The sequence below is a fragment of the Actinomyces glycerinitolerans genome (assembly GCF_900098745.1).
Lineage (GTDB): Bacteria > Actinomycetota > Actinomycetes > Actinomycetales > Actinomycetaceae > Actinomyces > Actinomyces glycerinitolerans.
Genome location: NZ_FQTT01000003.1, coordinates 1 through 52,995 on the forward strand (window position 1 = coordinate 1; position 52,995 = coordinate 52,995).

Consider the following 52,995-nt stretch of genomic DNA (forward strand, 5'->3'; position numbering starts at 1 on the left):
ACCAGCAGACAGGCCCTGAGCAACGGGAGCGTGACCTACAAGGGCCGGATCATCTACGTCGGTTCCTTCATGGCCGGCCAGACGATCGAGTTCCGCCAGTACCCCACCCGCCTGGACCTGTACGACCAGGCCGGAACACACTTCGCCGCGATTCCCTGGCCCCAGCCCACCCAGGCCCAGACCCACAGCCGGGCCACCATCAACGCCTCCAAACCACCCAACAGAATCATCACCAGACCACCCCGCTCACCCCGCTCCCAACCGTCCCAGAAGCTTTGAGACTCAACCGTCCCAGAAGTCATGAGATCCAACCGTCCCAGAAGTGTGGAGACAGCACAGTACCTCTAGGTGCCGAACCGTCACGAGAGGGTACGAATCGCCGGCGCTAAGTGCCGAACCGTCAACCACAGGTACCAACCGCCAGGGCCCGCGCCGACCTACGCGCCAGATCCCACCCGGGAAAACACACCAGACAACCCAACCCACCCCCTCCCAGCACCCCGACCGACCCGCACCCGGCAGCGTGGGTCTGCTCCCAGGGGCGCACTCGGCACCCCGACTTGCCTGCGGTTAGCGGCACGGGCCCGCGCCAGGCGCTGAAGTCGTGTACGACGCCACTTAGACGCCTGCTGAAGACCTCCGGGCCACACAGCAGGCCCCTCTTAACCGGCGTACCCAACAGCGAACTGGCGCAGCAGACGCGCCCGTTACCTACATAGCCGAGCGGTTGCCGGTGCACGGCCCGGCGGCCATGCACCCGGTGACCATCGCCTTGGATGTGCGCGACGGCAGTCCCGGCGACGCAGTGCGCGCCGTATTCAACTCCGTCGACGAGCTGCTGTCTCTGGTCGCCGATGCCGCGGACTGGGAGCTGCGCCACGAGAAGGTGGGATCGCCGTACGTGTCCGCGGGAAGGGAGTGTATGAGCATGCGCGTGCCCTACTGGTCGCACACCATGGCGGCCTTCCTGTGCGCGCTGGTGCTGGCAGCCGACGACGCCGGAGTGCTCACCAGCGTGCACGTGCAGATTGGAGACGGCCCGACGGCGTGAGCAGCCCGGCGGCTCGGGTGCGTCGTGTTTTGCGTGTGGCCGGTTCAACGGCTTCGGGCGGGCGATGCCCCAGTGGCCAGCAGGCCCTCGGCGAATGATGGGGTGATCGGCAGGCGGCCGATCAGCATTGCCTGGAGTGCGTGGTAGATGTCGGGCTTGCCCGACCAGGTGATTGAGCTCGGGCGGTTATGGGCGTCGAGCTCCTCGCGCCACCGACCGGGTGCCTCAATCAGAAACTCCCGGGCGAAGGTGGCGTAGGTGTCGATGTCGTGGTCGTAGGAGGGATCCCCGGTGGTCTCACGCAGCGTCTCCGCCGCACCGATCGCCTCGCACAGCACCCAGTACATGCGTTCATGCACCACCGGACGTCCAGCGAAGTCCACCGTGTAGACGAAACCGCATTCGCCGTCTACGCCCCATCCCTCCTGCAGTGCCTGCCGGTACATGCGCCCTGGGATGGTGTCCAGCAGTGGGTCGTAGCCGATGCCCGCAGCGGTGCACGCGGCGCGTACCTGAATCATCAGCCGCGACCACTCCAGCCAGTGCCCGACTGTGGAGCCGTAGGGACGGAAGGCGTCGGCGGGGCGGTCCCGGTTGTAGTCGAGGACGGCGTTCCAGTCGACGTCGAAGTGCTCGGGCAGGCGGAAGTCATGGGTGATGAACTCGCGCGCGATCCGGTTGGTGATGCGCGCCGCTCGCCGCAGGTGAGTGGCGTCGTGAGTGGCGGAGTAGGACGCCAACAGTGCCTCAACCGTGTGCATGTTCGCATTTGCGCCACGGTAGGGGTCGACGGCGGGGCTGTGACGGTCCCGAGCATCCACCACCATCCCGGCGTCCTCGTCCCACCACAGTTGTTCGAAGGTGAGCAGGGCGGCATCGAGCAGTTCCTGCGCGCGTGATACGCCGGCCATGAGTGCGGAGGCGGCAGCCAGGATGACGAAGCTGTGCTCGTAGGAGACCAGGTTTCCTGGGCGCGGGGTCCCGTCGATATCAACTGCGGAGAGCCAGGCTCCGGCGACGGTGTCGTGCAGCGGGCCGTCCAGTAGGCGGGCGACGCCGTGTTCTGCCAGAGCGGCGCAGTCCGGGTCGCCCATGAGCTGCCCGAGAGCGAAGCAGTGGGTCATGCGGCCGGTGATCCATAGCTGTACGCCGTGCGTGGCGTCGATGCTGCCGACGTCGTCGAGCCAGCCGAACCCATGCTCGGTGCGGGAGCGCTTGCCGAAGGCGAGTAGGCTCCAGGCTTCGGAATCGAAGAATTGGCGGGTCATGAGCGTGGTCATCGAGTCCTCCTTGACTCAGGTGCCTACCTCGGTCGAGAGGCGAGGATTCAGTAAGGCGTATCCGGGGTGAGTACCTGTACCGAGCGGGCGTTCAAAGCGGCGCTGAGCTCGGCGTTGGGCTGTTCGTTGGTGATCAGGTAGTCGGCAATCGCAAGGTCGCCAATCGCGGCGAACAGACGCCGACCAAGCTTGGTCGAATCGGCAAGAATGGCTACCCGACGGGCGCGGGCGGCCATTTGCGCAAGCATGGCGGCCTCGTCCAAGTTGGAAGTGGAGAAGCCGTCGGTGTCGACGGCGCCCACGCCGATGAGGGCGAGGTCGACGTGGATGTCGTTTTCGACGCCTGAGATGGCGGAGGCGAAGGCGACCGGGCCGATGGTTACGTGGCCAGACAGACGCACGTGCCCGCCGATGACGTATACGTCGCGGCACGCCTCCGGGTTGATCTCCACCGGCAGTGCGAGGTTGTTGGTCGCGATGATGAGTTCCCGCTTGTTCGACAGGTGGTGTACCAGGGACAGTGCGGTGGTTCCCCCGTTGATGAACAGGACGTTGCCGTCCTGCACGAGCTCCGCGGCGATCCGGCCGATACGATCCTTCTGGGACGCCTGCAAACGGGCGCGGTCGCTCAGGTTCGTATCGTGCCAGGGGACGGCGGAGTTGGACATCGCTCCGCCGTGCATACGGATGAGCAGGCCGTCGGCGTCAAGCTGGTCTAGATCTCTGCGGATGGTGTCGGCCGAGACGCCGAAGTGGTCCGCCAGGGCCGTCACCGTCACCTGACCCAGTCGGTTCACGTAGCCGGCGATTTCGGCCTTCCGCCCTCCAGGGAGGCGGGGTGCGGCGTCGTTCATGACGCCAGTCTAGGCATTCTTCATGCGCCTTCAAGCCGAACGTTACGTGATTGTTGCCGATCGAGCGCAGACAGCCGCAAAAAGTCGCACTATGCTCGTCCGCAGACATCAGGAAGTGGATGAAACCAGCATGATGTCGCAACTCGTGTCAATGATGATGGAGTAACAATGCTGATGCGTATGCGTAGGCGCGAATTCGGGCAGATGACGGCCGTAGTGGCCGCTCTGGCGGCGATGGGTCTGGCCGGATGTGGCGGATCGGGAAGTAGTGGAGGTCGCGATGGGGAGGTGACCTTGGAGTTCACCCAGTGGTGGGAACCCGAACTGCCGGACGGGGCCCTGCGCGCCCTCATGGACCAGTTCGAGCAGGCCAACCCCGGGATCAAGGTCGAACTGCTCTCCGGGCCCTATGCCTCGACCAAGGAGCAGCTGGTTGCCGGTGCCGCGGCGCAGACCATGCCGGATGTGGTCGGCTTGGACGGTGCATGGGTGAGTGACTTCGCGAAGCAGGGTGCCATAGCGGACCTGACGGCCCTGATGGCCGAGCAGGGCTACGACGACTCCGAGCTCGCCAGCCAGATTCAGATCGACGGCGCCACCTACATGATCCCGGTGGTCAACTTCGTCTACCCCATGTTCACCAATATGGATCTGCTTGAACAGGCCGGCGTCTCGGCAATCCCCTCCACGCGTGAGGAGTTCGAGTCCGCGGCCGCGGCGATCGCGGACACGGGTGAGGACATCTCCGGCTGGGCGCTGCCGCTCTCGCTGGAGGCGCCGAACGGCATTCAGAATGATGTGATGTCCTGGGTCTGGGCCTCCGGTGGATCGATGCTCACCGAGGACGGCAAGCCGAACCTCCAGGGCAACGCGGACGTCAAGAGCGCCTGCGAATTCATCAAGAATCTGTGGGACGACGGAGTCATCTCGCCGGGCGCTTTCACCATGAAGGAGCAGGACAAGGTCGAGGACTTCACCAATGCGCGGGTCGGCATGATGATCGACTCCCTCGCGCACGTGAACACCATCCGCGAGGGCAACCCGGACCTGGAATTCGGCATTGCCGCACTGCCCGCCGTGAGTGGCTACACCGGCCAGCGCGGCATGCCCTACGCCTCTTGGGGCATCGGTGTCTCCGGTACCACCGAGCATCCGGCGGAGGCGTGGAAGCTGGTGGAGTTCCTCATGTCGGCCGACACCAATGCGGTGCTCGCCGACGACGCTAAAGCCTTCCCCGGAAACAGTACGGCCACGCCCGACTATGTCGAGGATGATGAGCTGTTCAAGCAGGCCTTCGAGATCTGGAGCTCGGGCACGCCTGCCAATGAGTTCACCGGTCTGCCGGTTTCCGAGACGCTCATGCGCAAGTTCGATGAGCAGTTCCAGAGCTACCTCAGCGGCGATATCGACGTCGACACCATGCTCGCCAACGCCCAGCAGGCGTGGGACGAGGAGTTCTGAGGTTCACCCATGAGCGTCACCGATGCCGCAAATGCGTCTCGGACGCGGCGGGTGCGGGCGCCGTCCCGTGGGCGGCGCCTGACCCAGGCACTTGTGCCCTACGCATACCTGTCACCGACCTTAATCCTGTTGATGGTGCTGATGGTGATTCCGATCGTCATGGTGGTCGGATACTCGCTGATGGATGCTGTCATCACCGCTAGGGAGTCCCACTTCATCGGGCTGGGCAATTACGTCGAGATCCTCACCAGCAGCAAGTTCCGTACGGCGCTGGCCAACACGTTCTGGTTCGTGGCCATCAGCGTGGTGGCGCATATGCTGTTGGGTCTCGGCTTTGCCATGCTGCTCAATTCCGAGTCGGTATCCGCTGTCACCAGGACCGTCTTCCGCACCCTGTTCGTACTCCCGTGGCTACTGACCGTGGCGATCATCGCCATCCTGTGGCGACTGCTGCTCAATCCCAACGGCGTAGTCAACGCGATCCTGTCTGGTCTGGGCGTCGTTAGCGGACAGCACGAGTGGCTCGCCGATCCGGATATCGCCCTGGCCGCAGTCACCTTCATCAACATTTGGTCCGGGTACCCGTTCTTCATGATCTCGATCCTTGCCGGTCTTCAGGGCATCCCGAAGGATCTGTACGAGGCGGCGGAGGTCGACGGCGCCGGCCCGATCCGGAGGTTCTGGTCGATCACCCTCCCACAGCTGCGGCCGATCATTATCTCCATGGCGCTGCTCGACGTCATCTGGACCTCCCAGCAGTTCGCCCTCATCTGGATGACCACCGGCGGAGGGCCGCTTGACCGGACGGAGGTGCTGTCCACTTTCACCTATAAGTTGGCATTCTCCGAGTACGACTTCTCGGGGGCGTCCGCCAGTGCGGTGATCGTGCTGATCCTGTCCATGATCCTCGCCTTCTTCTACGTGCGTAGCCAACAGGTGAGGGAGTAGTGACATGGGTGCTATGACTACTAAACGGCGTCGACGGCTGTTGGCCAAGGCGGGTGTATGGGTGGGGCTGCTCCTGGGCGCCGGCTTCGCGGCCCTGCCGATCTTCTGGATGCTGGTGTCCTCCTTCAAACCGAATGCGAAGATCTTCGCCACGCCTCCGCGGATCATTGAAGAGGGCTCCTCCTGGGCGGCCTACATCTCCATTTTCCATGATTCGGAGAAGATCCGCTTCTTCATCAACAGCTATTTCGTGGCGCTGTCGGTGACGGCGCTGACACTCATCGTCGCGATCCTCGCCGCCTACGCCTTCAGCCGTTTCGAGTTCCCCGGGAAGAGGATCTTGAACGTACTGGTCATATCGGTGCAGGCGGTGCCGCCGATCACCCTGCTGATCCCGTTTTTCGGGCTCATGGTGACGCTGCGGCTGTACAACACCTACCAGGGCCTGATCCTGACCTACATGGTGTTCACGCTGCCCTACGCCATCATCATGCTCACCGGCTACTTCAACACCCTCCCGCGCGAGCTCGATGAGGCCGCGAAGGTGGATGGAACCAGTTCTCTCGGTGCACTGTGGCGGGTGCTGGTCCCAATTTCCGTCCCGGGAATCGTCTCGGTTGGTATCTACACTTTCATGATCGCCTGGAATGAGTATCTGTTCGCGTTGACGCTCACGCGCACGAATGACATGCGCACCGTGCCCATCGGTATTCAGCTCCTCATGGGGCAGCACTCATACGAGTGGAACGAGATGATGGCGATGTCCGTGCTCGGATCGATTCCCGTGGTGCTCCTCTTCATCTTCTTCCAGCGTTACTTCATCGGAGGGATGACCGCTGGATCCGTCAAGAACTGAACTTGACGACAACACAGAAAGGTACAATGCAAATGTTAGTCACAGGCAGCGACATCCTGGACGTCGCCAATAAACACGGTTTCGCGGTCCCGGCGTTCAACATCTCCTCGTACTCGATGCTGCGCGCGGTGGTGGACGTCTGTGAGGACAAGCGCTCCCCACACATCATCGCCATTCACCCGGACGAGCTGAGCCACATCCGGCCCGCGATGCTGGCCTCCATCATCCGGATCGCCCATGAGTCCCCGGTGCCGACGGCGATCCACCTTGACCATGGCGCGTCTTATGAGCAGGTGCTGCTGGCCATCCAGGCGGGCTTCACCTCGGTGATGATCGACAAGTCCTTCGCACCCTTCGAGGAGAACGTGGCCGAGACCGTGCGCGTGGTTAACGCCGCCCACGCCGTCGGGCTATCCGTGGAGGCCGAGTTGGGCACCATCGGCGTGTCCGACAAGTACGGGGAGACCGGCACGGAGGAGATCCTGTACACCGACCCCGATGACGCGGCGCGCTTCATCGACGCCACCGGTGCGGATTCTCTCGCCATCGCGATCGGCACCAGGCACGGCCTGTACCCCGCCGCGGCCAAGCCCGCGCTGCGCCTGGACTTGCTGGGTGAGATCAAGTCGCGTCTGGGCATTCCCCTAGTGCTGCATGGCGGGTCGAACAACTCCGACACCGAGATTGCCGGGGCCGTGCACGGCGGCATCAACAAGATCAACATCTCTTCCGACATCAAGGCCGCCTACTTCAACAAGATGCGCGAGGTGCTCCAGGACGTGCACCTGCGCGAGCCCAACGTGATCGAGCCTCCGTGCGAGGCGGCACTGCGGGAGTGTGCGGCGCAGAAGATCGATCTGTTCGAATCCGCGGGCAAGGCAGAGCTGCTGTGAGCCTGCGGCGTCGATGCGGGCGCGGCTGAAGGGAGAGTGAGATGACGGAGCGGATTGTCCTCGGGCTCGGCGGGACCGTCGATTACGAGCTGTACTGGGACGCTGAGGCGTTTCAGGAGCTCGTGGACACCCATGGCATACACCAGGCCGAGCTCGAGGACGCTCCGCCGGCCAGCGCCGTCGACGAGCGGGAGATGCTGCTGGCGGTGCTGAGGTCCATGCGACAGTCCCGGGGATGCGAGTGCTACGCGGCCGATAAGCGGGCGCTGCTTGCCTTCGCGGATCACTTCACCTACCAAGTCACCCTGGGCGGCACGTGCGTTCGCGCGGCGTTGGCCATGGAACGGATCGGCGTAGCCTCGACGGTGCACCTGGTCTCAATTAACGACGACGTCCGTCGGCTCCTGCCGGATGCGGTGGCGCGGGTGTGCAGCGCCGAGGCGGATTCCTTGGATCCGCACGTAATCGTCCAGTACCCGGCGGGCGCGGCGGTGCGCCTGGCCGATGGGGAGCTGACCGCGCACCGCCCCAATCGGGTGATCCTGGTCAACGATGCGCCCAACGAGGATCTGCGGCTGAGCAAGGACTTGCCTCGGCTGCTGGCCGAGGCCCGGGTAGTCCTGATCTCGGGCTTCAACACCATGAAGTCGGCATCCGAATTGCGCACTCGACTGGGCGAACTCGAGAACGCGTTGGCCGAGACGCCACCAGACGCCGTCGTCGTCTACGAGGACGCGGGTTTTCACAACGACGCCATGCGTGAGGTGATCCTGGAGACAATTCCGCACCTGGTGGATCTTCACTCGCTCAACGAGGATGAGGCGCGTCACTATCTCGGACGCGCCATAGATCTGGAGGACGGGGCACAGGTCGCGGCGATGATGACCGACCTGCACCGGCGACTCGGGGCGCCGACTGTCATGGTGCATACCAGCCGCTACGCCGCGGTGGTGGGGGAGCGGGCGGCCCTGTTCCGCGAGGCCGCCGAGGCGGGTTGCCTACTGGCATCCACTCGCTTCCTACACGGGGACCGCTACGGCGTTGAGGAGTACACGGAGGTGGCGTGGGCGCCCCGGGAGGAGACCGGCGAGCGCCTCGCCCGCGCCTCCGAGCCGGCCGCGGCGGGCGTGCTGATCGCGCCGGGCTTCGCGGTTCGCACCGCCTCTCCGACGACGATTGGCCTGGGCGACACCTTCATTGGCGGCGTGGTGGCACACCTGGCGGAGAAGGGCGGCTTGCAAACGTCGTGATCTGCTGGAGGACGGCGCTCAGGACGGTCGCGTCCCGCCTTGGCGCCGGCGACCACGGCGCCGCGCCTCCTTGCTGATGGTGCGCCACTGCTTAGGATGCAGTGGGTGATCGGCGGGCAGGGTATTCCAGGTCTTCCAGCTGGATGGTTTGGCCGGCCCGGCAAGCAGCAGGCCCGTCGCACGCAGTGGCTCGGTCAAGCCCTCCATGGCGTTGATGGTGAAGTACTTGGGATGGTTCCAAGGGGTATCGGAATCAAAGGAGAAGTGCCAGCAGATAAGCTCGCTTGCCGCCGCGCGGCCACCCAACGGGCGGGCCAGCACCGCCAGGCGCACGCGTCCGTGTTGGCGGCGTACCCAGGGGAGAACGAGCGCTAACGGAAATACCTCGGCAAGGTAATCCGCGAAGAAGCTGGCGGCCTCACTGCCCTCGCGCAGGATCACGCCGGTCCACGGCCCTCGTTCGGCCAGCACCGAGTCCAGGTCCCAGGTCTCCAGGGCGAACCCCTGCGGTGCCAGGTGGTCGATGACGAAGCGCACCGCGTCCCGCGGCGGCGCCGCCACCTCGAAGCGGCGCATGGGCTGCGTCTCAAGCCATGCCATGGTGACTACACCTCATCAGTAAAAGAGTGGGCCTGGATGACCTCTCCCTGCTAGCACTGGAGCCGACCGCTGCATACCATCGCTCAAGTTGGCAGGGAAACCAAGGCGAGCTTCGGCGCAACTCATCGACTTAATACAGTGGCGTGGTGGCACGCCCGGCCGCGAACATCGTTACCGGACGATGCTCAGGACGGTCGCGTCCCGCCTTGGCGCCGGCGACCACGGCGCCGCGCCTCCTTGCTGATGGTGCGCCACTGCTTAGGATGCAGTGGGTGATCGGCGGGCAGGGTATTCCAGGTCTTCCAGCTGGATGGTTTGGCCGGCCCGGCAAGCAGCAGGCCTGCTGCGCTAAGAGACTCGGTCAAACCTTCCATGATGTCGATGGTGAAGTTCGTGGACCAGTAACGTAAAGTCACGGAGTCAAGGTGGAAGTGCCAGCAGATAAGCTCGCTCCCCGTAGCGTCGCCGTGCAGCGGACGGGCAATGACCGCCATGCGTACGCGTCCGTGCTGGCGGCGTGTCCAAGGGAGGGCGAGAACTAGTGGAACCACTTCCATGAAGGTACCCACTGCGAAATTAGCGGCCTGACTACCTTCGCGCAGGACTACGCCGGTCCACGGTCCCCGTTCGGCCAGCACCGAGTCCAGGTCCCAGGTCTCCAGGGCGAACCCCTGCGGCGCCAGGTGGTCGATGACGAAGCGCACGGCGTCCCGCGGCGGCGCCGCCACCTCAAAGCGGCGCATTGGCTGCGTCTCATGCCATGCCATGGTGACTACACCTCATCAGATAAAGAGGAGGTCTCAATGACCTCACCGTGTCAATAGGGGAGCCGACTGCAAGACGTCACCGACCAGGCCGTCAGGGAAACCGTGGCGAGGTACGGCGCAGCTCATCCATTTCATCCAGCGGCGTGGTTTGGGAGCCCGTTCGGCGCTGGGCCTCCCAGTCGTTGCGGAGGCGGCCCAGATTCTCCTCTACCTGCTTGCGTAGGCGCTTGGCCTCGGGTGAAGTGTCTTCTCCGGAGAAAACCGCCGCAACGGTGGTTCTGCCCGAGTCGATCCTGCGCTGGACGGTCTGCCAGTCGGGGCCGAGTTCACCTCGACGCGCAGCCTCGGCACGCTCCGCGTCCGCCCGCTCGGCCTCCTGCTCGGCCTGCTTGACTTCCTTCTCCAGACGTTCATTGACGCCACGAAGCTGCTCAATCAGCTCGTCAAGGTCGCGCCGCCCGCCAGGTCCACGGGGTGGGAGACTGAATGAAGTCATACACGCACCGCCGTGCCACGGAGCGCCGCCTCTGCGATATTAGTCACGGTGTACGATACCTCAACAATCTTCGCCTTGGCGGTGACAATGCCTTCAATGGCGTCAAAAAGCGCGTTGACGATAATATAGCCAGCTCTCACAGCGTGGATGATGTCCCAAACTACGGTAGCGCACTCTACTGCGGCGGCCACCCATCCGGCTAAGGGGATTGCGGCCTCGACGGCAATTCGCCCCAATTTGTAGGAGATCTTCTTCAGAATCATGCCGAGGCCCGCGGCAGCGAGCTTTGCCGCGAGTGCAACCTTGCCTACAATGTCGCTGACGTAACCCGCTGCGTAACTCAGTGCGGTCGTGGCTGCGGACATCGCGGAGATGAAGGCATTGCAGGCCACCGCCCCTTTGCCCTCCCATTCGGACAGGCCGGGAAGGACTCCCGAGTCGTTCTGGCCCACGGCGACGAGTGCGGAGTCGAGCTCTGACCAGGCCGTTGAGGCGCGATCGACGTAGCGCCAGTCGCCCACGATATTCTTGTAGACGAAGTCGTTGAGAAGTGACCAGTGGAAGAGCTGCTCGAACACCCAGTCCAGGCCCCCGAGTAGAAGGCCTGCCGACCAACGGAGATTCTCCATCTCTGATGTGGGCGTGCCGGGCTCGCCCAGATAGGACTGGGGGTCCTGTTCCTCACGGACCGAACGGTTTGATGAGGTGGCGAGCTCGTAGCGCTCCTGGAGGCGCTGCGTTTGCGCGTCCGTGTACTCGCGTAGACCCGCCCCGTCCTGGGCTGCTTGATCAAACAGGAACGGATCTCCGCCTCCGCCCCCACTCGACTGGCGCGCGGCGTCTCCCAGGCTCGGTATGGACTCTCGAGGATCATTGAATGGCGGCGGCGGCACATCCATCTTCCTGAAGATCTCAGCAAGTTCATCCCACGCTTGCTCGTCCGCCTTTGCGTAAGCATCGATCGTGTTGTTCATCGAGTCGGCTGCGGCGGAGTGGGCTTCGGCGGCCAGGCCGAGGACCTCCTCGCCTACAAGAACGACCGCATTGTTGAGCGGTACGAGTACGGAGAACAGGCCTCCCATCTCGGCCGAATCTATTCGCCCCCAGGTGGTCAGGAAGGACTTCATGGCCGGTAGGTGCTCGTCGCCCTGTCGCGCGAGTACCTGCTTGGTAAGACCGAGGTCGGCGTAGTCAACTTTCATGTATTACTCCGGGTGTCAGAACCGATAGGTTCAACTGTCATAGGGACCATATGTTTGCGACTGTGTTGTCGGTCTGCTGGTAGCGCTCATTAGCGTTATCGACCGCGGTCGCTATGCTTTCCATGTAATCGACTTGCGTGAGCAACCGTTCTGACCAGCTGGCATGCGACGATGCGGCTGCACTGGCCGCCTCTCCTGTCCATTCAGACTGCGTAGCGGCCATGCTCCCCGACAGCTCGGCGTTGTCCGAGCTTAGTTGCGACGCTGCGGAACGCAGCGCGTCGGCGATTGCGTTGAGAGCATCTTCCGAGACTTCCAGATCGGCCAAGGTCCCGCTCCTGTCAGATGGACTACGATGCGCGCGTGGCAATCACGGGGCGGTAATGCGCCGCGCGCCGATATACATCCGTGACGGTACTCCCCGGACGGAAGGAGCGCCATCCGTTTGAACGGATCAGCGCATGCTGTGCGTCACTCGCCCTTGAACTTCATGCCGGCGGTGAAGCCCATGGGGTTGAGCTCGAAGGCGCTGGCCGTGGCCTCGTCGAGGGCGGCGAAGTCCGCGTCGTCCTCGGGCACCGGCTCCTCGCCGTCGTCGAAGATGGCCTCCATCTCCTGGGTGTCGCCGAGCGACAGGTAGGACTGCTCGTCCCAGTGCTGCGGCAGGACTGTGCGCACGTAGTCGTCCACCGCATCCTGGGTGGTCACGTCGCGTTGGCGCTGCTCGGACATGTACCAGCGGTGCTCCAGCACCTCGTGGAAGATCTCGGCCGGCTCCAGCTTGCGGCGCAGCTCCATGGGGACGGCGGCGATGGTGGGTTCGAACACCTCGGTCAGCCAGGCGTGCGCCACCTGCTCCACCGGCTCGTCCTTCCGACCGGTGACGGTGCGGAAGGTCTGCAGGTCGTTGAGCATGCGCTGCCCCTGGCGCTCCTGCACATCCAGGCCGGTGAGTCGCATGATCTGGCGGTGGTAGTGGCCGGCGTCGACCACCTTCGGCTGGATGATCATGCGCGTGCGCGAGCCGTCCGCCTCGGTCTTCATGGTCAGCTCGCCGACGTCGAAGCCCAGTTCGTTCAACCGTTCGATGCGGTTGCGCACGCGCCAGCGCTCGCCCAGGTCGAAGGTCTCCTCGGCGGTGAGCACATTCCACAACTCGGTGTAGCGGCTGACGATACGGTCGCCCACCTCGATGGTGTCCACACTCGGCTCCAGCAGCGCCCCGGCCTGCAGATCCATCAGCTCGCCGATGATGTTCGTGCGGGCGACGTCGATGTCGTACAGCCGCTTGCCGTCGGTCAGGCCCTCGGTGTGCAGCTCGCCGGTCTCGGCATCCACCAGGTAGGCGGCGAAGGCGCCCGCATCCCGGCGGAACAGTGTGTTGGACAGGGACACATCCCCCCAGTAGAAGCCCAGCAGGTGCAGCCGCACCAGCAGCACGGCGAGGGCGTCGATCAACCGGGTGGCGGTCTCCGGGCGCATGTACTGGCTGAACAGCGCCCGGTAGGGCAGCGAGTAGGACAGGTGCTCGGTGACCAGCACCGAGTTGAGTGCCGAGCCGTCCAGGGCGGTGCGGCCGGTGATGACCGCGGTCGGCGTCACGCAGGGGGCGCCGAGGCGGACCAGGTCGCGCAGCAGCTCGTACTCGTGGTGGGCGACGGATTCACCGATCTCCTTCACGGCGATGACGCGTTCGGAGAGGTTCACGAAGCGCACGATGTGGCGCGAAAGCCCCCGCGGGAGGGCGGCGAGCACCTCGGCCGGCCACTCCTCCAACGGAATCTCCCACGGGAGATCGAGCAGCGCCGGGTCAATCGTTGCCGCGGTGATCTGCATGGACGGGGGCATGGACATATTCTCTCAGGTCCGTCGCGATTCACTCGTCAACGGCGCCGGGTCGGTTCAGGCGAAGCCGATCGCCTTCGGGCTCGTTAATTCACGGCGAACCATACCTGCGGTTGTGGCGCTCGCCGTCGGCCTGTGGCTGAGCCCCGCTCCTCGTAGGGGAGAAGCGGGGCTCAAGCACGGTCGTGGTACGGGCGATGCGGCGACGGAGGTCATCAGGCGGCCGGTTACCGCATCGCCGTGGGAGAGTCAGGCGGGCAGGCGCTCGCCGGTGGAGGCGGAGAAGATGTGCTCCTCGCCGGGCTTGATACGCACGTACACCGTCTCACCCGGCTCCGGCGCAGTGCGCGGAGGAACGCGGACGATGATCTGGCTGGAGTCCTCACCGGAGCCGAGCCTGTCCTCGGAGCCCTCGGCGCCGACCAGCTCGCCGTAGATGTAGGCGTCGCTACCCAGCTCCTCGACGAAGGACAGGCGCACCGGGATGGAGTGCTCGTCCTCGGCGGAGACCACCTCGAGGGACTCGGGGCGGAAGCCGATGACGATCTTGTTGTTGTCAGCCGGAACCATGGCGTCGAGCGTGGCCCGGGACAGCTGCACACGAGCGGCGCCGATGGAGGCGACGTCGCCGTCGACCGTGAACCGGCCGAGGTTCATGGCGGGAGAGCCGATGAAGCCGGCAACGAACTCGTTGGCGGGCTTGTCGTACATCTCGCGCGGAGTACCGACCTGCTGGAGCACGCCGTCCTTGAGGACCGCGATGCGGTCACCCATGGTCAGGGCCTCCGTCTGGTCGTGGGTCACGTAGACGGTGGTGACGCCCAACGAGCGCTGCAGGGACGCGATCTGCGTACGCGTCTGCACGCGCAGCTTGGCGTCCAGGTTGGACAGCGGCTCGTCCATGAGGAACACCTTCGGCTTACGCACGATGGCGCGACCCATGGCCACACGCTGACGCTGACCACCGGACAGGGCCTTCGGCTTGCGGTCCAGGTACTCGGTCAGGCCGAGGATCTTGGCGGCCTCCTTGACGCGCCGGTCGATCTCATCCTTGGGAGTACCGGCGATCTTGAGGGCGAAACCCATGTTGTCGTGCACCGACATGTGCGGGTACAGAGCGTAGTTCTGGAAGACCATGGCGATGTCACGGTCCTTGGGCTGGACGTCGGTCACGTCGCGGTCGCCGATGAGGATGCGACCGGAGTTAACGTCCTCGAGGCCTGCGAGCATGCGCAGGGAGGTTGACTTTCCGCAGCCCGAGGGGCCGACCAGGACCAGGAACTCGCCGTCGGCGATCTCAAGGTTCAAGCTGTCCACCGACGGGGTGTCGTTCCCCGGGTAGATACGGGTGGCGTGGTCAAAGGTGACGGTTGCCATAAGGGGTATCCCTTCACCGACAGGTACGTGCCGGACGATCCGAGTGAAAGGTGCCGATGCGTGTCCGCATTGACACGTGCCGGGGCGGTTTGCTCCGGTTAGGACCAACTTTGTCATACGACAACGCCGTCCGGGTAGTCCGAAAAGGCTCGGAATATCCTCAAAGGTCTGTGAATCCACTCACGTCAACCGCGTCCGGGGCACCTCCCGGTACTGTGTCGCCATGCCGCAGAGTCCCGACAGCTCCACCCCCGCCGCCCTGGCCGGGCTGCGCGCAGGTGCCAACGTCGGCGGCTACCGGCTGGTGCGCCGCCTGGGCGCCGGCGGCATGGGCGTGGTTTGGGAAGCCATCGACGGCGACGGCAAACGCGTCGCGATGAAGATCCTTCACCCGCAGATCGCGGCCGACCCGACGGCCCGCCGGCGCCTGGACCGTGAGGCCTCCGTCCTCGCCCGCGTCAAGGACTCGCGCGTGGCCCGCATACTGGATATCGAGACCGGCGACGGCGCGGACGGCGTCGGCGTCACCTTCGTCATCACCGAGCTGATAGACGGCCCGACTCTCCAGTACGAAATCGACCATGCCGGCGTCTACCGGCTGGACACGGATATCCGCGACCTCTCCGACCTCGCCCACGGCCTGGTCGACGCGTTGGCCGTCGTGCACGCCGCCGGCGTCATCCACCGCGACCTCAAACCCTCCAACGTCATGCTCGGCGCGGCCGGCCCGGTTCTGATCGACTTCGGCATCGCCCAGGTGGCCGACGACGTCCGCCTCACCCAGACCGGCCAGGTCACGGGTACCCCCGGCTTCATTCCGCCGGAGATGCTCGACGGCGGAGAACCCAACCCCGGCGTCGACTGGTACGCCTGCGCGGGCGTCCTACTGTTCACCATCACCGGCCTCCCGCCCTTCGGCTCCGGCCCCTGGCAGGCCGTCTTCCGCCGCGTATACGCCGGCACTCCGGAACTGGGCGACCTGGAACAGGTGCAGCCGGCCCTCGCGCGCGCCTTCACCGCGGCACTCGCCCCCGACCCCGCCGACCGCCTGCCCGTCCCCGATCTGTTGCGCGTCCTGGATGAGATCGCCGACGGCGGCGACGGCCAGACCGCTTTGGCGCAGGTGCTGCCGGATGCCGAGGCCGACGCCGGCGATGCGGCCGTCCCCGAGGTCGTCGAGGCGGACACGAGTACCGGCACCTATGGGGCCATCTACTCCCCCTTCTCGTCGGCCGGCAGCGCGGGAAGCCCGGGGACCGGTCCGGTGTCCGGCTCCGGCTATGGGATGGTGGCTCCGTCGTCTTCGGCGTTTTCGGCCCCCGGGGGCTACGGGGCCGTGGCGAGTCCCGCCCCGCAGGCCGACGCCGTCCGGCCGGCATCTCTTGCAGGCGCGCCGGCGGCGCCGATGCCGCCGTCGTTCACGCCCGGAGGCGGGGTGGAACCGGCTCAGTCGGGACCCGCGGTGCCGGCGCAGCCCAGTTTCGGTGCGCCCGTCCAGCCGGCCCCTGCCGGCTACGGGGACGCCCACTCCGCGGCCATGGCCCCACCCGTCCCCGGAGCGGTTCCCGAATGGGCGCTGGAGCCCCGGCGTCACCGCACCGTTGCCGCCTGCTTCTTCCTGATGCTGGCGGCGCTGGGACTGCTCATTCCCGGCTGGCTGGCGATCGGTTTCTCGCTGCTGGTGGTGATTGCGGGGACCGTCGGTCGGGCCGATGACGCGCGCCGTTGGCGTCGCCTGCGGGCCGGCTACGCCTCCGCCGCCGACAACTCGCGCATGTGGGCGTCGACCCCCTGGTACCTGCTGCGTTCCCTGATCGCCGGCACCGCCGCCTGTGCGGTGGCGGCGGTCGTCGCCGTGATGGAGTTCTACTTCTCCGGCCGAGCGCTAGGGTTCGCTCCGAATACCCCTCCCGCCCTGCTGGCCACGTGGGGTGACTACCACCGGTTGGGGCTGTGCGTGGTGTCGGTGGTGATCGCCTACATGGTGGTGGCTTGGTTCGTGCCCTGGGGTGCGCCCACCCGCCGTGGCGGCGCCCGCCTGATCGACCTGGTCCTGCGTGGGCGCACGAACCGGCGCATCGGCTGCATCGTGTTCGTCGTCATCGCGGTGGCCATCGTGTTTCTGTTCGCCATGGGCGCGATTCCTGTGGCCCGGCTAGACCCCTTCAGCTTGTAGGCATGGCCCGCTATACATAGGCATGGCCCGCTATACATAGGCATGGCCCGCCCACCGAGGTGAGGCAGGCCGCACCCTGCGGTCGTGCTTTCCTGGCGGTTCACAGGCAGAATGCCTAATGTGCAATGCGCCGCGTGACCTGCGGCAGCGTCGAACCCGAGTTGAGGAGTTGCTTGTGGCCTCAAACCAGCCACGTCCCACCAAGGCGGAGCGTCGGGAGGCGGCGCGCGCCAAGGCCCGGGCCATGCGCGAGGAGCAGGAGCGCCGGGAGCGGCGCGCCCGGATCACCCGCCGCAGCCTGTTGGGTCTGGGCGGCGTCGCCGTCGTCGGGGCCGCGGCCGCACTGGTCGTCAACTCGCGTAAGGACACCGGCCTGGGCGGCGAGATCGTCTCGGAACTGGCTCAGGGGGACGGCATGCCGGCTACCGTCCGCGCCGACGGGTCGATCGTCTTCGGGCCGGACCTGACGCCGGGCACCAGCACGGACGGCGCCCGGAACCTGCACATCTACTTCGACTACTCCTGCCACTACTGTGCCAACTTCGAGGCGTTGCATGCCGCGGAGATCGACTCCCTGCTGAGCGACGGCACCATCAACCTCGTGCTGCACACGGCACGGTTCTTGGAGAAAACCAATGACGGCTCCTGGAGCAACATGGTGTGCAACGCCCTGGGTGTCGTGCTGGACCAGGAGCCCGCCTCTGCGCTCGCCTTCCACCAGGCGGTGCTGGCCCGCTTCGCAGAGATCTACGCCGCTCAGGACTCCTCGGCACTGACCGCCGCCTCGGTGACGCAGGCCGCGACCGAGGCGGGCGTGAGCGACGCGGTGGTGGCCCAGATGGAGACCGCCATCGCCGACAACACCTATTCCGCCTGGCTAGCGCTCAACCGTGAGACCTTTTCACAGGGCGGCGTCTCGGGGACTCCGACGGTCTGCCTGGACAACGAGAGGCTGGAACTGACCGCCATCGCCACCGAGACCGGCATCACCGACTACATCCAGGGCGGCGCGGCCGAGGACACGTCTGCGCAGTAGCGGGGCATTTGGTCGGGTAAGCTCGGTCCGCACGCCGCGTTAGCTCAGCTGGTAGAGCAGCTGTCTTGTAAACAGCAGGTCGTCGGTTCGAGTCCGACACGCGGCTCCACGTTTTCCCGCACGGCCACGTGTACGTCCCTCCTCCGGGACTCCTCCGTGCCGGCGGCAGGTCGCCTGCTTCGAGCTTTTGCACCCTGGTGTGCGCCCAATTGCCGCACACCAGGGTGCAAAACGTCGCAGTAGAGGGCAAAGGTGCGGATCGGGCGGATGCTAGCCATCGTGCCCGCGCCCCGCGAACACACTCAGGGCAGCCGCCAGTCGACCGGCGTCGCCCCCAGGCGCTCCAGCTCCGCGTTCGCCCGTGAGAACGGGCGCGACCCGAAGAACCCCCGCGAGGCGCTCAGCGGTGAGGGGTGTGGGGAGGCGATGATCGGCGTCGAGCCCAGCATGGGGGACAGCGACTGCGCCGGCCGCCCCCACAGAATCGCCACCAGCGGCTGGTCCCGCGCCACCAGTGCCTCGATGGCGCACTGGGTGACCTCCTCCCAGCCCCAGCCTCGGTGCGAGGCCGGCTTGCCCGGCTGCACGGTCAGCACCCGGTTGAGCAGCATGACCCCCTGCAGCGACCACGGCGTCAGGTCCCCGGAGGTCGGGCGCGCCACGCCCAGGTCGCTGACCAGTTCGGTGTAGATGTTCTCCAGGCTCCGCGGCGGGCGCACCCCCGGCTGCACCGAGAAGCTCAACCCCATCGGGTGACCCGGTGTGGGGTAGGGGTCCTGTCCCACGATCAGCACCTTGACGTCGTCGAGTGGGTAGGTGAAGGCGCGCAGCACATCGGTGCCGGCGGGCAGGTAGCCGCGGCCGGCCGCGATTTCTTTGCGCAACTTCGCGCCGAGTTCGTGGATGGTCGGCTCCACCGGCGCGAGCGCCTGGGCCCAGGAGGGATGGATGATCTCGGACAGCGGCTTCGGTTCGGTCACGCCTAGAGCCTAGCTCCGGGTCGGCCTCGGGGTGTCGGCGCGCATTAGCCGCCGCCGCGTCGGCCTCCCGGTATTCTCACGGTGTGAGCCGCTACGACTACCCCGACGACGAGTTCGACGCCGACGACGACGGTCCGGTGCCCGTCGGGGTTCATCGCGCCCAGGTCCCCGCCTGGCGCAGCTGGATTCCCCTACTGGCCATCCTGATCATCGTCCCGCTGCTGGCATGGGGTGCGGTGGGGCTGCTCGGGCGCCACGCGGATGGGGTGAGCGGCGCCTCCACGGCCACCGCCGGCGTCCCCGCGGATGACAGCGCCGATGACGCCGCGCAGGGCGGCGAGGAGCAGGCCACCGCGGAACCGACCACGCAGCCCGCCGAGGAACCGACCGGCAATGCCGACTTCACCACCGGCATCACCGTGCACAACGGCACCGACACCAGTGGCCTGGCCACCCGTACCGGCGACAAGCTGCGCAACGCCGGCTTCACCTCCGTCACCGTCTCACAGGGCGTCTACAGTGCCGCCGAGCCGGCCAACACCACCGTCTACTACGCCTCCGCCGACCAGGCCGCCACCGCGCAGGCCGTCGTCAACGCGCTCGGGGCGGGCGAGCTGGTTGAGTCCGCCGAGGAGGCCCAGTCCAACCCGATTGTTGTGGTTCTGCGCAGCGACTATCAGGAATGATGCGCGCGGAAGGCGGCGGCGCCGGCCGGCTCCCCCGGCGTGCGCTGCTGCTCGCCGTGCCGGCCGCGGTCGCGGCGGCGAGCGCAACGGTTCTGCTGTCGTCAAGACCTGCCCGTCCCGCTCTGCTGAGCGGTGGCGTGCTGGCCCGAACCGACGGCGTCGTCACGGTGCTGCAGCCCGAGCGAACGGGCCGCCCGACACCGCTGGCCGCCGCTGTACGCCAGGGCCTGGACGCGGCCACGCTGCCGACCGGCCGATGGGAGGAATTCGCCCGCACGGCGCTGATCGATCTGCTGACCCTGACCGGGCCCGCGCTGGCCGAGCCCGGCGCTGCTGCCGCGGGTGCGGTGACCCGCTTCCCGCATGGCGCCGTCGTGGCCGGCCCGGTGAGCATCTGGCGCTATATCTGGCCCCGAGACGCCGCCTTCGCCGCTGCCGCCTATGCGGCGGTCGGGCTGGAGGCGCAGGCCCTCGACGTGCTCGCGCAGTTGGCGACCTTGCAGCGTCGCGACGGCGGCTTCGAGGCGCGCTACACCGCCGTCGGCGTCGTCCCGGATGACCGCCCCGCCCAGTCCGACGGTACCGGCTGGTTCTTGTGGGCGATCGGCCGGCTGCTCGCCGCCGGCGCGCGGGTGGACGAGCTATCCGCCCGCCTGGGGGAGGCGAGTGCGCGGGCCTGCGGCTTTCTGCTGGACTTGACCGACACGCCCGCGCACCTGCCGGCCGCGGCACCGGACTACTGGGAGGTGGGGGAGCGCACCCTCACCCTGGGGACGGCGGCGCCCACTCTGCTGGGGCTGGAGGCCGCGGCCGCGCTCGCGCAGGCGGGGCTGGAACTGGGCGCCGGCGCGGGTCCGTTGACGGAGCGGACGGTGACGGTGCGCGCGGCCATGGAGCGTGGCTTCGCGCCCGGTTGGGGCAGGCACGTGCGCGGGGACGACGTCGACGCGGCCATCGCGCTCGTAGCTCCGCCGTTCACCCGCGCGTTGGACGGCGTCGCGGCGGTAAGGGACGGAGCGGTGGCCCGCATGTCCCGGCCGGCCGGTGGGGTGGCGCCGGGGGAGTCGTGGCGCGACGACGGGATCTCCTGGACCCCGGAGACCGCACTGCTGGCCTGGTCGGCGGCCGGTCTGGGGCGCGACGCCGAGGCGCGCACGCTGCTGGAGTGGCTGGAGGCGCACCGTACTCGCGCCGGTGCGCTGCCCGAGAAGGTGCGCGCCGACGGCCTGCCCGCGGGGCCTGCACCGCTCGCCTGGACCTGCGCGCTCGTACTGTTGGCCACGGCGGAACTCCGCCGAGATCGGTAGAAGTTATGTGCCGAGATCGGTCGATATGGCTGCCGAGATCGGCACAAGCGACACGCCGAGACCGACGGAAACGGTGTCGGGAGAGCTCTTTCACACCCCGTTTCGGGCCGACGGCGAACCTGAGCGTCTTGCACTCAAGGGGTGAGAGTGCCAGCATTGCGGTTAGCACTCGGACCCGGAGAGTGACAAAGCCGCTCCCCGGATCCGGTGAACGACCCAGGCCGGCAGGTGAGGGTCGGCGTCGGACGGGACATGAACGTCCGGTGCCGCTCCGTCCGTCGCGGGCACCCGCCGGCCACCACCAAATACAGGAGCAGCAATGCCCAAGATCATCGCCTTCGATGAGGAGGCCCGTCGCGGAATGGAGCGGGGCCTGAACACCCTCGCCGACACCGTCAAGGTCACCCTCGGCCCCAAGGGCCGCAACGTCGTCCTCGACAAGAAGTGGGGCGCCCCGACCATCACCAACGACGGTGTGACCATCGCCAAGGAGATCGAGCTCGAGGACCCCTACGAGAAGATCGGCGCCGAGCTGGTCAAGGAGGTCGCTAAGAAGACCGACGACGTCGCCGGTGACGGCACCACCACCGCCACCGTGCTGGCCCAGGCGCTTGTGCGCGAGGGCCTGCGCAACGTGGCCGCCGGTGCCAACCCCATCGCCGTGCGCCGCGGCATCGACAAGGCCGTCGCCGCCGTCGTCGAGCGCCTGCTGGCCGACTCCAAGGAGGTCGAGACCCAGGACGAGATCGCGGCCACCGCCTCCATCTCCGCCGCCGACGAGCAGATCGGTGCCATGATCGCCGAGGCCCTGGAGAAGGTCGGCCACGACGGCGTCATCACCGTGGAGGAGTCCAACACCTTCGGCCTCGAGCTCGAGGTCACCGAGGGTATGCGCTTCGACAAGGGCTACATCTCCCCCTACTTCGTCACCGACGCCGACCGTCAGGAGGCCGTCCTCGAGGACGCCTACATCCTGCTGGTCGAGTCCAAGATCTCCAACGTCAAGGACCTGCTGCCCCTGCTGGAGAAGGTCATGCAGTCCGGCAAGCCGCTGGCGATCGTCGCCGAGGACGTCGAGGCCGAGGCCCTGGCCACCCTGGTGGTCAACCGCATCCGCGGCACCTTCAAGTCCGTCGCCGTCAAGGCCCCCGGCTTCGGCGACCGCCGCAAGGCGATGCTGCAGGACATGGCCATCCTCACCGGCGGCACCGTCATCTCCGAGACCGTCGGCCTGAAGCTGGAGAACGCCACCCTGGAGGACCTGGGCCAGGCCCGCAAGGTGGTCGTCACCAAGGACGAGACCACGATCGTCGACGGCGCCGGCGACAAGGACGCCATTGACGCCCGTGTCGCCCAGATCCGCAACGAGATCGAGAACTCCGACTCCGAGTACGACCGCGAGAAGCTGTCCGAGCGCCTGGCCAAGCTGGCCGGCGGCGTCGCCGTCCTCAAGTCCGGTGCCGCCACCGAGGTGGAGCTCAAGGAGCGCAAGCACCGCATCGAGGACGCCGTGCGCAACGCCAAGGCCGCCGTCGAGGAGGGCATCGTCGCAGGTGGCGGCGTGTCCCTGCTGCAGGCCGCCACCGCTCTGGACGCCCTGGAGCTGTCCGACGACGAGGCCACCGGTGCCGCCATCGTGCGCGTCGCCCTGGAGGCTCCGCTCAAGCAGATCGCCATCAACGCCGGCCTTGAGGGCGGCGTCGTGGCCGAGCGCGTGCGCAACCTGCCCACCGGTGAGGGCCTTAACGCCCAGACCGGCGAGTACACCAACCTGCTGGCCGCCGGCATCGCCGACCCGGTCAAGGTCACCCGCTCCGCGCTCCAGAACGCCGCGTCCATCGCGGGCCTGTTCCTGACCACCGAGGCCGTCGTGGCCGACAAGCCGGAGCCCCCGGCCCCGGCCGCCGCCGGCGCGGGCGCCGGTGACGACATGGGCGGCATGTACTGATCGGTCGCCCGGTCGGTTCGGTTCGCCGCTAGACGCGCCCCGCGCGGCCGCCCGGCGGACCCCGGTCCCATCACAATGACGGCGGGCCGTCCCCCTGCGCAAGCGGGAGGGCGGCCCGCCGTCGGTTCGGCTGCTGTGGTTGTCTAACGAAGTGGGGAGGTCATTGCTCCGCGTGTGGTCCGGTGCCTTGCGCTGGCCGGCGGGCCGGGCCGGAGCTGTGGGTTTGCACGCAAGGGCCGTCCGGGCAAGCCCGCATAATTCCCGGTTTCCCCTGGAAGTACGCGGAAACTGCTTCTCGACCCGAATCCGGTGGCATCGCTCCAGTGTGCAACGAGGGGGTCGTTGCACACTGGAGCACTGTCATGACACCCGGGCCGCGGGCAAGATCCGCGCGATCACACGGATTCCGCCATGGTGCTCACTCCTCGAGTGTGCGGACTCACCACAGGGGCCCGAACAACGCCACCGAACACCCACACCCACCCGTACCACACCCTCAAACCGGAAGAGCCGGTGAGGCTTTTCGGGTTTGAGGGTGTGGTGCCTTGGTGGTGCGGGCCTTCGCGGCGCCGCAGCCTTGGGGGCGCTGGGACTGTGGGGCCGCAGGACGCGTTGGGTACGCCCCTTCGGCGTAGTAGACGGCGTGACACTCGGGCGTTCAGTGCCGGGGCGGAGGCGGCTCCCAGCTCACCCTTGCCGAGGACATCGACGCGGTATTGGATGGGCGTATGAGTAGGACGGATGCCAACGCCCTCGTCGGGCGAGTACTTGCGGAGGTGCCGCCCTTCCTGCTGGTAGGACTTGGAGGGCTACTGCGGGTCTCGGACGGTCCCCTGTGGTCGGCGAGTCTGCTGGTCGGCGGCGGAGTGCTGTGGCAGGTGCTGGTGCTGGCGAAGACTCGCGCTGAGAGCGACACCGGTGGGGTCCGGATCAACAACCTGGGGCGACTGGCGGTGATCGCACTGCTGCTTCTGCTCGGCAATTGGGGTGCCTTGACCGGCGGGTTGGCCTTGCTGGCCCTGTTCCTGGGGGTGTGCGTGGCCCTGCGGTGCTGGCGCTTCCCCGACGGTCCGCGGCCGGTACGACGGCGCGAGTTCAATCCCCTGCGGGGCGTATAGGCCCGCGTCGCCCGGACACGTCCGGCCGTGCCTGCCGACGCGCCTACGCGACGCCGCTAGACAGGACCCCGGTCCGGTCACGACGACGGCGGGCCGTCTCCTGCGAGTGCGGGAGGCGGCCCGCCGTCGTGTGTCAGCTATCCATGCGTGTGGGAGGCCAGTCTGACCGTGTTACGGTCACGTGTTGGTCGAGCGGTTGCCTTGCAGCTGCCAGAAGTGAATGCCCAGGAACACAATGAGGGCGCTGAGCATACCGAGCCCATCGAAGTCGAACACTTGTAGGTGTCGCAGGGCGATGGTGGCGACGGCGATCAGGCCGAACAGAACGAAGCCGTCCCAGTGTCGCTCTCCCGAACGCCATCCCGCTAAGGCGGGCAGCGCCAGGGCGAACAGGATCCAAAGCAGAATGCTCATTGATGATTCCTAAGAAACGTTGTCCGTGGTGGCACCTTGGACCAGGTCCTCTAGGGTGGGGGTGCTTCGGCGGCGATCGCAGGTGATGCGGCTGCGAGTGCCGGGAGGCAGGCGGTCAGGCCGCCGAGCATGCGTCTGTGCATGGTGGCGCTCCTTCGAAATCAGGTGTGACCAATATCTCTGTGATCGCGGGAGGAGTCAAGAGAAAAGAGGTGCGTTGAATGAGCTGCGTTTTAGAGATACATGTGTTCACCCTGGGTGCAGGCCGACGCGACGACGGCGGGCCGTCTCCTGCGAGTGCGGGAGGCGGCCCGCCGTCGTCGGGCGCGCTGCTCAGGCGGGCGGGGCCTGGTAGCTGAAGCGACCGGAGTTGGCGGTCTCGGCGTCGTCGTAGGAGACGGCCGACTGGTCCAGGGCCTGACTGATCGCGTCCAGGCTCGCCTGCACCTGCAGTGCGGTGACGTGCCAGTCGGCGGCGCAGGCGGCCATGGAATCGGAGGCGCCACCCGTCCAGGAGGACTGGAGCAGCGAGATGTCGCCCTGCATTCCGTCCACCTCGGTCTGGATGGTGGAGATGCGAGTGCGGGCGCGCACGGCGGTGTCGGTGACGGCTTGGGTGTCGACGGCGAAGACGGGCATGGCGGGAGCCTTTCGGTGAAATGGTCCGGAGCCCCTGTGGCCCGGACTTGTGGGCGGCGCCGCAGCCGCGGCGTCTGAAATCACCGTAGGGATTGAGCTGAGGCGCCCGCATCCACCGCCGTCGATCTCTGTGGATTCACCCTGCACGAACCGCGCCTGTGGACTTTGGTGACCTCGCCGACGCGAATGTCCGGCAACGGCATAAACGTCCTGCGGGCGCGGGCCGGCCCGGCGCGAAACGTTGAAACGACGCCGCTCGTGATTCGTTGTCAGCGGGCGTGGAGGGCGTTCGTGCCGATCCTGGACAGTTTGCGCCTCAGTCGGCGGAGGAGCCGAGGATCGGTTCGGTGATGGCGGCGAACTCGCCCGTGCGCGCCTCCCGCAGCGCCTTGGCCTCTTCGCACTTGGCGCGCAGCTTCTCGGCCAGCTTGGCGCGCTCCGCCTCCGCCGCGCTGGCACGGTCGGTCGGGCCCTCCTCGCCCGGACGCGGCTTGGACAACAGCTGGTCGAGCTCATCCGCGCACGACTCCAGGGACGTCGTGTGCAACTCATCCGGGTCCCGGGGCGCACGTCGATGCGCGCGGGCCGCCTCCGGCGGTGTGGACGCGGAGGCGGCCGTGGCCCGCGCGGGCGCGACGGGCCGGACTTCCGAGGGAACGACGTCGGCGTCGGCGGCCGCTTCCAAACCACCCAGTTGCACGGACCGGTCCTGCGTATCTGAGCTGCTTGCCTCCGGCTGGAGTGGCGTCGCTGCAACCGCATCGGGCTGCTCATGCGCGTTGGCCCCGGATCCTGCGGTCGACGCGGTGGGGCGGGGCTGCTGCGCGGACGGCGGCAGCTGCGTCAGCTTGTTCTCCAGGTGACGCTTCTCCGCCTCCAGGTTCTCCCGTGCGGGCAGCTCCCAACGGGCGCCCAGCGGGGAGGAGAACAGCGTCTCGCGGTCCAGGAGCCGGGTGATGATCGCCAGGCGTGCGCGCAGGAAGTCCTCCAGGGGGATGTGGGCGTACTCCTCGCGCACCGCTGCCCGGTAGCTCTTGTACTGCTGGGGCTCTACGGCCAACGCCCCCAGGTCCGCGTCGGAGAGAGCTTGGGCGTCAATGTCGTTCTTGGCGAGGTTGTGGCGCTTGAGGTTCAGGATGAGCGCACACACGCGGTCCACGGTCTGGTCGGGCACGCCGAGCGCCTGCAGGCTCTTGGCGGCGTAGGCGGCGGAGGCCACCTCATCCTCGCCGCCATTGCGCCGATAGGTCGACTCCTGTGCGGTACAGAACACGCACCCGTGGTACCAGGCGGCCAGCCGCATGACGTCGGGGTTGTGGGACTCGTCGGCCAACTCGTCGACGCGCGCCAGCATGTTGATGACGTGCTTGAGGTTATGGAAGTGCCGGTCGGGGCTCGTCCACAGGGAGACGAGCTCTTCCCCGGTGGTGCGGATCTGCTCGACCGGCGCGGTAGCGCCGACCGCCTTCGCACTGCGTACGAACGCGGGGAGCAGCCACTGGGGCGCGTCGATCACGTCCATTTGGCTCATGAGAAAGCCTCCAAGATGAGATGAAACGCAGCCATGGTAGGACTACCGGCGGCGAACTTGAAGCCCACGGGGTGTTCTACCCGCCACCTTTTGCGCGCGTACCCCGTTCGTCGTCGCGCCGACCGATCTCGGCACGTAAGTACTACCGATCTCGGCGGGGTTACTGCGGGGTGTTGGGGGTGCTCTCCTCTGGCGCGGTAACCAGGGCGGGCAGCTCGATATGGACGGTGGCGCCGCCGCCGGGCGTCTGGTCCATGCGCACCGTGCCGCCGTGGCGGGCGATGATGGCCGAGACGATCGACAGCCCCAGCCCGGAGCCGCCGGTCTCCCGGTTGCGGGAGGTGTCGGCCCGGTAGAAGCGCTGGAAGACCTTCTCCGCGTCCGCCTCCGCCACGCCCGGCCCGTGGTCGCGCACCTCGACGACGACGGTCGGCCCCTGCGGCGCCCGCGTCCCATCGGCGGGCTGCCGCCTCGCGGTGGGGCGGTCGGCGGGCCGGCCCACCCCGGGGGCGGGCGGCCGGTTCACCGTGCCGACGGCGATCTCGACCGGGGAGCCGTCGGGGGTGTGGCGGGTGACGTTGCCCAGAAGATTGGTCAGCACCTGGGACAGGCGGTCCCGGTCGCCCAGGACCATCGTTGGGGGCGCCTCGCCGTCGGCATCGTCAAGCGGGAGGAGCGCGCAGTCGCGGTCGGGGGCCAGCACCATCATGTCCGTCAGCGCCCCCGCCGCAATCCGGGTTATGTCTACCGGCTCCATCGCCATCTCCCGGCCCTCGTCCATGCGGGCCAGCTGCAGCAGGTCGTCCACCAGCCGTCCCATGCGGGAGGCCTCGGACTCGATCCGCCCCATGACCTCGCCGGTGCGCTCGGGCGGCACGCCACCCATGCGGTACAGCTCCCCGTAGCCGCGAATCGCCGCCAGGGGCGTGCGCAGTTCGTGGGAGGCGTCGGAGACGAAGCGGGTCATGCGCTCCTGGGCCACGACCTGCACGTCGAAGGCCTGCTCATTCTGCTGCAACATCGTGTTCAGGGCGCGTTGCAGGGAGCCGACCTCCGTCGTCGGCGGCTCGGTGACGGGGACGCGGGCGGACAGGTCCCCGCCGGCGATCTGCCCGGCCACACCCTCGATCTGGCGCAGGGTGCGGAAGGAGCGCCGCACCAGGTACGCGGCGGCCATGGCGCCGAGCAGAATCACGGACACGTCGGTGAGTGCAACCACCAGGCGTGTCTGCTCGACCGTCTCCATCACATCGCTGAGCGGCAGGGCGATGGCGACCACGCCGATGTGCTCTCCGGTGTTGCGATCGTCGATCGGCAGGACGATGACCCGCCACTGGTGGTGCAGTTGGTCGGAGTCGACCGTGAACAGCTTTGGATCGGAGGCCTGTGCGACGGCCTGATCCAGCGACAGGGTGCCGATGATAGGCATGCCGTACTTGGCGGCGGTGTCGGTGGAGATCATCTGACCGTTCTCGCCGTCGAGATACTGGGCCTCCAGGTAGTAGGTGGAGGGCATGGAGGAGTCGCTGCTGGAACTACTGGTACGGCTGGTGCTGAGGGCGGTCAGCCCCTGGGTGCCGATGGCCTGGGCGGTGGCTTTCAACTGATCGTCCACCTGGCCGAGCAGCTGGTCGTAGAGCAACGAGGTGACGGAGACCGAGGAGGCGAGTAGTCCGACGGTCAGCAGGCCGGTGGTGATCAGGGCCAGGCGGCTGCGCAGCGGTTGAGCGCGCCACGCCCGCTTGAAGTCGGTCAGCAGGTGCCAGCGCCCGCGGCGGACCGGCCGGTACTGGCGACCTGTGGGTGGGCGGCGCACCGTGTCCATCACGGTGGCGCGCACGCTCAACCCGCCTTGGGTTCGCGCAGCATGTAGCCGACGCCGCGGCGCGTCTGGATCAGCGGGGCGACCGGCTTGCCGTCGGCGCCGGAGATCTGGTCCACCTTGCGGCGCAGGTAGGAGATGTAGGACTCCACGATGGCGGCGTCACCGTTCCAGTCGTACTCCCACACGTGGTCCAGGATCTGAGACTTGGACACTACGCGGCCGGCGTTGAGCATCAGGTAGCGCAGCAGCTTGAACTCGGTGGGGGACAGGTCCACCTCGACGCCGGCGCGGTGCACCTCGTGGGCGTCCTCGTCCAGGGTCAGGTCGGCCACGCGCACCATGCCGTCGTCCTCACCTTCCAGGGCGCGGGTGCGGCGCAGGATCGCGCGAATACGGGCCACGACCTCTTCCAGGCCGAAGGGCTTGGTGACGTAGTCGTCGCCGCCGACGGTCAGGCCCTGCACCTTGTCCGCCATGTCGTCGCGGGCGGTCAGGAACAGGATCGGGATGGTTACGTCGCGCTCGCGCAGGCGCCGGGCGACGGTGAACCCATCCATGTCGGGCAGCATGACGTCCAGCACGATCAGGTCGGGGTCGGCCTCTTCGGCGCCGCGCAGGGCGCCGTTGCCGTCCGCCGCCGTAAGCACCTCGAAGCCGGCGAAGCGCAGCGATGAGGCGAGCAGGTCGCGGATGTTCGGCTCGTCGTCCACCACGAGGAGGCGGGCCTCGTGAGACGTCTGCTGAGAATCGTGGGTGCGGTCCATGCCGCCACTGTGCACGGTGACTCTGGGAGTCTCCTGGACGCGTGGTGGGAGTGTGGAATGTGTTTCCATGGCGCTTCCCCGACCGGCCGTCTTCGCCGCGGTCGGGCGAAGTTGCGTGCCGAGGTCGGTCGAAGTTACGTGTCGAGGTCGGTTGTTGTGGCGGCGGGACCGCTCCTCGAGAGGTGCGGCTCCGCCGCCCACAGCGTCAGATGAACTTGAGCGGGTCGAACTCGGTCAGCGGGATGATGCGGACGCGCGGCAGCGCAATGGTGAAGGCGTCGACGTCCGTCTCCAGGTCGTAGACGGTCAGGCCGCGCGACTCCAGCGACGCGAGCTGAGTGTTGAGGAACTCCCGGAAGCACAGCACGTCGACCTGGGCGCCGGCGTCGAGCAGACGCTCCACCTGGGGGACGTAGTCGCCGTCGTGCGAGCCCAGCAGCACATGCACGGACTCGCCGGACTCGACGCGCTCGGCCAGCGCCTCCAAGGTGCGCTGAATACCGATGTCGACGACCTTCTCCTCCTGGGAGCCGGAGCCCGCCAGCGGGATCGGCCGGTAGTCCATCGCCAGCAGCGCCTGAACGAAGCCCATGGGCATGTGTCCGGAGGTGGCGTTGAGGAAGAACAGGGCGCGGGTCTCGTCTTCGCCGACGTCACCGTCGGAGTCGTCGGCAAGATCGTCGCAGAACGACAGGACGCGGTCCCAGCGCGGGCGCTCATCGGGCTCGGGGCGACGCCCCAGCACGCTCATGCCGAGAGTGGCGTCGATGTTCTCCCCATCGACGAGGAGATACGTGGGTGTGGTCATGGCGTCATGCTAACCGTCCGCGCCCGTGCACTCGCCGGACGGGTCGCGTGGCAGGTCGCAGACGGGCAGCGGTCATGCGCCGAGGATGTCCTCCACGCGGCTGATTGTCACCAGCGGGGACAAACGCCGGATCGGGTCCCGCGCTCCGCCCTGGCGCCCGCGTGATTTCAACGTTTTGCGAGGTGTGCTCCAGCGCCTAGGGGGCGTTTGTCCCGGATTCGGACAATGTGCTTCAGGAACTGCCGGCAAGACGGCTTCGAGCCGCCAGGAGTTCTTGGATTTCCGTTCCTACTCGGCCGGCTTGGACGTCTTGGCGGGTGAAACGGGCGACCCGGTAGCCCTGTCGGGTCAGTTCGCGATCGCGTCGGCGATCCAGGCCGAATTGGAACTCGTCTTCGTGGTAGCTGTAGCCGTCGAGCTCGAGGACCAGCCAGCCGTCGACAAGCAGGTCTACTTCTCCAACGCGATGGATGTCTACCCCGTCTTCGAAGGAAATGCCGGCTTGGTGTAGCTGCAACCGTGCGAGCGTTTCTAGTGGCGAGCGTGCACGCGAGCTGGCCAGGCCGAGGCGTTGCCGAGCCTGTCGGGAGCCGGGGCCCCGCAGCAGCTCTGCGATGGCTTCTACCGACGTGTGGCCCTGATGGAGGGCGGCGTCGCAGGCCATCAGCGGCCCCTCCGGGGTGGGATCGCAGCGCAGGTAGCGCGCGAGCATTTCCGGAATTGACGCCACCGGGTAATCGGTAGGCAAGGGCGGCTCCAAAGACCGCTCTACATGCAGAATCTCATTGCCTATCGGGGCCGCTGACCCGCCATGAGGTACTGCCAGGTGGACCGTCATATATCGCCGCGGATGCGGGTAACCGTAGTACTGCGCCGCGTGCTGACAGGTGATGACTCCACGGTGTATTCGAGCAAGGACCAGGCTGCGGTCGGCACCCGGCACGCTCACGACTCCGTGCGGATGGGCAATGAGCGTGCCGGCAGCGATGAGCCGCTCGACCTGGCGGTACTCGGTACGGTCCAGGCCGAGGTCACGTAGGCGCACCGCGCCGTAGCAGCCGCGTACCCGTGCCAGGATGTCGTCTTCGCGCCGTTTCATGCCTCGATGCTCTCCACATGCGGGTGAGCAATCCAGCGACGTTGTTGAGCGCTGTGGATTCACCCTGCATGAACGCCACCTGTGGACCGCGGCGCTGCAGGCTGAGGCTGATTGTCACCAGCGGGGACAAACGCCGGATCGGGTCCCGCGCTCCGCCCTGGCGCCCGCGTGATTTCAACGTTTTGCGAGGTGTGCTCCAGCGCCTAGGGGGCGTTTGTCCCGGATTCGGACAATGCTCGCGGCCGAGGGCTTTGCAGACGGCGGACCGGGGTCATAGAGGGGCAGAGATTAGGTGATCATAAGTGCATGATGAAGACGCAGCCCGCCGACCGCCCCCGCGGTGCCGATGATGCCGCCGACCCAGCGGCGGCCGCTGCCTCCAAGCCCAGGCTCGGCACCCGCGCTGGCACCCTCGCGAATGCGGCGGCCGCCGTGCTGACCGCAGTCGGCTCCCTGGCCGAGGCGTGGGCGCTGATTGCCGCGGCCCGCGCCGTCGCCTCCGTGGCGAGTGCGGCCCCCGCACTGGCCACGCTTGCCGGCGCAACCGCCACGCCCGGTGCCGCGGCCCACCACCTCATCGTCGCCGCCACGGCCGCCCTCGTCTCCGCCGTGTGCGCGGCAGCCGTCCACTATCTCGCCCAGGCCAGTGCCGCCACCCAGGAGGGGGCGCTGCGCCGCCAGGTGCTCGCCCACCTGTTCGATCTCGGCCCCGCGCACGCGTCGGCCCGCACCGGCGCCACCGTCACCCTGCTTACCGACGGGGCCGAGCGGGTGGCCGCCTACCGGCAAACGTTCCTCGTACCCACGATCGCCGCCATCGCCTCCCCGCTGCTGGTGCTGGCGCTGCTCGGGGCAACGGTCGACCCGCTCAGCGCACTAGTGCTGGCGACCGCCTTCGTGGTGGTACCCGCGTTCATCGTCTTCCTGCATCGGCGACTGCGCCGCTCCTCGGCCGATTCGCGCGCGCAGCGGATGCGGCTGAGCGCCGAATACCTCGACGCCATCCAGGGCCTGACCACACTGGTGCTCGCCCGCGCCGCCAACCGCCGCGCCGCCGACCTGGAGGCCTTCGGCGAGGCCAACCGCCGCGCGGTGATGCGGTTGCTGGCCGGCAACCAGCTGGTCATCCTGGTCACCGACGGCCTGTTCTCCCTGTTCCTGGTAACCGCCTCCACCGCACTCGCCCTGACCCGCCTGGGTTCCGGGGCGATCGGGCTCGACGGCGCCCTCGCGCTGGTGCTGGTCTCCTGCATCCTGTTGCAGCCACTGGACCGGGTCGGCAGCTTCTTCTACGTGGGGATGGGCGGCATGGCCAACCAGCGGGCCCTGCGCCGCGTCTTTGCCCGCCGCCGCCCCGACGGCGCAGCGCCACAGCCGGACCCCGACGGGCCCGCAGCCCCGGGCGCGGCTGCGCACACCGCCGCGCCCATGGTCTCGCTGCGCGGCGTCACCGCCGTCCGGGAGCCACGCCCCGCCGACGCCGGCGGGCACCCCGGGGGCCACCCCGGCGCCTCAGCAACCCGTGGGCATCCGGGAGGACACCCCGGACCCGCCGCCCACCCGCGGTCCAAGCCACCCGCCCCGGTCACCGTGCTGGCCGACGTAAACCTGGAGGTTGCCCCCGGCGAGCATGTGGCCGTCGTCGGCCCCTCCGGCGCCGGCAAGTCCACCCTCATGGCCCTCATCCGCGGGGACCTGCTGCCCGCCGCCGGGACCGTGCGCGTGGACGGCATCGCCTCCACCGCCGCCACCCAGGACGACATCCGGGCCACCAGCGCCGTGGTCGACCAGACCACCTGGCTGTTCACCGGCACCATCGCCGACAATCTCCGCCTGGCCGGCCCCGGCGCCACCGAGGCGCGCATGTGGCAGGCGCTGCAGGCCGCCAACCTGGCCGACGAGGTCCGCGCCCTGCCCGACGGCCTGAACACGGACGTCGGCGAGCGCGGCTCCCGGCTCTCCGGCGGACAGGCCCAGCGCCTGTCCCTGGCGCGCGCCTTCCTCGCCGACCGGCCCCTGCTGCTGCTCGACGAGCCGACCAGCCAGGTCGACCTGGCCAGCGAGGCCGCGATTATCGACGCCATCGAGCGCCTGTCGGTCGGCCGCACCGTCATCACCGTCTCCCACCGCGCCGGGGCAACCGCCGCCGCCGACCGGGTGGTCACCGTTGCGGAGGGCACCCTGCGATGAGCACGCCAACCCCGCCCCGCCCCAACGCCACGGCTCCTGCCCCCGGCGACGCCGCCCGCCCCTCCCGCCGCGCGCTGGTCGGCTGGCTGCTCATGGTCACTCGGCCGGTCCTGCCGCCACTGCTGACCTCCACCGTCTGCCGGGTGGCCGGCCAACTGCTCGGCGTGGCCATGTTCGCCCTGGCCGCCCACGCCGTGGTCGAGGCCGCCCAGGCCCTGGCCGCAGGCGGCCCCGCTCCCTCGGTTTGGCCGGTGCTGAGCGCCATGGTGGTCATGTCCCTGGCAAAGGCCGCATTGCGCTACGGCGAGCAGTTCCTCGGTCACACGGTCGCCTTCAGCTCCCTGGAGCTGCTGCGCGCCGAACTGTTCCGGGCCCTGGCCCGCCGCACCCCGCGGGTGCTCACCACCGCCCACTCCGGCGACCTGCTGGCCCGCTCCACCAAGGACGTCGACCGCATCGAGGTGTTCTTCGCCCACACCTTCGCCCCCGCCGTCAGCGCCCTGCTGGTGCCGCTGACCGTGGTGGTCACCATCGGGATCGGCGCCACCTGGCCGGTCGCCGGCGCAGCCGCCCTCACCCTGGTGGCGGCCATCGCGGTGGTGCCGGTCCTCGGGCAGCGCCTGGCTGCGGCCGGATCCCGACGCGCCGTCGCCGCCCGGGCGGCGCTGACCCAGCATGTCACCGACTCCGTGCAGGGGCTGGCGGAGGTGGTCGGTTACGGCCGCGCCGCCGAGCGCCTGGAGCGCACCCGCGCCCTCGACGACGCCGTGGTGGCCGCATCCCGCCCCGCGACGGCGGCCGGGGCCTTGCGCCGCGGCGGGGTGCAGCTATTGGTGCTGGCGGGCCCCATCGCCGTCGTCGCGGCCGGTGCCGGGCCGGTCGCCGCCGGGGTCGTCTCGCCCGCCGCGCTGGCGGCTGCGGCGGCGGCCGTGCTGCGCCTGGGGGAGACGGTGCGCGGCGCGGAGGAGCTGGCCGGCTCCCTGCCCACCGCGCTCGCGGCCGCCGAGCGCGTGCGCCAGGTGGCCACCGCCCCCGTCGAACTGCCCGACGGCGCCGCTGTGCTGCCGCCCGGCGCCATCGGCATCGCCTGGGAGGACGTCGACTACACCTACCCGGGGGCCTCGCGCCCGTCCCTGCGCGGGGTGAGGGTGCGCGCGGCGGCCGAACAGTGGACCTGTCTGGTGGGGGTATCCGGCTCGGGTAAGACGACGCTCGCGCGGCTGGCGCTGCGCTTCGACGATCCCGATCGCGGCCGGGTGCGCGTGGGCGGCGTCGACCTGCGCGAGGCGGCGGCCGACGGCCTGCGTGGCCGGGTGGCGCTGGTGAGCCAGGAGGCGCACCTGTTCCGCATGAGCGTGGCCGACAACGTGCGCCTGGCCCGTCCCGGAGCCACCCGCGAGCAGGTCGAGGCGGCCTGCCGGGTCGCTGCGCTGCATGAGGAGGTGGCGGCCATGCCCGCCGGCTACGACACCCTGCTCGGCGAGCGCGGCGCCTCCGTCTCCGGCGGGCAGCGCCAGCGGCTCGCCTTGGCGCGCGCCCTGCTGGCCGAGCCGGACGTGCTGGTGTTGGACGAGTTCACCAGTCACCTCGACCCCGCCGTCGACGCGCGCGTGCGTGATGGCGTGCACGACTGGGCGGCGCGGCGCGGGGCCACGGTCGTGGAGATCACCCACCGGCTGCACCGCATCGAGCAGGCCGACCACGTCGTCGTGCTCGACGGCGGCCGCGTGGTACAGTCCGGCGCCCCGCGGGAGTTGCTGGCCGATGCCGACGGTCCGCTGGCGCGGCTGCGCGCCCGCCAGGGCTGAGGGGTCGGACCGTCAGACGTCCTCGACGTCGGCATAGGACAGCGGGTCCTCGATCGGCTCCAGGTGGGCGGAGACCCGCAGGCTGGGGTCGGCGGAGACCAACTCATCGATCAGCGCCTCGGTGTAGTCGTGGCCCTGCTTGACCGTCCAGGCGCCCGGAACCAGCACGTGCAGGTGTGCGAAGCGGCGGCTGCCCGCCTCGCGGACGCGCACCGCGTGGAAGTCCACCACTCCGGTGCGGCGTCGCTCGTCCAGGATGGCGTTGATCCGCTCCAGCGCCTCCCGGTCCGGGGCCACATCCATGAGTCCGGCCACCGAGTCGCGGATCAGCTGGAACCCGGTCCACATGATGTTCAGGCCCGCTCCCAGTGCGACGACGGCGTCGAGCACCGGCGAATGGAAGACGGCCACCAGGCCCACCCCCAGCAGCACGGCCGCGGAGGTGATCACGTCGGTCAGCAGGTGCTTGGCGTCGGCGACGAGTGTGGCCGAGTGCTCGGCGCGGCCCTTGCGCAGCAGCACCCAGGCAACCAGCGCGTTGATGAGGGAGGCGCCGACCGAGATCACCAGGCCCAGGCTCAGCCGCTCCGGCATGACCGGGGTGATGATCCGCTCCACCGCGGAGAAGATGATGAAGGCGGCGGCCACGAAGATCATGGCGCCTTCGCACACGGAGGAGAAGTACTCCGCCTTGGAGTGGCCGAACTGGTGGTCGTCGTCGGCGGGGCGGATGGCGATCTTGAGCACGACCACCGCCACCAGGGCGGCTACCAGGTTCACCAGGGATTCGGCGGCGTCGGATAGCAGCCCGACCGAGCCGGTCAGCCAGGCGGCCGCCGCCTTGAGGGTGATGGTGGCCAGGGCCGCGCCGACGGAGAGCCAGGCGTAGCCGGACAGGTCCTTAGGCGGGGCGTAGCGCGGAGATGGCACTCCCCGAGTATGGCCGCAGCGGGCGCCCCGGCGGAAGTCGCGTCCGCGTCGCGTACGTGGTTGCGACGCAGAGTCGGCGCGGTCAGTCGGACTGGTTGACGGGGCGGACCTCAGCGTCGTCGACGGTCACCGAGGGGGCCGGGGAGGGCTGCGCGGCGGGCGCGCCGAACAGGCGCTCCTTGACGGCGTCGGCAACCTTGTCGGTGACGGCCTCGCCCTGCTCGCGCACGAAGCTGGAGGCGCGGTTGGAGGCGGCGCTGAGCTTGTCCCGCACGAAGGGCTGATCGGCCAGCTTGGTGGCCGACGCCTTGATCCGCTCGTACTGGGCGCGGCCTGCGCGCGTCCCGAGGACGTAGCCGGCGCCGAGGCCGACGATGAAGGGGAGCTTGCTAGCCATGGATTCCTCCTGCACGGGTGCCGTCTGGTGCGGTCCCTGCACACAACCCTACCGGTTCCACCCTGGAGTCCGGCTGGGCGAAGGCCCCATGAAGGTCTGACGAGAACTCATTAGGTAAATCTACCTTTGCTATACAGGCGCATTGATCGACCTTATCTTCAGAGCATGGGTGTGCCGCAGCTCTCGTGTCCCTTCCGTTCGGAGCGTATGTCCGCTTCGGCCGGGCCACGCGTGCCGTCGGCTGATAACCCCGCTCCTCCGGAGCCGGAGGCCTGCCCAACGGCGTTGTGGCTCACCGCGCGGCCGCGCCGGCACCAGCCCGCCACAGCCGCCTATGCGGACACCGGCGGGGCCTCCGCCCTGGCGTCGCGGCTCAACTGGCTGCGCGCCGGGGTGCTCGGCGCCAACGACGGCATTGTCAGCGTGGCCGGCCTGGTCATCGGTGTCGCCGCCGCCACCCCCACCGACACCGGCGCCATCATGGCCGCCGGGGTGGCCGGAGTGCTGGCCGGGGCCGTCTCCATGGCCGCCGGCGAGTACGTGTCCGTGTCCACCCAGTCGGATACCGAGCGCGCCTACGTGGCCCGCGAGCGCGCCGAGCTGGACGCCGATCCGGCCGCCGGCGTCGACTCCCTGGCCGCCCACTATCGCGCCAAGGGCCTGACGGATGAGACCGCGCGCCGGGTCGCCCGCGAGCTGACGGTGCACGACGCCGTCGGCGCCCACCTGGAGGCCGAGTTCGGGCTGCGCGAGGACGACTACACCAACCCCTGGCATGCCGCCATCTCCAGCGCGGTGGCGTTCACGGTCGGTTCCATGCTGCCGATGCTGGCCATTCTGCTGCTGCCCGTGAGTGTGAAGATCCCGCTGACCTTCGTGTCCGTGCTGGCCGGGCTGGCACTGACCGGCGCGGTGTCGGCCAAACTCGGTGACGCCCCGGTGCGACCCGCGGTGTTGCGCAACGTATTCGGCGGCGCCCTGGCCATGACCGTCACTTGGGGCATCGGCCACCTCATCGGCGTCGCCGTCTAGCACATCGGCGTCAAGTACACGCGTTCACTTCAGATACACGAGTTTTAGAGGATTGCACGCGCCCCGCACCTGCAAAGCTCCAAAACTCGTGTGTCCGGCGGGAACTCGTGTCGATGGCGAGGTTCAGCGCTGAGGCTGCACGGCTAGCGCCTCGGGGTGCAGGGCGCGCGCCAGCTCGAAGCCATCGGCCCCCGCCGCCACTGGCACGCCGGACTCGGCCAGCGCCCGAACCTCCGGCGCCAGCCCCACCGGGTGGGTCAGCTGCGTGCCCGCGAGCACCTGCTCGGTCGGGGTGAGGCGCCGGATCGCCACCGCCGCCACCCGGTCGGAGTGCTCGCGTGCGACCTCCCCGTAGATCAGTGGGTCGTGCTGGCCGTCGTCTCCGACCAGCAGCCACTTCACCTCCGGCAGGTCGATCATGAGCCGACGCAGACCCGTGCGCTTGTGCTCGATGCCGCTGCGGAACAGGCCGGTGTTCGTGGGTCCCCAGTCGGTCATCAGCATGGGCCCCTGCGGGAAGCCGTTGCGTTCGAAGAAGGCGCGGTAGGTCGGCACCACGTTCCAGGCCCCGGTGGACAGGTAGATCACCGGCGTTCCCGGGTGCTCCTGCAGCACCTGCGTGAGCAGCTGCGCCATGCCCGGTACGGGTTCGCGCGAAGAGGTGTACTTGACCAGCTGGTTCCAGGCGGCCACGAACATGCGGGGCACGTGGGAGACCATGACCGTGTCGTCGATGTCGCACACGACGCCGAGCCGCGGTCCGGGGGCGACGACGAACACCCGTGTGGTCACGGGCTCCGTCCCCGTCGCCTCCAGGGTGGCGTCGTGCCAGCCGGGGGGCAGGCCGTGGCCGCGCACGACGACGTCGACGTACCCCTCCCGGTCGGCGCGGGTCTGTACGCTCGCGGCGCCGAGGTGGACGGTCACCGGCAGGTGCGGGACGGGCACGTCGATGAACATGCGCCAGCCGCGCTGTGCCTCCAGCAGGTTCTGCGCGGCCTGACGGCGCGCGTCGCGGGCCGTGGTCGGCAGCTGCTCGGGCAGGCGTTGGAACAGGGGTCCCTCGCTGGGAGCGTTGGGTGGGCGCATGACCATGCGCGCCAGCACGCGCGCCATGTCACGCGATGGGGCGTCGGGGGCCGGGACTCCGCTGCGGTCAGGCGCGGCCGAGCCGTAGCCGTCGTAGGCGATCGCCCGCGGGCGCCAGCCGCGGCGCCGGAGCACGGGGATCGAGTCACGGTGGAACTGGTCCGCGGCGGCGCGGACGATGTCGGCAAACGGCACCCGTCCATTCTACGGACACCCCTCCGGGCGGCGGCGGGGACGGGACTGGGAGACGGCTGGGAGGACGCTGCGGGCTCTCCGCCCCGCCCCCTCGCCGAGGTCGGTCGAAGTTACGCACCGAGGTCGGTTGATGTTACGTGCCGAGGTCGGTTGATATGGCGACCGGCCGCGCGCCACAGGACCACGCCGGCGGCCAACGCCCACCATGTGTAGGACGAGCCCACCACCGTCGCCCAGAAGGGCCAGTCCTGCTCGACGTGGTTCTGCTCCGGGAACCACCACTGCATGGCCAGGCCGAACACCGCCGCGCCGGCGGCCGCGGTCGTCAGCAGCGACGGCGCCGCCCATGCCAGCCCCGCGGACACGAGCCCCATGAGAGCGGGCAGGCACCACACCCAGTGGTGCGACCAGGAGATGGGGGAGAGCAGCAGCCCCAGCGTCATCGCCACCGCCGTCTGCAGCACCAGGACCACGCCGTCGGCCGGGGCGGGCGCACCATCAGCGGCCGGGCGCAGGCGATTCAGGCGCACCAGCAGCAGCCAGGCGGCGATGACGGCGGCCGCGGCCAGGACCGCCCAGACCACGTCCCAGGTCTGCGTCGGCAGCCAGCGCGCCACCAGCCCCTTGAGGTTCTGGTTACCGGAGTAGTCCGTGAAGCCCGCGCGGGAGGAGTCCCACATCGCCGAGAAGAAGAACTGCGCCGACTCGCTGGGCGAGGCCAGCCAGCTCAGCGCCGTCACCCCCAGGGCGGAGCCGACCATGGTGGCCGCCGCCCGCCACTCCCGCCGCGCCAGGAAGACGAGCACCGCGATCGCCGGGGTCAGTTTGAAGGCGGCGGCCAGTCCCGCCGGCACGCCCCGTAACCGGGAGGCGGGCGGAACCACCAGCAGGTCGAGCGCGACCAGCATCATGAGCACCGCATTGATCTGCCCGTACTCCATGGTCTTGGGGATCGGCTCCAGCACTATCACCGCGGCCAGTGCCAGCCACGGGGCGGCGCCCCATGCCACGCGGCGGCCCGCACCCAGGGCGTGCAGCACCGCCCACGCCGCCACCGCGGTGCACACCGGTGTGGCCACCACCAGCGCCACCTGGGTGGCCCGGTCCGACCACCAGGTCAGGGGCGTGAGTGCCCAGGCGGCGAACGGCGGGTAGGTGAAGGGCCACAGCTGCTGGTCGGGGTTGGCGTACCAGCCGTACAGGCTGCCGCCGGCGTGCCACTGGGCGACCGCGTGGTGGTAGATCCAGGCGTCGAGCTTGAAGGTGGCGGTGCCGTCCTTGCCCCACAGAGTCGGGTAGATGGACAGGGCCAACGCCGCCCAACCGATCAGGGCGGCGGCAGGGGAAGAGAGTGCGCGCTTGAGGGACTCCACGCCGGGCAGTCTAGGCCGGGTGCACCGGGAGGCCGGGGTCCGCGTCCGCCACCTGTGGGGAGGCCGGCAGGACGTGGTGCGGGCGGGCATGCCGCAGCGTGCGCAGCCCGGCCAGGCACATGACGACGGCGAGCCAGCCCATAGCCGCCACCAGCAGGTAGCCGCCGTGACTGTCGGCGGCGTCGATCGCATGACCGCCGAACATGGAACCCAGCGACACCCCGATGTTCATGGCGGTGCCGACCCAGGCCAGCCCCTCGGTGAGCTGAGAGGGCGCCACCGACACCTGGGTGATCGTGTTGCCGGTGGTGACCGTCGGGGCGATCGCCATGCCGGTAAGCGCCATCAGCATCCCCAACACCACCAGGTTCGGCGCGAACATGAGGGTCGAGGCGCCCACCGCCAGCGCCGTGGCGCCGAACAGGAACTGCTGCCACAGCGGCCGGTGCCACGAGCGCGAGCCGTACACGAGAGCCGCGGTGAACGAGCCCACGCCCCAGGCCGCCAGTACTACTCCCGATGCCGACTTCCTGCCGAGTTCGGTGGCGAAGGCGACGGCGGCGACGTCGTTGGCGCCGAACATGGCGCCGGAGGCCAGGAAGACGGCGATCACCGCGACGACGGCACCGTGCCGCAGCACCGGCACGGTCGCCTGGCCCGACGTCGGCTCGGGGGCCGCGCCCGCCGATGCGCCTGCGCGCGCCTCCCGCCGACGACGGTGCGGCGTCGGCTCGGTGGCCCGCTGGGAGAAGAACCACAGCCCGCCGCCCAATTGCAGGGCGACCGCTGCGATCCAGCCGCTGGTGGGCGGCAGGGAGGTGCACAGCACCGTGGCCAGCACCGGACCGATGATGAACGCGACCTCGTCGAAGGCGGCCTCAAGGGAGAAGGCGGTGTGCACCTGTTCCGGGGTGGTCAGGATCGTCGTCCAGCGCGAACGCACCAGGGAGCCGAAGGACCCGGCCAGTAGCCCCGCCAGTGCCGACAGCACCAGCAGGACGCCCAGCGGGGCGTGGGCCTGCGCGGCGACCGCCAACCCGACCAGCGCAGCCGCCGAGCCGAGCATCGCCGGCAGCATGATCCGCGACTGCCCGTAGGCGTCGACGAGCCGCGCCAGCACGGGTGCCCCGACGGCGACGGCGACCACGTTCACGGCGGACACGGTTCCGGCCGCCGAGTAACTGCCGTAGAGCTCCTGGATCGCCAGGATGGTGGAGATGCCCACCATGGACATGGGGAAGCGGGCGAGCAGGCCCGCGATGGAGAAACCGAGTGCGCCGGGGCGGCGCAGGATGGTGGCGTAGGTCGAGGACATTCAGTTCTGAGAGTTGTGGATTGAAACGGAGGCCCGCCCTCGCGGCGGGTCGGGCGAGGCCGGTCAGCGGCTGGTGGTCTCGGCCTCGGAGCGCGACATGCGGAAACCGTTGCCGGACACCTGGCTCCAGCACTCGATCCCGGCCTCGGTGGAGGTGCAGGCGAAGGTGTCGTTCTTGGCCGACGCGCCATAGTTCAGCGAGGCGCCGGCGGCGGAGAAGGAGATGCCGCAACCGCCCTCGGCCTCATCGTCGGTGCCCACGCTCACCGTAAAGGCCTGAGCGTTGGAGTCGTTGCAGGAGCTGTCGGTGGGGACGAAGTCGTGGTCGTTGATGGTGCAGGAGACGGAGTCGTCGCCCAGCACGCAGCTGATGTTGCCCGACGGCGTGGTGAAGGCGGCCATCTCGATGGCATCGGCGGGGGCGGGCGCGGTCAGGTTCTGGGATGCGGTCGGGCTGGGCGACGGCGTGGACGACGGCGTCTCCTCGGCCTGCGTCGGCGTGGTGGCGGGCTCCTGCGGGGCCGCGGCCTGAGTGGTACTGGTGATCGGGGCGGGGTCCTCGCCGCCGTGGTTCGAGCTGAAGAACCACACCACCAGCGCGACCACGAGCACCAGGGCCACGGCGGCGAGGACCCACAGCCACCGGTTGCTGCTGCCCCGCTGCTCTTCCGCCTCGGGGGTGCCGACGCCGAAGACGCCCTGGTCGCCGGCCTGCGGCTGCTGGTTGGTGGGCTGGGCCTGCTGGTAGGCGGGCTGGGGCTGCTGGTAGGCGGGCTGGGGCTGCTGGTAGGCGGGCTGGGCGTAGGCCGGCTGCTGCGGCTGGGGCTGGTAGACCGCCTGCTGTGGGGGCTGCTGGTAGGCGAAGGCCGCGGTGGGTGCGGCCGCGTCCCGTGCGGCCTGGCGTCCCTCCATAATGGGGCGGCGCTCGGGAGTGACCGCACGTGTGACCTCGGGCTGGAAGATGGCCTGGGTCGGCGCTCCCGTGCCGGTCTGCGGGGCTTGCCCGCCGACCTGCGCGGCGGCGCCCGACTCATTCGCGGCGGCCTGCATTGCCGCCTGTGCCTGCTCCAGGCTCAGGGCCTGCGTGGTCGCGGCGGCATGGCGGCGGGCGAGCGCGGCGTCGACGGCGGGATCTCCCAGGCTGCCGAGCCACTCCAGGAGCGCCGGGTAGGTGCGCGGGTTCTCGGCGATGTAGGGGCGCAAGCCGGGGTAGTTGTTGGCGAGCTCGTGCAGGGTGGTGAGTTCCGCATTGGGGTCGCTTGCCCGTGCGACGAGGTCGTCCTGAGGCTGAGACATGCTGGATCCTTTGTGACTGCGTGGGCTCGGCCCGCGTATTTTCGCGGGCGGCCGGTGGGTGTCGGCACCCCGAGCCTACCTGAGAGCACAATTCGGCGGCTTGGCCGGTATCGTCTGGGACACGAGACCGCCCGCATTACCGCACTGCAAGGAGACGTCGATGCCCGAGGACAGCGAGTCATTCGACCCGGTTGAGCCCGACGACTCGGCGGATGCGGCGGCGGCCCTGGCGGCACCGCAGTCCCCGGACGACGCCGGGCCGCGGCCGAGCACCGTCGTCGGTGCGGCCACCGACGTCGGTCGCCTGCGCCGCGTCAACGAGGACGGCTACCTCGCCCTCGCGCCCGCCTTCATCGTGGTCGACGGCATGGGCGGGCATGCCTCCGGCCGGGCCGCCGCCCGCACCGCCCTGGGCGCACTGCTCCCACTGGCCGGGAGCCGCATCACCGATCGCGCCGACGTCGTCGCCGCCGTTCTCGCGGCCGGTGAGGCGGTGGCCGCGATCCCCTCGCAGGCGGCTAACCCGCCCGGTGCCACCATCGCCGGCGCCGTGCTCGCCGACCTGCCGGAGAGACGCACTTGGATCGTGTTCAACGTGGGCGACTCGCGCGTCTACCTGCTGCGCGACGACCTGTTGTCCCAGCTGTCCCACGACCACTCCCAGGTGCAGGAGTTGGTGGACGCCGGTCAGCTCACCCGTGCCGAGGCCCACATCGACTCGCGTCGCAACGTGGTCACTCGGGCGTTGGGCGCGGGCCTCAACCAGCCCGCCTACCCCGAGCTGCACCTGGTGGAGGCGCGCGCCGGCGACCGCATCCTGGTGTGCTCCGACGGCCTGAGCGACGAGCTCGACGACGACGCCCTGGCCACCGTGCTCGGCTCCGGCCTGGGGGCGCAGCGCACCGCGGAGGTGGCCGTGGCCGCCGCGCTCGAGGCCGGCGGGCACGACAACGTCACCGCCCTCGTGGTCGACCTGTCGGAGTAGCGGTCGTGAGCACGCAGACGGGCGCCGGGACGCAGGAGCTAACGGTGGTGGGCAGATACGGAACCGCCGTCCTGTCGGCCGGGGCGCCGCCGCAAGTGCGTCTGTGTGTGCTCGAGGCCCTGGGCGGGCCGCCCCGCACCGACGCCGCCTCTGACCCCGCCCCTGGAGAGACCGGGGTGTGGGTGGACCCGAACCGCGCGCCCCTGCCCGAGACCGGCGTGTGGGTGGACACTGCCGACGAGGCCGACGAGGCCGACGAGGCCGACGAGGCCGACGAGGCCGACGAGGCCGACGAGGCGGCCCTGCGCGCGCAGGAGGACCAGGAGGGCGCGGAACAGTTCGAGCCCGGCGCCGACTCTGGGCGCCGTCGTCGCGGCCGGCGGGTCGACTCGGCGGACATGCCGGCCCTCGCGCCCGCCTCGGCGGATACGGCGGATGCCGCCGCGTCACCCGATTCCGGCGCCGACGCCACCCAGACGCTGGGGGAGGCCACCATTGCGCTGGTGACGGAGGCGACGCCGCCTCTGGTCCGTGCCGTCATGTGTGCCGCCGGGCATCCCAACCCGCCCGACGCGGCAGCCTGCCAGGCCTGCGCCGCCCCGCTCACCGGTGAGATTCGGCAGGTGCCGCGGCCGGTGCTGGCGGTGCTGAGCCTGTCCACCGGGCAGGCCGTGCCGGTGCGCGGCGACGTCGTCGTCGGCCGGGCCCCGCAGGCACCGGCCGGGTCCGAGGCGAGTACCCAGCTGATCACCGTGCCCAGCCCCGCCCACTTCGTATCCCGCTCGCACCTGGAGGTGAGCGTGGCCGGTTGGAGCTTGCTGGCTCGTGATCTCGGCTCCGCCAACGGCACGGTGCTGGTGCGGGCGGGCATGCCACCGGTGCTGCTGGCAAGCACCCTGCCCACGCCGCTGATCGTCGGCGACCTGCTCGACGTCGGCGACGGCGTGACCTTGCGCGTCGATCCGCCGCTGTGACCTGCGACCGCTTTCACGGGTGAGATGCGTTCACGGCGAACAGTTGGCGCGCCCATCCGTTACGCTGTTGTTAGCCAAGCAGAGTCGATGCGCAGCGAGCGGAGGACCCCATGAGCGACCTGACCTGGACCGAACTGCCCGAGGTCGACCCCGACCGTCCCGACGAGCTCGTCCTCGACTTCTCCGGCGAGGTCTACCGCGTCGGCACCGATGAGATCTTCGTCATCGGCCGCGGCGGCGACCTGGACATCGACGACAACCCCTACCTGCACCGCCGCTTCCTGGTGCTGCGTCACGACTCCGGCCTGTGGTGGATCGCCAACGAGGGCTCACGCCTGTCCGCCACGCTCACCGACGGCGACGGGCTGGTGCAGTCCCGGCTCGCCCCCGGCGCCAGCATGCCGCTGGTGTTCTCCCGCGTCATTCTGACCTTCTCCGCCGGGCCCACGACCTACGAGATCGACCTGATCACCGCCGAGGCCGGGCGCTTCGCCGGCATCGACGGCCACAGCCCGAGCCCGCGCGGTCAGACCACCATCGGCGCCACCCCCATGACCCGCTCCCAGCGGCTGCTCGTCCTCGCGCTGGCCGAGCCCGTGCTCAAGCGGGCCGGCACCGGCTCGGCCGAGATCCCCTCCTCGGCCTCGGCGGCCGCCCGCCTGGGCTGGTCGCTGACCAAGTTCAACCGCAAACTCGACAACGTCTGCGAGAAGCTCGACCGGGTGGGCGTGCGCGGGCTGCGCGGCGGACGCGTCGGCGGAGTCGCCTCCAACCGGCGGGCCGCGCTGGTGGAGCACGCCGTGTCCACCCTGATGGTGACCGCCGAGGACCTGCCCCTGCTGGACGAGGAGTACCAGGCGAACCGGGTCGCCGCCGCACAGGCCGCGGCCGGAGCCGAGTCCCGCGTGGACACCGCCCCGGTGCCGCACGACTCGGGCCGCGATGCGGGGAACGCCTGACAGGCCCTGTGGGGAGTAGTACCCACCACAGTACTGGGAAACGGTCGGGGAGCTCGTGTAGCCTCCCCGTGACAATGTGCTTGCGGCGTGCCCTGTATGGGCCGATCGTCCGGGGCAGAGCCAGAGGAGATTCATGAGCAATCAGCCAAATCCGTCGGGAGTCGGCGCTGCAGGCGCGAGCAACGGCTCCTTCCCGCCGCCCATCCCCCCGGTCCCACAGCCCTCGGCCGCGCCGACGCCGGCTCCGGCGGCCGCGCCGCCCACCCGGTCCGGCACCGGGCGCCGCGCCCGCACGGCCGCCGTCGTCGCCTCCTCCCCGGACACCGACTACCCCAGCACCCAGTCCCTACCCTCATCCGCCGAACTCGAGCGCGAGGCCGAGCGGACCTCCCGCTCCAACGCCTCCCCGCGCGCCGACGTCGAACGCGCCGGCGAACTGTTGGGCCGCGTCAGCGACATCTTCTCCCAGCGGGTGGTCGGGCAGGAGCAGCTGCGCCTGGCCCTGGTCTCCAGCCTCATCGCCGGGGGACACATCCTCCTCGAATCCGTGCCCGGCCTGGCCAAGACCACGGCCGCCCAGACGCTGGCCGCCGCCGTCTCCGGCACCTTCCACCGCATCCAGTGCACCCCCGACCTGATGCCCAACGACATCGTCGGCACCCAGGTCCTCAACTACGCCACCGGCGAGATGACCACCCAGCTCGGCCCGGTCCACGCCAACATCGTGCTGCTGGACGAGATCAACCGCTCCAGCGCCAAGACCCAGTCGGCGATGCTGGAGGCCATGCAGGAGCGGCAGACCTCCATCGGCGGGGTCATCTACCCGCTGCCGCAGCCCTTCATGGTGATGGCCACCCAGAACCCCATCGAGGAGGAGGGTACCTACGTGCTGCCCGAGGCCCAGATGGACCGCTTCCTGATGAAGGAGGTGCTGACCTACCCCAAGCCGGCGGAGGAGGCCGACGTCCTGGACCGCATCTCCAACGGCGCCTTCGAGGAACCCATCCGCAACCGCCCCATCTCCACCGAGGACGTGGAGTGGCTGGCCGGTGCGGTCGAGCGCGTCTATGTGGACCCGGTCATCAAGCAGTACATCGTCGCCCTGGTCAACACCTCCCGCGGCGGCGGGCCGCGCCCCGTTCCGGGGCTCGAGCGGCACGTGCGCGTGGGCGCCTCCCCACGCGGCGGCATCGCCCTGATGAAGATCGCCCAGGCGGTCGCCCTGCAGGCCGGCCGCACCTATGTGACCCCCGACGATGTGCGGCTGCTGCGCTACGGGGTACTGCGCCACCGCCTGGTGCTCACCTACGACGCCCTGGCCGATGACATCGCGCCGGAGTCCATCATCGACGCGATCTTCGCGGCCGTCCCCACCCCCTGAGCGGCACGACACCATGACCAGCGATCCGGTCTCCGCAAACGCGCCCGAGCCGACCTCCGCCCGACGGCGGTCCGGCTCCCGGGTGGCGCGCGTGCGCGGGCGCCTGTCCCTGCCCACCCTGCGCCGCTCCACCAGCCTGCTGGACGGGCGCCACCGTTCCGTGTTCGTCGGCCACGGCCAGGACTTCGACGACTTGTCCAACTACCGGCCCGGCGACGACGTCACCGACATCGACTGGAAGGCCTCCGCCCGCATCGGCCAGCCGGTCATCAAGCGCTACCAGCGCGAGTCCAACCTGCCGCTGGTGCTCGCCGTCGACACCGGCCGCACCATGGCCGCCCAGGCCCCCAGCGGGGAGGACAAGCGCGAGCTCGTCCTCGCCGTCGCCGAGGTCTTCGCCTATCTGGCCCGCCTGCGCGGCGACACCGTGGCCCTGGTCGCCGCCGACACCGCCCGCGTGGTCTCCCGCCCGCCGCGGGCCGGCAGTGAGCACACCGAGATGATCCTGTCCCTGGTTCAGCGCCAGCTGGACGCCCTCACCCGCGGCGACGAACTGGCCCCCGGCGCGCCCGGTCCGGCCCTGTCCACCCTGCTGGAACGCGTCGGCACCTGGCACCGCCGCCGCAGCCTGGTGGTGCTGATTACCGACACCTCCCACCCCGATGCCGGCAGCGACCCGGCCGTAACCGACCGGCTGCGGCGCCTGTCCGCCCAGCACGAGCTCATCGCCATCCAGATCGCCGACGACACCCCGCTCGCGCCCGGCCGGGGGCGGGCCCGCGACGTCGAACTGACCGGCGAGATTCCCGCATTCCTGCGGGAAGACGCCAAACTGGCGGCCGGTCTGGTCGCCACCGAGGGGGCCCGCCGCGCCGCCGTGACCGCATTGCTGGACGCCCGTCACATCGAGCACACCGCCATCCACTCCGACGCCACTCTGGTGGACTCCATCGCCTCCCTGCTGGCCCGTCAACGCCTGGCGTCCCGCCGGGGCGGGGGGAGGCGCTGAGCGTGCCAGTCAACTATCCCGTGCTGATGCCCGTGTGGCTGGTGATCGTCGGCGTGGTCGTCCTGATCGCGGCCGCCGCCGTCATCCTGCGCGCCTTCCTGGTCACCCGTCGCGACACCGCCCGCACCGTTGGAGACATCCCCATGGCCGCCTCCGAGCGCAGCCAGTGGGTGCGCCGCGTCGACGAAGCCGCCGCCCGCTACCGCAGTGGCGAACTGGAACTGCGCGGACTGCACCTGGAATTGGCCGGCGCCCTGCGCGGCTTCGCCACCGCCCGCAGCGGTGAGGACATCGTCTCCGCCACCGTCCTGGAGATCCTCGACATGGCCGACACCGCCGGCCCCCGCTCCATTCTCGAGCGGCTGCGGCGGGTGCGCGCCAGCCGCCGTCCCCTGGACACCAATCCCCTCGGGCATGTCGGCGAGCTACTGGCCGTGTGGGAGCAGCCCTCCTTCGACCGCGACCCCGACGCCGCCGCCGACGCCGCCATCGGCGAGGCCAAGGAGGTGGTCACCCGATGGTGATGCCCTGGTTGGTTGTGCTGATCGTCCTGGCCGCCATCGCGGTGGTCGCCCTGGCCGCCACCGGCCATCTGCCCGGCGGCAGGTCTGCGCGCCGCGGTGCCGCACCACGGCGAATCGCCAACTCCGCCGCCCTGCTGACCAGCGCCGCCCTGCGGGAGCGGCTCACCCGGCGGCGCCTGCTGTACGCCGGGATGGGGGCCGTCCTAGCGGTCAGCCTGGCCGCCTCCGCCGCCCTGGCCGGCAGGCCGGTGGAGCGCACCGTGCGCAATGAGTCCCTGGCGAGCCGTGACATCGTGCTGTGCCTGGACATCTCCACCTCCATGGTGACCACCGACTCCAAGATCCTGGACACCTTCGCGCAACTGCTGGACACCTTCGAGGGGGAGCGGGTGTCGCTGGTCGTCTGGAACACCACCGCGCAGACGATCGTGCCGCTCACCGACGACTACGACCTGCTGCGCGATCAGTTCAACGAGATCGCCGACGTGCTCGACTTCGTGCCCGTGCGCGGCAACCCCGCCCTGGAGCGCTACTACCAGACCTTCCCCGGCACCTTCTCCGAAGACGTGCTCGCCTCCTCCCTGGCGGGGGACGGGCTCGCCTCCTGCACGCTCGCCTTCGACAACCAGGTCTCCGACCGCTCCCGCTCCATCATCCTGGCCACCGACAACCAGATCATCGACCCCTACGAGCAGCAGATCTACTCCGTGTCCGAGGCGGCCGACCTGGCCCAGGAGGACTCCATCCGCCTGTTCTCCCTGTTCGGTGCCGACCCGGAACTGGCCGACCCGGACGTGTCCGGCAAGGACGTGGACGAGGCCCGCGAGGACCTGCGCGACATCACCACCGAGCACGACGGCCGCTTCTACGAGGTGGACGACGCCGACACCGCCGGCCAGATCGTCCAGGAGCTGGAGTCCGACCAGATCGACGAGCTGGACACCAACACGCAGGTGCGCGTCACCGACGTGCCCGAGCGGGCCGCCGCCCTGCTGTCGGTGTTCGTACTGGCCTTCCTGGCCGTGGCCGCATGGAGGCGCGCATGAGCCTGGTGCCCCTGTTCGGTTGGCCGTTGACGATCCTGGCGGCGCTCGTCGTCGTCGCCGCGCTGGCCGTCTCCGCCCGCTGGCTGCTGCGCGACGGCGCCGACCCGGGCGCCCGCACCACCTGGTGGCGGCGCGTGGCGCTGGGCGCGGTCATGGTGCTCATCCTGGCCGGTCCCAGCCTGGCCGCAACGGAGGCGGTGGCCGTATCCAACGTGGAGATCTACCTGGTGGTGGACCGTACCGGCTCCATGGCCGCCGAGGACTGGGCGGGCGGTCCCGATGCCGGCGGCGGCACCCGCCTGGACGGGGTGCGCGCCGACCTGACCGCCATTCGCGAGGCCTACCCCGACGCCCGCTTCAGCGTGATCGCCCTGGACTCCACGGCCGCCCGCGAGCTGCCGCTGACCCGCGACGTCAACGCCGTCGACGCCTGGATCGGTGCGCTGCAGCAGGAGATCACCGGCCGCTCCCACGGCTCCTCCCTGGAGCGTGCTCTGCCGCTGCTGGCCCAGACCCTCGTCGCGGCCGCCGACTCCAGTCCCGAGGACGCCCGGCTGGTGTACATCCTGTCCGACGGCGAGGCCACCGACGACGGTGCCGGCGCCGACGAGGCCGCAGCCGCCGGGATCAGTTGGGAACAACTGGCGGAAGTGGTCGACGGCGGCGCGGTGCTCGGGTACGGCACCGAGTCCGGCGGCTCCATGCGGGCCTTCGACGGCTCCGGGAGCGACAATGCCGACTACATCACCGACCCGGAGACCGGCGAGGCGGCCGTGTCCGTTCCCGACACCGCCGAATTGCAGTCCGTCGCCGATGCCCTGGGGATCACCTACCTGCAGCGCACCGGCAGTGACGACGACCCCACCAGCGCCTTCACCGATCAGGACGTCGAACAGGTTCTGTCCGACGGCCGCGAGCGCAGCCGCTACAGCCATTACATGATCTGGCCGTTGGGCGTGATCGCCGCCGGCCTGCTCATCTGGGAGGGTGTTGCCCTCATCCGCGCCGACCGGGCCCTGCAGGACCTGACCCGTCCCGCCGTCGGCACCCGACCGAGCCAGGCAGGAGGCCCCCGATGACTACCGCCGGCACCCCGGACCCCACCGGCCTGCCCGGCGGGAACGACGCCTTCCGCCCCGGCGCCCGTAGCGAGGCCGACGCCGCCGACTACGCCGTGCGCGTCGGCATCACCGACTCCGCCGACTCCGCCCCCGAGTCCCCCCATCACCGGCGGGCCCGGCTGGCGCGGCGCCGCCGCCTGCTGACCTGGCAGGGGATCCCGGCCACCGTCGTCGCCGTCGTCGGGGTGTGGATGCTGTCGGTGTGGGGACTGACCTTCGCCGGCAACCATGCGGTCGTGGACGGCAGCTACACCACGGCGATCGGCCGCTACCGGGCGGTGGAGCGCCTGAACCCGTGGCTGGAGCAGTGGCGCGTGCACTACAACCTGGGCACCGCCCAGCTGCTGGACGATCAGCTCGACACCGCGGTGAGCGAACTGGAGGAGGCACTGGGGACCGCCCCCGCCGCCGGCACCGTGCAGGTGAAGGACGACGAGGGCAACGTGGTCACGATCCTGGACCCGGAGTCGCCCGAGTGCCTGGTGCGGGTGAACCTTTACGTCACCCACCTGTCACTGGCCGCGCAGGCCGCGGAGGCGGATGACGCGGATACCTCGGAGGCGGAGCAGGACGCGGCCGTGGAGGCGGCCGGCGATTGCGAGGTGCCGCCGCCCCCGCAGCCCGACCCACCGCAGCCCGACCCCAGCACGTCCTCTTCGGAACCGCCCACCGCCGAGCCGACGCCGTCGGACGGGTCCACGGGAACGCCCTCCGCGGAGCCGACCGCCACCGGGCAGGGGGATTCATCGGCGTCGCCGTCGCCGAGTCCTTCACCCTCCCCCACACCCACCGACGCCAAGCGCCAGAAACTTGAGGATCGCAACGGTGATGCCAATTCCACCACCGGATCCGGCGGCGGGTACGGACGTCAGTGGTGAGACGCCCGCAGCAGCAGTACTAGCAGGCCGGCGGGGCGTCAGCCGGCGGCGCGGGCGGGCCGGGGTGTCGGTTCGGTGGCGTGCGGGGGCCGCACCGCGGGAACGGCATGGTCCGGCGTTGGTGCCCCCACGGCGCGCAGCACGAAGGTGTCCAGGGCGTCGAGGTAGGCGGCGCGTGCACGCGGCTCGGTCGGTGCGGGGCGGCCGCCCAGCACGCAGGCGTGGATCAGCGGGATCACCAGCGCCGGGTCTTGGCGGGGGATGGCGCCGGCGTCCATCGCGTCGGACAGGATCTGGGTGAGCATCGTCGTCATTTGCTCGGCGTGGGCGTGCAGGCGACCGGCCGTGCTGCGGGAGACCGAGCGCGCCAGCGGGCCGGTGGCCGGGAAGTGATAGTGACGCTTGATCAGTGCCTGTTGGCGCACGTAGACGCGCAGTCGGTCGATGGGGTCGGCGACGTTGCTCAGGGCCTGGGCGAGCTCCTTGGCGTAGCGGCCGGTCTCGTGCTCCATGAAGGCCAGGAGCAGGTCCTCCTTGTCCGTGAAGTGGTTGTACACGGCGGTGCGGCCGACGCCGGCGCGGGCGGCCACGTCGGACAGGGTGATCTTGTCGAAGGGCCGTTGGGCGAGCAGGTCGGACAGGGCGTCGAACAGGGCGCGGCGGGTGCGCTCGCGGTGTTCGGCGAGTGAGTTACCCATGATCTTCGGCATGAGGACACCCTAACCCTTAAGGTGACGGAGCGGCGAGAAGTGTCAGCAAGTGAGCTCTTGGCATTTGTGGGTGCCGTGAGCGGGCGGGTGACGGTCCGTGCGTTCCGCCGACGGTTCGGCGCCTTCGCCCGACGGATCGTGCGCTCGTCTGACGGTTCGTGCGTTCTGTTGACGGTTCGTGTGTTGCGGTCGACGATTCGGCACTTCTTGCGACGGTTCGTGGGGTAGGGGTACTGTGCTGTCTCCACACTTCTGGGACGGTTGGATCTCATGACTTCTGGGACGGTTGAGTCTCAAAGCTTCTGGGACGGTTGGGAGCGGGGTGAGCGGGGTGGTCTGGTGATGATTCTGTTGGGTGGTTTGGAGGCGTTGATGGTGGCCCGGCTGTGGGTCTGGGCCTGGGTGGGCTGGGGCCAGGGAATCGCGGCGAAGTGTGTTCCGGCCTGGTCGTACAGGTCCAGGCGGGTGGGGTACTGGCGGAACTCGATCGTCTGGCCGGCCATGAAGGAACCGACGTAGATGATCCGGCCCTTGTAGGTCACGCTCCCGTTGCTCAGGGCCTGTCTGCTGGT

At 69.3% G+C, this 52,995-nt stretch carries 50 protein-coding genes and 1 tRNA gene; 26 read left to right on the forward strand and 25 right to left on the reverse strand.

Going from position 1 to position 52,995, the window contains the following annotated elements:
* Both ACGLYG10_RS03530 and ACGLYG10_RS03535 read left to right on the forward strand, forming a co-directional pair.
* Nucleotides 1-279: hypothetical protein (locus ACGLYG10_RS03530; RefSeq protein ID WP_211482971.1), on the forward strand; the 279-nt coding region annotated here is incomplete at its 5' end.
* A 472-nt stretch (nucleotides 280-751) separates the two neighbouring features.
* A complete protein-coding gene (locus tag ACGLYG10_RS03535; protein ID WP_073327978.1) occupies nucleotides 752-1,051 on the forward strand; it encodes a hypothetical protein in 300 nt (99 codons plus the stop codon).
* Nucleotides 1,052-1,095: 44 nt separating this feature from the next.
* Here ACGLYG10_RS03535 and ACGLYG10_RS03540 read toward each other — a convergent pair whose 3' ends face one another.
* Both ACGLYG10_RS03540 and ACGLYG10_RS03545 read right to left on the reverse strand, forming a co-directional pair.
* Nucleotides 1,096-2,331 (reverse strand): AGE family epimerase/isomerase, encoded by a 1,236-nt coding sequence (locus ACGLYG10_RS03540; protein ID WP_073327979.1) that lies wholly within the window; start codon nucleotides 2,329-2,331, stop codon nucleotides 1,096-1,098.
* Nucleotides 2,332-2,378: 47 nt separating this feature from the next.
* Nucleotides 2,379-3,185, reverse strand: a complete 807-nt coding sequence (locus ACGLYG10_RS03545) for a DeoR/GlpR family DNA-binding transcription regulator (RefSeq protein ID WP_073327981.1) — start codon at nucleotides 3,183-3,185, stop codon at nucleotides 2,379-2,381.
* 168 nt (nucleotides 3,186-3,353) lie between these two features.
* Between ACGLYG10_RS03545 and ACGLYG10_RS03550 the strand changes: the two genes are divergently transcribed.
* Genes ACGLYG10_RS03550 through ACGLYG10_RS03570 form a run of 5 tightly spaced genes read left to right on the forward strand, consistent with a single transcriptional unit; the run spans nucleotide 3,354 to nucleotide 8,593 of the window.
* Nucleotides 3,354-4,646 (forward strand): ABC transporter substrate-binding protein, encoded by a 1,293-nt coding sequence (locus ACGLYG10_RS03550; RefSeq protein ID WP_073327982.1) that lies wholly within the window; start codon nucleotides 3,354-3,356, stop codon nucleotides 4,644-4,646.
* Between the two features lie 9 nt (nucleotides 4,647-4,655).
* Nucleotides 4,656-5,594: a carbohydrate ABC transporter permease gene (locus ACGLYG10_RS03555; RefSeq protein WP_073327984.1), complete on the forward strand. Its 939-nt coding sequence runs from the start codon at nucleotides 4,656-4,658 to the stop codon at nucleotides 5,592-5,594.
* A 4-nt stretch (nucleotides 5,595-5,598) separates the two neighbouring features.
* Nucleotides 5,599-6,450, forward strand: a complete 852-nt coding sequence (locus tag ACGLYG10_RS03560; protein WP_244542557.1) for a carbohydrate ABC transporter permease — start codon at nucleotides 5,599-5,601, stop codon at nucleotides 6,448-6,450.
* Nucleotides 6,451-6,482: 32 nt separating this feature from the next.
* Nucleotides 6,483-7,343: a ketose-bisphosphate aldolase gene (locus ACGLYG10_RS03565; RefSeq protein WP_073327985.1), complete on the forward strand. Its 861-nt coding sequence runs from the start codon at nucleotides 6,483-6,485 to the stop codon at nucleotides 7,341-7,343.
* A gap of 41 nt (nucleotides 7,344-7,384) precedes the next feature.
* The gene (locus ACGLYG10_RS03570; protein WP_073327987.1) at nucleotides 7,385-8,593 is read left to right on the forward strand and encodes an ADP-dependent glucokinase/phosphofructokinase; all 1,209 of its coding nucleotides are present in this window, start codon (nucleotides 7,385-7,387) and stop codon (nucleotides 8,591-8,593) included.
* An 18-nt stretch (nucleotides 8,594-8,611) separates the two neighbouring features.
* Here the strand turns inward: ACGLYG10_RS03570 and ACGLYG10_RS03575 are convergent, their stop codons facing one another.
* The 7 genes from ACGLYG10_RS03575 to ACGLYG10_RS03605 form a co-directional block, all read right to left on the reverse strand.
* Nucleotides 8,612-9,193 carry a hypothetical protein gene (locus tag ACGLYG10_RS03575; RefSeq protein ID WP_073327988.1) on the reverse strand — a complete coding sequence of 194 codons (582 nt, stop codon included), beginning with the start codon at nucleotides 9,191-9,193 and terminating at the stop codon, nucleotides 8,612-8,614.
* A gap of 185 nt (nucleotides 9,194-9,378) precedes the next feature.
* Nucleotides 9,379-9,960, reverse strand: a complete 582-nt coding sequence (locus ACGLYG10_RS03580) for a hypothetical protein (RefSeq protein WP_139240797.1) — start codon at nucleotides 9,958-9,960, stop codon at nucleotides 9,379-9,381.
* A 91-nt stretch (nucleotides 9,961-10,051) separates the two neighbouring features.
* A complete protein-coding gene (locus tag ACGLYG10_RS03585) occupies nucleotides 10,052-10,456 on the reverse strand; it encodes a hypothetical protein (protein WP_073327992.1) in 405 nt (134 codons plus the stop codon).
* Nucleotides 10,453-11,658 carry a hypothetical protein gene (locus tag ACGLYG10_RS03590; protein WP_073327993.1) on the reverse strand — a complete coding sequence of 402 codons (1,206 nt, stop codon included), beginning with the start codon at nucleotides 11,656-11,658 and terminating at the stop codon, nucleotides 10,453-10,455. The genes ACGLYG10_RS03585 and ACGLYG10_RS03590 overlap by 4 nt, the downstream gene beginning before the upstream one ends.
* Nucleotides 11,659-11,695: 37 nt before the next feature.
* Nucleotides 11,696-11,986 (reverse strand): WXG100 family type VII secretion target, encoded by a 291-nt coding sequence (locus tag ACGLYG10_RS03595; RefSeq protein WP_073327995.1) that lies wholly within the window; start codon nucleotides 11,984-11,986, stop codon nucleotides 11,696-11,698.
* A gap of 143 nt (nucleotides 11,987-12,129) precedes the next feature.
* Nucleotides 12,130-13,506: a DUF4032 domain-containing protein gene (locus ACGLYG10_RS03600; RefSeq protein ID WP_073328046.1), complete on the reverse strand. Its 1,377-nt coding sequence runs from the start codon at nucleotides 13,504-13,506 to the stop codon at nucleotides 12,130-12,132.
* A gap of 246 nt (nucleotides 13,507-13,752) precedes the next feature.
* Nucleotides 13,753-14,880: an ABC transporter ATP-binding protein gene (locus tag ACGLYG10_RS03605; RefSeq protein ID WP_073327996.1), complete on the reverse strand. Its 1,128-nt coding sequence runs from the start codon at nucleotides 14,878-14,880 to the stop codon at nucleotides 13,753-13,755.
* 223 nt (nucleotides 14,881-15,103) lie between these two features.
* On the opposite strand from ACGLYG10_RS03605, the gene ACGLYG10_RS03610 reads away from it, so the two are divergent.
* From ACGLYG10_RS03610 to ACGLYG10_RS03620, 3 genes are all read left to right on the forward strand, one after another.
* Entirely contained in the window at nucleotides 15,104-17,056 is a 1,953-nt protein-coding gene (locus ACGLYG10_RS03610; RefSeq protein WP_073327998.1) for a serine/threonine-protein kinase, read from the forward strand.
* A 175-nt stretch (nucleotides 17,057-17,231) separates the two neighbouring features.
* Entirely contained in the window at nucleotides 17,232-18,092 is an 861-nt protein-coding gene (locus tag ACGLYG10_RS03615; RefSeq protein WP_234415954.1) for a DsbA family protein, read from the forward strand.
* 33 nt (nucleotides 18,093-18,125) lie between these two features.
* A tRNA-Thr gene (locus ACGLYG10_RS03620) sits at nucleotides 18,126-18,201 on the forward strand.
* 193 nt (nucleotides 18,202-18,394) lie between these two features.
* Here ACGLYG10_RS03620 and ACGLYG10_RS03625 read toward each other — a convergent pair.
* The gene (locus tag ACGLYG10_RS03625; protein WP_073328002.1) at nucleotides 18,395-19,072 is read right to left on the reverse strand and encodes a uracil-DNA glycosylase; all 678 of its coding nucleotides are present in this window, start codon (nucleotides 19,070-19,072) and stop codon (nucleotides 18,395-18,397) included.
* Between the two features lie 83 nt (nucleotides 19,073-19,155).
* Here ACGLYG10_RS03625 and ACGLYG10_RS03630 point away from each other — a divergent pair, with 83 nt between their 5' ends.
* The 4 genes from ACGLYG10_RS03630 to ACGLYG10_RS03645 all read left to right on the forward strand — a co-directional run bounded on the left by ACGLYG10_RS03630 (nucleotide 19,156) and on the right by ACGLYG10_RS03645 (nucleotide 24,131).
* Nucleotides 19,156-19,758: a LytR C-terminal domain-containing protein gene (locus tag ACGLYG10_RS03630; protein WP_073328003.1), complete on the forward strand. Its 603-nt coding sequence runs from the start codon at nucleotides 19,156-19,158 to the stop codon at nucleotides 19,756-19,758.
* Nucleotides 19,755-21,065 carry a glycoside hydrolase family 15 protein gene (locus ACGLYG10_RS03635; protein ID WP_073328005.1) on the forward strand — a complete coding sequence of 437 codons (1,311 nt, stop codon included), beginning with the start codon at nucleotides 19,755-19,757 and terminating at the stop codon, nucleotides 21,063-21,065. Before ACGLYG10_RS03630 ends, ACGLYG10_RS03635 begins: the two co-directional genes overlap by 4 nt.
* A gap of 319 nt (nucleotides 21,066-21,384) precedes the next feature.
* Nucleotides 21,385-23,013, forward strand: a complete 1,629-nt coding sequence (groL, locus tag ACGLYG10_RS03640; RefSeq protein WP_073328006.1) for a chaperonin GroEL — start codon at nucleotides 21,385-21,387, stop codon at nucleotides 23,011-23,013.
* Nucleotides 23,014-23,741: 728 nt separating this feature from the next.
* The gene (locus ACGLYG10_RS03645; protein ID WP_073328008.1) at nucleotides 23,742-24,131 is read left to right on the forward strand and encodes a hypothetical protein; all 390 of its coding nucleotides are present in this window, start codon (nucleotides 23,742-23,744) and stop codon (nucleotides 24,129-24,131) included.
* 177 nt (nucleotides 24,132-24,308) lie between these two features.
* Here the strand turns inward: ACGLYG10_RS03645 and ACGLYG10_RS03650 are convergent, their stop codons facing one another.
* The 7 genes from ACGLYG10_RS03650 to ACGLYG10_RS03680 all read right to left on the reverse strand — a co-directional run bounded on the left by ACGLYG10_RS03650 (nucleotide 24,309) and on the right by ACGLYG10_RS03680 (nucleotide 31,211).
* Nucleotides 24,309-24,545 (reverse strand): hypothetical protein, encoded by a 237-nt coding sequence (locus ACGLYG10_RS03650; RefSeq protein WP_073328009.1) that lies wholly within the window; start codon nucleotides 24,543-24,545, stop codon nucleotides 24,309-24,311.
* A 333-nt stretch (nucleotides 24,546-24,878) separates the two neighbouring features.
* Nucleotides 24,879-25,184: a WXG100 family type VII secretion target gene (locus ACGLYG10_RS03655; RefSeq protein ID WP_073328011.1), complete on the reverse strand. Its 306-nt coding sequence runs from the start codon at nucleotides 25,182-25,184 to the stop codon at nucleotides 24,879-24,881.
* A gap of 316 nt (nucleotides 25,185-25,500) precedes the next feature.
* A complete protein-coding gene (locus ACGLYG10_RS03660; RefSeq protein WP_396027148.1) occupies nucleotides 25,501-26,715 on the reverse strand; it encodes an HD domain-containing protein in 1,215 nt (404 codons plus the stop codon).
* A 160-nt stretch (nucleotides 26,716-26,875) separates the two neighbouring features.
* Nucleotides 26,876-28,540 (reverse strand): sensor histidine kinase, encoded by a 1,665-nt coding sequence (locus ACGLYG10_RS03665; RefSeq protein ID WP_073328048.1) that lies wholly within the window; start codon nucleotides 28,538-28,540, stop codon nucleotides 26,876-26,878.
* A gap of 17 nt (nucleotides 28,541-28,557) precedes the next feature.
* Nucleotides 28,558-29,304, reverse strand: a complete 747-nt coding sequence (locus ACGLYG10_RS03670; RefSeq protein WP_073328014.1) for a response regulator transcription factor — start codon at nucleotides 29,302-29,304, stop codon at nucleotides 28,558-28,560.
* A gap of 205 nt (nucleotides 29,305-29,509) precedes the next feature.
* Nucleotides 29,510-30,112, reverse strand: a complete 603-nt coding sequence (locus tag ACGLYG10_RS03675) for an NYN domain-containing protein (protein ID WP_073328015.1) — start codon at nucleotides 30,110-30,112, stop codon at nucleotides 29,510-29,512.
* Nucleotides 30,113-30,344: 232 nt separating this feature from the next.
* Nucleotides 30,345-31,211 (reverse strand): DUF559 domain-containing protein, encoded by an 867-nt coding sequence (locus tag ACGLYG10_RS03680; RefSeq protein ID WP_073328017.1) that lies wholly within the window; start codon nucleotides 31,209-31,211, stop codon nucleotides 30,345-30,347.
* Nucleotides 31,212-31,517: 306 nt separating this feature from the next.
* Between ACGLYG10_RS03680 and ACGLYG10_RS03685 the strand changes: the two genes are divergently transcribed.
* Nucleotides 31,518-33,401, forward strand: coding sequence for an ABC transporter ATP-binding protein/permease (locus tag ACGLYG10_RS03685; RefSeq protein ID WP_244542558.1), 1,884 nt, complete (start codon nucleotides 31,518-31,520; stop codon nucleotides 33,399-33,401).
* The gene (locus ACGLYG10_RS03690; RefSeq protein ID WP_073328018.1) at nucleotides 33,398-35,209 is read left to right on the forward strand and encodes an ABC transporter ATP-binding protein; all 1,812 of its coding nucleotides are present in this window, start codon (nucleotides 33,398-33,400) and stop codon (nucleotides 35,207-35,209) included. Before ACGLYG10_RS03685 ends, ACGLYG10_RS03690 begins: the two co-directional genes overlap by 4 nt.
* A 12-nt stretch (nucleotides 35,210-35,221) precedes the next feature.
* Here ACGLYG10_RS03690 and ACGLYG10_RS03695 read toward each other — a convergent pair whose 3' ends face one another.
* Complete coding sequence (locus ACGLYG10_RS03695; protein WP_073328020.1) at nucleotides 35,222-36,139, reverse strand: cation diffusion facilitator family transporter; 918 nt, start codon at nucleotides 36,137-36,139, stop codon at nucleotides 35,222-35,224.
* An 82-nt stretch (nucleotides 36,140-36,221) separates the two neighbouring features.
* Complete coding sequence (locus ACGLYG10_RS03700) at nucleotides 36,222-36,536, reverse strand: protoporphyrinogen oxidase (RefSeq protein ID WP_073328021.1); 315 nt, start codon at nucleotides 36,534-36,536, stop codon at nucleotides 36,222-36,224.
* A 207-nt stretch (nucleotides 36,537-36,743) separates the two neighbouring features.
* Between ACGLYG10_RS03700 and ACGLYG10_RS03705 the strand changes: the two genes are divergently transcribed.
* Nucleotides 36,744-37,568 (forward strand): VIT1/CCC1 transporter family protein, encoded by an 825-nt coding sequence (locus tag ACGLYG10_RS03705; protein WP_083565458.1) that lies wholly within the window; start codon nucleotides 36,744-36,746, stop codon nucleotides 37,566-37,568.
* A gap of 123 nt (nucleotides 37,569-37,691) precedes the next feature.
* Here the strand turns inward: ACGLYG10_RS03705 and ACGLYG10_RS03710 are convergent, their stop codons facing one another.
* The 4 genes from ACGLYG10_RS03710 to ACGLYG10_RS03725 all read right to left on the reverse strand — a co-directional run bounded on the left by ACGLYG10_RS03710 (nucleotide 37,692) and on the right by ACGLYG10_RS03725 (nucleotide 42,836).
* On the reverse strand, nucleotides 37,692-38,852 hold the full coding sequence (locus ACGLYG10_RS03710) for an App1 family protein (protein WP_073328023.1): 1,161 nt from the start codon (nucleotides 38,850-38,852) through the stop codon (nucleotides 37,692-37,694).
* 110 nt (nucleotides 38,853-38,962) lie between these two features.
* Nucleotides 38,963-40,225: a glycosyltransferase 87 family protein gene (locus tag ACGLYG10_RS03715; protein ID WP_244542559.1), complete on the reverse strand. Its 1,263-nt coding sequence runs from the start codon at nucleotides 40,223-40,225 to the stop codon at nucleotides 38,963-38,965.
* Nucleotides 40,226-40,235: 10 nt separating this feature from the next.
* Nucleotides 40,236-41,540, reverse strand: coding sequence for an MFS transporter (locus ACGLYG10_RS03720; protein WP_073328026.1), 1,305 nt, complete (start codon nucleotides 41,538-41,540; stop codon nucleotides 40,236-40,238).
* 63 nt (nucleotides 41,541-41,603) lie between these two features.
* Nucleotides 41,604-42,836 carry a variant leucine-rich repeat-containing protein gene (locus tag ACGLYG10_RS03725; protein WP_073328027.1) on the reverse strand — a complete coding sequence of 411 codons (1,233 nt, stop codon included), beginning with the start codon at nucleotides 42,834-42,836 and terminating at the stop codon, nucleotides 41,604-41,606.
* Nucleotides 42,837-42,996: 160 nt separating this feature from the next.
* Between ACGLYG10_RS03725 and ACGLYG10_RS03730 the strand changes: the two genes are divergently transcribed.
* From ACGLYG10_RS03730 to ACGLYG10_RS03770, 9 genes are all read left to right on the forward strand, one after another.
* Nucleotides 42,997-43,821 (forward strand): PP2C family protein-serine/threonine phosphatase, encoded by an 825-nt coding sequence (locus ACGLYG10_RS03730; protein ID WP_083565460.1) that lies wholly within the window; start codon nucleotides 42,997-42,999, stop codon nucleotides 43,819-43,821.
* Nucleotides 43,822-43,826: 5 nt separating this feature from the next.
* Nucleotides 43,827-44,795, forward strand: a complete 969-nt coding sequence (locus ACGLYG10_RS03735; RefSeq protein WP_139240799.1) for an FHA domain-containing protein — start codon at nucleotides 43,827-43,829, stop codon at nucleotides 44,793-44,795.
* A 110-nt stretch (nucleotides 44,796-44,905) separates the two neighbouring features.
* Nucleotides 44,906-45,754: an FHA domain-containing protein gene (locus ACGLYG10_RS03740; protein ID WP_073328031.1), complete on the forward strand. Its 849-nt coding sequence runs from the start codon at nucleotides 44,906-44,908 to the stop codon at nucleotides 45,752-45,754.
* A 133-nt stretch (nucleotides 45,755-45,887) separates the two neighbouring features.
* On the forward strand, nucleotides 45,888-47,135 hold the full coding sequence (locus ACGLYG10_RS03745) for an AAA family ATPase (RefSeq protein ID WP_073328033.1): 1,248 nt from the start codon (nucleotides 45,888-45,890) through the stop codon (nucleotides 47,133-47,135).
* A 13-nt stretch (nucleotides 47,136-47,148) separates the two neighbouring features.
* Nucleotides 47,149-48,144, forward strand: a complete 996-nt coding sequence (locus ACGLYG10_RS03750; RefSeq protein ID WP_073328034.1) for a DUF58 domain-containing protein — start codon at nucleotides 47,149-47,151, stop codon at nucleotides 48,142-48,144.
* Nucleotides 48,145-48,146: 2 nt separating this feature from the next.
* A complete protein-coding gene (locus ACGLYG10_RS03755) occupies nucleotides 48,147-48,668 on the forward strand; it encodes an alpha-amylase (protein ID WP_073328036.1) in 522 nt (173 codons plus the stop codon).
* Nucleotides 48,668-49,714: a vWA domain-containing protein gene (locus ACGLYG10_RS03760; protein ID WP_244542560.1), complete on the forward strand. Its 1,047-nt coding sequence runs from the start codon at nucleotides 48,668-48,670 to the stop codon at nucleotides 49,712-49,714. Before ACGLYG10_RS03755 ends, ACGLYG10_RS03760 begins: the two co-directional genes overlap by 1 nt.
* Entirely contained in the window at nucleotides 49,711-50,793 is a 1,083-nt protein-coding gene (locus ACGLYG10_RS03765) for a vWA domain-containing protein (RefSeq protein ID WP_083565462.1), read from the forward strand. The genes ACGLYG10_RS03760 and ACGLYG10_RS03765 overlap by 4 nt, the downstream gene beginning before the upstream one ends.
* On the forward strand, nucleotides 50,790-51,713 hold the full coding sequence (locus ACGLYG10_RS03770; protein WP_073328041.1) for a tetratricopeptide repeat protein: 924 nt from the start codon (nucleotides 50,790-50,792) through the stop codon (nucleotides 51,711-51,713). Before ACGLYG10_RS03765 ends, ACGLYG10_RS03770 begins: the two co-directional genes overlap by 4 nt.
* Before the next feature lie 38 nt (nucleotides 51,714-51,751).
* Here ACGLYG10_RS03770 and ACGLYG10_RS03775 read toward each other — a convergent pair whose 3' ends face one another.
* Both ACGLYG10_RS03775 and ACGLYG10_RS03780 read right to left on the reverse strand, forming a co-directional pair.
* The gene (locus ACGLYG10_RS03775; RefSeq protein ID WP_073328042.1) at nucleotides 51,752-52,423 is read right to left on the reverse strand and encodes a TetR/AcrR family transcriptional regulator; all 672 of its coding nucleotides are present in this window, start codon (nucleotides 52,421-52,423) and stop codon (nucleotides 51,752-51,754) included.
* Between the two features lie 293 nt (nucleotides 52,424-52,716).
* Nucleotides 52,717-52,995, reverse strand: a 279-nt coding sequence (locus tag ACGLYG10_RS03780; RefSeq protein ID WP_211482971.1) for a hypothetical protein, incomplete at its 5' end; no start/stop codon positions are given.

What these genes read in the sequence shown, in the direction of transcription:
- ACGLYG10_RS03535 (WP_073327978.1), top strand. Translation starts at nt 752, where the DNA reads ATGCACCCGGTGACCATCGCCTTGGATGTGCGCGACGGCAGTCCCGGC.
- ACGLYG10_RS03540 (WP_073327979.1), bottom strand. Translation starts at nt 2,331, where the DNA reads ATGACCACGCTCATGACCCGCCAATTCTTCGATTCCGAAGCCTGGAGC.
- ACGLYG10_RS03545 (WP_073327981.1), bottom strand. Translation starts at nt 3,185, where the DNA reads ATGAACGACGCCGCACCCCGCCTCCCTGGAGGGCGGAAGGCCGAAATC.
- ACGLYG10_RS03550 (WP_073327982.1), top strand. Translation starts at nt 3,354, where the DNA reads ATGCTGATGCGTATGCGTAGGCGCGAATTCGGGCAGATGACGGCCGTA.
- ACGLYG10_RS03555 (WP_073327984.1), top strand. Translation starts at nt 4,656, where the DNA reads ATGAGCGTCACCGATGCCGCAAATGCGTCTCGGACGCGGCGGGTGCGG.
- ACGLYG10_RS03560 (WP_244542557.1), top strand. Translation starts at nt 5,599, where the DNA reads ATGGGTGCTATGACTACTAAACGGCGTCGACGGCTGTTGGCCAAGGCG.
- ACGLYG10_RS03565 (WP_073327985.1), top strand. Translation starts at nt 6,483, where the DNA reads ATGTTAGTCACAGGCAGCGACATCCTGGACGTCGCCAATAAACACGGT.
- ACGLYG10_RS03570 (WP_073327987.1), top strand. Translation starts at nt 7,385, where the DNA reads ATGACGGAGCGGATTGTCCTCGGGCTCGGCGGGACCGTCGATTACGAG.
- ACGLYG10_RS03575 (WP_073327988.1), bottom strand. Translation starts at nt 9,193, where the DNA reads ATGGCATGGCTTGAGACGCAGCCCATGCGCCGCTTCGAGGTGGCGGCG.
- ACGLYG10_RS03580 (WP_139240797.1), bottom strand. Translation starts at nt 9,960, where the DNA reads ATGGCATGGCATGAGACGCAGCCAATGCGCCGCTTTGAGGTGGCGGCG.
- ACGLYG10_RS03585 (WP_073327992.1), bottom strand. Translation starts at nt 10,456, where the DNA reads ATGACTTCATTCAGTCTCCCACCCCGTGGACCTGGCGGGCGGCGCGAC.
- ACGLYG10_RS03590 (WP_073327993.1), bottom strand. Translation starts at nt 11,658, where the DNA reads ATGAAAGTTGACTACGCCGACCTCGGTCTTACCAAGCAGGTACTCGCG.
- ACGLYG10_RS03600 (WP_073328046.1), bottom strand. Translation starts at nt 13,506, where the DNA reads ATGCCCCCGTCCATGCAGATCACCGCGGCAACGATTGACCCGGCGCTG.
- ACGLYG10_RS03605 (WP_073327996.1), bottom strand. Translation starts at nt 14,880, where the DNA reads ATGGCAACCGTCACCTTTGACCACGCCACCCGTATCTACCCGGGGAAC.
- ACGLYG10_RS03610 (WP_073327998.1), top strand. Translation starts at nt 15,104, where the DNA reads ATGCCGCAGAGTCCCGACAGCTCCACCCCCGCCGCCCTGGCCGGGCTG.
- ACGLYG10_RS03635 (WP_073328005.1), top strand. Translation starts at nt 19,755, where the DNA reads ATGATGCGCGCGGAAGGCGGCGGCGCCGGCCGGCTCCCCCGGCGTGCG.
- groL (WP_073328006.1), top strand. Translation starts at nt 21,385, where the DNA reads ATGCCCAAGATCATCGCCTTCGATGAGGAGGCCCGTCGCGGAATGGAG.
- ACGLYG10_RS03645 (WP_073328008.1), top strand. Translation starts at nt 23,742, where the DNA reads ATGAGTAGGACGGATGCCAACGCCCTCGTCGGGCGAGTACTTGCGGAG.
- ACGLYG10_RS03650 (WP_073328009.1), bottom strand. Translation starts at nt 24,545, where the DNA reads ATGAGCATTCTGCTTTGGATCCTGTTCGCCCTGGCGCTGCCCGCCTTA.
- ACGLYG10_RS03655 (WP_073328011.1), bottom strand. Translation starts at nt 25,184, where the DNA reads ATGCCCGTCTTCGCCGTCGACACCCAAGCCGTCACCGACACCGCCGTG.
- ACGLYG10_RS03660 (WP_396027148.1), bottom strand. Translation starts at nt 26,715, where the DNA reads ATGAGCCAAATGGACGTGATCGACGCGCCCCAGTGGCTGCTCCCCGCG.
- ACGLYG10_RS03665 (WP_073328048.1), bottom strand. Translation starts at nt 28,540, where the DNA reads ATGGACACGGTGCGCCGCCCACCCACAGGTCGCCAGTACCGGCCGGTC.
- ACGLYG10_RS03670 (WP_073328014.1), bottom strand. Translation starts at nt 29,304, where the DNA reads ATGGACCGCACCCACGATTCTCAGCAGACGTCTCACGAGGCCCGCCTC.
- ACGLYG10_RS03675 (WP_073328015.1), bottom strand. Translation starts at nt 30,112, where the DNA reads ATGACCACACCCACGTATCTCCTCGTCGATGGGGAGAACATCGACGCC.
- ACGLYG10_RS03680 (WP_073328017.1), bottom strand. Translation starts at nt 31,211, where the DNA reads ATGAAACGGCGCGAAGACGACATCCTGGCACGGGTACGCGGCTGCTAC.
- ACGLYG10_RS03685 (WP_244542558.1), top strand. Translation starts at nt 31,518, where the DNA reads ATGATGAAGACGCAGCCCGCCGACCGCCCCCGCGGTGCCGATGATGCC.
- ACGLYG10_RS03690 (WP_073328018.1), top strand. Translation starts at nt 33,398, where the DNA reads ATGAGCACGCCAACCCCGCCCCGCCCCAACGCCACGGCTCCTGCCCCC.
- ACGLYG10_RS03700 (WP_073328021.1), bottom strand. Translation starts at nt 36,536, where the DNA reads ATGGCTAGCAAGCTCCCCTTCATCGTCGGCCTCGGCGCCGGCTACGTC.
- ACGLYG10_RS03705 (WP_083565458.1), top strand. Translation starts at nt 36,744, where the DNA reads ATGTCCGCTTCGGCCGGGCCACGCGTGCCGTCGGCTGATAACCCCGCT.
- ACGLYG10_RS03720 (WP_073328026.1), bottom strand. Translation starts at nt 41,540, where the DNA reads ATGTCCTCGACCTACGCCACCATCCTGCGCCGCCCCGGCGCACTCGGT.
- ACGLYG10_RS03725 (WP_073328027.1), bottom strand. Translation starts at nt 42,836, where the DNA reads ATGTCTCAGCCTCAGGACGACCTCGTCGCACGGGCAAGCGACCCCAAT.
- ACGLYG10_RS03730 (WP_083565460.1), top strand. Translation starts at nt 42,997, where the DNA reads ATGCCCGAGGACAGCGAGTCATTCGACCCGGTTGAGCCCGACGACTCG.
- ACGLYG10_RS03740 (WP_073328031.1), top strand. Translation starts at nt 44,906, where the DNA reads ATGAGCGACCTGACCTGGACCGAACTGCCCGAGGTCGACCCCGACCGT.
- ACGLYG10_RS03745 (WP_073328033.1), top strand. Translation starts at nt 45,888, where the DNA reads ATGAGCAATCAGCCAAATCCGTCGGGAGTCGGCGCTGCAGGCGCGAGC.
- ACGLYG10_RS03750 (WP_073328034.1), top strand. Translation starts at nt 47,149, where the DNA reads ATGACCAGCGATCCGGTCTCCGCAAACGCGCCCGAGCCGACCTCCGCC.
- ACGLYG10_RS03760 (WP_244542560.1), top strand. Translation starts at nt 48,668, where the DNA reads ATGCCCTGGTTGGTTGTGCTGATCGTCCTGGCCGCCATCGCGGTGGTC.
- ACGLYG10_RS03765 (WP_083565462.1), top strand. Translation starts at nt 49,711, where the DNA reads ATGAGCCTGGTGCCCCTGTTCGGTTGGCCGTTGACGATCCTGGCGGCG.
- ACGLYG10_RS03770 (WP_073328041.1), top strand. Translation starts at nt 50,790, where the DNA reads ATGACTACCGCCGGCACCCCGGACCCCACCGGCCTGCCCGGCGGGAAC.
- ACGLYG10_RS03775 (WP_073328042.1), bottom strand. Translation starts at nt 52,423, where the DNA reads ATGCCGAAGATCATGGGTAACTCACTCGCCGAACACCGCGAGCGCACC.